This is a genomic window from Vibrio sp. D401a, from assembly GCF_030248515.1.
GTDB lineage: Bacteria > Pseudomonadota > Gammaproteobacteria > Enterobacterales > Vibrionaceae > Vibrio > Vibrio rotiferianus.
In genome coordinates, this window is sequence record NZ_JAHGAI010000045.1 from 57672 (window position 1) to 113318 (window position 55647).

The window sequence follows — 55647 nt, forward strand, 5'->3', positions numbered from 1 at the left end:
AGCCTTGCAGCATGTGCCCCAAAATCGGTTGGCATTTGCTGTTGCAAGATGGGTAGAACTTCTTGTGCTGACGCACTTCAGATTTCGGCGATACGCCCCACCAAAATTCAGCCAACGCAAGCGGTTGATAGCCATGTTTGTATGCGAACTGAAGCAGTTTCGGCGCTGCACATTCACCTGCACCTGCTGGTGGTACTGGGTTGGTAGTAGGAGCAAAAATGTCCACCAAATCGCGCTCTGCGCTGTGGTTATCCAAGAAGCGGTATTGCTTATGCAGTTTGTGCTGCAGAGCATTAGACAGATCTTTGCGCTGCTCTTTTAGCTCTGCCAATCTTTGCTCTAGCTCAGCAAGGCGTGCTTCTTTTACTGCCAGCTTTTCATCCCACGCTTGCTTGAGGTACTTGAGCACATTCTTTTCAGCGACACTTTGTTTGCCTAAATCATCCAGTAGCACTTTTAGATCTTCGGGACTTAGCGTTTGTTCGCCTTGCTTACGTTGCTGTTTACGCTCTGCACGCCCCGCAATCATCACTTGGCGCTGGGTATTTTCTTCTTGTTGATACGCTTCGCGGTCAGCTTTGATTTCCGCTTTCAGTTGTGTCAGTTCTGGATTAGCAGCAAAGGTTTTGTATTGCGCATTCGCAGCATTAATGGCATCCGTCTCGCCACGGAAGAAACCTTCTTCTGTCAGCATGTCGAATACAGGGGGAACAAAACCAGGTAGTAAATTTTGATCGGCAATCTTGCCTGAGAAAGCGCTGAAGTAGCCAAGCTCACCCTGTGGGCTACGCACCAATAAAACGCCGAACATTTTGCCACGTCCACTTTTCTCATCCTCAAGACCAAAATCATGTTCGAAGTCGGTTTGTGCCATCAGATGTTGCTGCAATTGTTCAGCAGCCAACACACACAATGGGTGAGGTGTGTAGTAGAACGGAAACGTAAACTGCGCCGGTAAATCATAACCAAAAATATCTGCAGTAAAACGAGTAAAGCAATGTTCAGGCGAGTGCATAATTGTGAGTCCGCATGAAATAAAAATCGAGCACGGATTGTACCTGTTTTAAAGTGGATTGCTATCTTGAACCTAGTTCACCCTGCTCATTTCAGCTTGAGATTCACTCAAGATCCTGTACCTTACCAAGATTGTTTTTTGCAGCCTGTTTTCATTCACAGAGTGACCTGTGCTGCTTCATTTTTTGAGTTAAAGTCATGTCACAAGCTAGCATCAAGTTCATTGCCACCGATATGGATGGCACCTTGCTTGACCAATATGGTCGTTTAGATCCTGAATTCTTTGATCTGTTCTTACAGCTCGAAGAGAAGGGCATTTTGTTCTCGGCAGCATCAGGTCGTCAGTACTACAGTTTGCGCGATACGTTTGCGCCGATCCAAGATCGCATGATTTATGTGGCGGAAAATGGCACCTTGGTTATGTACCAAGACAAAGAGCTCTACAGCTGTACCATTCCAAAATCGGAAATTGATGAAATTATAAAAGCGGCTCGTGCAGTAGAAGGTACCCACTTAGTATTGTGTGGTAAGCGTTCGGCTTACATCGAAACCAAAGATCCTAAAGCCTTAGAAGAGTTCCAGAAGTACTACCACCGCTGTGAATATGTGCCTGACTTGTTAGAAGTGGAAGATGAGTTCATCAAGGTCGCAATTTGTCACTTTGGTGGCTCAGAAGAGTTGGTTTATCCAACCATGAAAGCAAGGTTTGATGATACGCATCAGGTTGTGGTGAGTGCGAAGATTTGGTTGGATGTGATGAACGCAGAAGCGTCAAAAGGCTCGGCAATTAAGCACCTTCAAGAGACTATGGGCTTTGGACCTGAAGAGACGATGACATTTGGCGACTACTTAAATGATCTCGAAATGCTACAAGTGAGCGAGCACTCATATGCAATGGAAAACGCGCATGAAGCAGTGAAGAAAATCGCCCGTTTCTCAGCACCAAGCAACCGCGACTCTGGAGTGATGAAAGTGATCAGAGAGAAAGTGCTTTAATCGCTTTTTTGCTCATCATGTGAACATAAAAGCCCCGCCATGTGATGAGCGGGGCTTTTGTTCATTTGAAACTTAGTGAGTCTAAACGTAGAGGCAAATTAGCGTACGTACTTAGCCGTTGCGCTAACAAGCCAATGTTGCAGTTTACCATTAGGGTTTTCTACCCACAGGTCGTTATGGTAGCGGTAGATGCGGCCATTCACGGTTAGAGTAAGCGTATTCTCACCCGTTTGTTCCATGCGAATAAACTGGTCAGAAGTTACCAAAAATGGCTCTAGGTCTTCTGTATTTGCACCCTTGTACACTAGGAAGTAACCAAACATGTTACCGGCGTCAGGGTCAGTAGAGTGAATGCGGTGCCCAACCAGGGTGTAATCGTCGTTGAGTGCTTCTTCGAGGGTTTGTGCACCTACAGTTTCGTGAGATGGGATGAACACCCAAGCCAACACACCTATTGCGATCACTAGCAGTAATAGCACTGCTCGCATGAAGTTTTTCATCATGGTTATCCGTTTATCGTTGGAATTTCATTTTGTACATGCGCTTATCCGCTAAATTGATCAGGAAGTCAATGTTGTCGCCGTCATTAGGGTAGCTTGCTGCACCTAAGCTGGTTGAAAGCGTTTGCGGTTCATAAGACACCATTATTGGTCGCTCAAAAACGGCGTGAATGCGATGTTCTGCATCTTTGATTTCACACTCCTCATTCGACTCAATAATGACAGCGAATTCGTCTCCGCCCATTCGGTACGTTGAGAACTGATGTAACTCCATTAGTTTCAATCTATTCGCCACCTCTTTTAACGCAATATCGCCCGCTTGATGGCCTTTGGTATCGTTGATGGTTTTGAAGCCATTGAGATCAAGCAGAAGCAATGAAAATGGCAGCTTGGCGCTCTCAAGACGGCGTAGCTCGAAAAACATCGCACTGCGGTTAGGGAGGGCAGTTAAACTATCACTTAATGCCATCTTCTTGTGGTATTTGGATTCACTTTGATAGAAGTACGCCAGAAGGGCTACGGTCATAACGAATATCGTTAACAGAACGTATTGTGCAAACATTAGCTGTTTAGCTTGATTTTGCTGTTTTTGATAGAGGGGGCTAGCAACCCTAAAATTTTGAGTTACATAGTCAATCATTTCTAAATATAGGTTTTGTGCACCTCGGTAAAATTGGTTCGCCGCTATACTGCTGCCAGTTTTTGCTTCAACAAGTGTTGGTTCTAGTTTTTGGAAGCGGGTAAACAACCCAGAGAAATAGCGTCTGACTTCATGTCTAGAGAGAAAGGAGTCAGCCTCACGGTTGTTTATCAATAAGTCAAAACGGCTCCAAGCAAGCTCATATTGCAACTCTGCACCATCAATATTCATGACGCTTTCGTTGAGTCTTCTTGCTTCACTGACAAGTTCTGATAGTTCTTTAGATAAATGAAATAGGAACCAAGTAGCTTGGTTTTGTTGATCGGAGTATGAGCGAGCTAGATCCCGAGTTTGCTTAAACAAAGCGAGATTTGCCAGTAGTAAAGTCGTGGCAACCGCGATGAGCAAGACTTTACTTCTCAATGAAAAAGGTCCCGTTTTCGGGGGAGATATATCTGAATTCATTATTTTTCTTCTATTTTCACACTATTAAGTTGCCATACCATTTGTGAATGGTAGTGGCTAACATCGATCTCAGGAAAACGAGAGATAGGATAAATTAACCAAAATGGTCCTTTATCTCTTATCTTTATGTATTTCTTGTCTTTTTTATAGGCGACGATAGGTTCGTAACGCAGAATATCTTCACGATTTATATTGGCATGATAGTCATTTAAAGCTCGTAATTCGACACGCTTTGGGACCTCTCCGAATGCTTGTCGAAGAAGCGTACTGAGAGTTACTCCCTCAAACACCGCCGGACTATCTAACCAAGGTAATTCGGTAACATAGGAGGTAATAGGCAGTGTTTCTATATCTTCGAGTGCAATAACGAGGTTGGTTTTTTCCGGACTGCTAAACTGTATTGTGTTCGCGAAAAGTGTCGGCGCAAACAAAAACAAAGTGAGTGCTACTATTTTTCTCATCTTGTGCCCTTTTGAGTTGTTCCCCTAGTCTCAGCTAGCGCATTAATCGCTATCTAAAGCTATGGTTATATATTTATTAATAATAGAGCCAACTTGATGATTTTATATAATATGTTTTGAGTGAAAAGTAACCGCTGGTGAAATATACGTCAAGGTTAATAACACAGTTAACACTGCAACAAGTGGGTGAATGCATTATTTAGCTCATTTTGTGTGCATTTCGCTTCAGCTTGTCTAACTTTCGTGACACTTTCAGCCAATTAAGAGAGGGAATATGTTTGATTGGTACTATAAAGTTATCCTCAATTACACCAACTTTAGTGGCAGAGCGAGACGCCAAGAGTATTGGTACTTTACGTTAGTCAATGTGCTGATCAATTTGGTGATGGGCATCATTGATCGAGTCATTGGCAGCGTGATGCAAATGGACAATTTTGGCTTCTTCGGTGTGATTTATGCGCTGTTTATTATGATTCCTTCGATTGCGGTTACTGTGCGTCGCTTGCACGATTCAGGAAGAACAGGTTGGTGGGCTCTGATAGCCTTTGTGCCAGTTATCGGTATTTTGGTGCTGTTGTACTTCTTGATTCAAGACAGTGAAGAGGGCTCGAACCAATACGGTGTGAGCCCTAAATATCAGTCGTGATAATGACAACCGTGATGGTTTGAATCGAGTGGATTTAAATGCCTGAGCCCACTTGGAAATACACTGCGTTATCCTCATCACTGAAGGCGAAATCCATGCCTGCTTGCAAGCCATAACGACGAGCGATGAGGTAACGAAAGCCCACACCATACGCATACTCTGCATCGTTCTCAAACAGCGATGTATTCGTTGAGGCGTACCCAAAACCACCAAACACATTCGTCGACCAACGGGGACTCCATTGGTAAGTCAGCTGAGACTCTACTGATAGGGTTTCATCACCTTGATAGCGATTTCTTGCTACGCCACGCAGCTCGATATCAGGGTAAGACGCCGGTGGCAGAAAGCGCTCGTCAGTATAAAGCGACTTGTATTGTCCGCGCAGAGCCAGCGACCAATCATCGGCTAATTCCCAGTAATTGATGCCCTCTACGTCCAGTTGTTCGTATTCGTAATCACTACCAATGGCGTCGTTGTACCATAAGAACTCGGCTTTGTAGTTGTAGCCTTGAGTGGGACTAAAGAAGTTGTTTCGGTTGTCCCACTCCAGTGTTAGTCCGAGCCCTGAAATGGTCGGAGCGGTATTGGTCAGGGTTTGCAACAGCTTATCGGCCACTGGTGAGTTAGTGATTTTTTGGTCGGTGACGAAATAGAGCTGTTTCACACCAACAAACAGCGGCGCATCAATAATGCGGTATTGAAGATGGTTGAGCATGCCGCCGCCAGTAATCTCGAAATCTAATCCCTCACCATTGAATACGCCGTCTAAGCCCGGCAGCGCGGACTGCGGGTAGAAGGTCATGTTGAAGTCGCCATAACCGATGCCACCAAGGTAACGAACCGTGTCTTGTGCCCAAGTGCGGCGATGGCCAGCAAACCCCATCCAAGTGCCGTTTTCGGTTGCGAAGCCACCCACAGCGGTAATAGCAGGAGTCAAAAGTTGGGCGCCACCATCGAGTGATGTTTCCGCCAGTTTGCGTCTTTTCTCTCGTTGCTCATCGGATTCATGCAAAAACACGCCAGTGAACCCCAAACCATAGCCGACAGCAGGTTCGGTAATTACGATCGGGACGGGAAGAAAACCGTAGGCGTTTTCAGCAAGGTATTCACCCATATCCAATTGCCCATCAATGGGATCGAAAAAGCTGATCGCCTCGGCAATAGGAGAGGTCGTTAACAACCCGAAATAAGTCGAGGTTAGCAGGACTGACGTTGGTTTTTTCATAAAGTGCTAGCGTTAATTGAATGATGTTCAATTACAAGTTAGACGTCATTTCGATAAATTGCAATGGGACTTGTGTAAAGGGAAAGTGAGTGTTTTTAAAACACAAAAAGCCACCCAATAAATAGGTGGCTTTGTATAGAGAGGATTATTAAACCGTTTGGTTTCCTGTACTCACTCGTTGGCTTAACGAGCCTAAATCAGGTGTTAAGCAAACAGGTACTTCGCGTGGAAGTTCAAGTGATCAGCGATAAAGCTAGAGATAAAGAAGTAGCTGTGGTCGTAACCCGGCTGCATGCGCAGTTCGACTTCTGAATCGTGGGCTTTTGCTGCCGCCAGTAACGCATCAGGCTTCAATTGCTCAGCAAGGAAGTTATCAGCATCGCCTTGGTCGACTAGGATAGGTAATGGTGATTTTGCTTGCTTAAGTAACTCGCTCGCGTCGTATTGTTTCCAGCTTTCGATATCAGTGCCTAGGTAAGCGGTAAACGCTTTTTGGCCCCAAGGGCATTGCATTGGGTTACTGATTGGGCTGAATGCTGAAATTGAACGGTACTGATCTGAATTTTTCAGACCAATGGTGATCGCACCGTGACCACCCATGCTGTGACCCGAAATCGACTTCACGTCAGAGACTGGGAAGTTACTTTCGATGATCGCTGGCAGTTCTTGGGTGATGTAGTCGTACATGTGGTAGTGATGCGACCATGGCTCTTGAGTAGCGTTTAGGTAGAAACCCGCACCTTTACCCAAATCGTAGTTCTCGTCGTCTGCAACGTCGTCACCACGTGGGCTGGTATCCGGTGCCACAATGGCGATACCTAGCTCAGCCGCCATGCGAAACGCACCGGCTTTCTGCATGAAGTTCTCATCGGTACACGTCAAGCCAGACAACCAGTAAACCACAGGCACTGGGTTTGATTTGGTTGCATTTGGTGGCAAGAAGATCGCGAAGCGCATGTTGCAGTTCAAAGCGCGAGATTCGTGTGTGTACTGTTTATGCCAACCACCGAATACTTTGGCTTGGCTTAGGCTTTCAATGGTCATGAATAATCTCTCGATAAAACAATGATTTTTAACGGCGGACAAGACCGTTAAAGACAGCGGATGGCTCTCTTCTCAAAGGAGAACGTATCCAGTGAGAAGAGCGCCTATTTCAAATTTTCAAATATCAGTCACATTACGTGAGCTGCTATCTTGGATTACTTATCCATGTGAAGAACAGTACGGATAGATTCACCTTTGTGCATCAATTCGAACGCTTCGTTCACGTCTTGCAGACCCATAGTGTGCGTGATGAATTCTTGTAGACCGAACTCACCAGCCATGTAACGGTTCACGATTTCTGGAAGCTCAGAGCGGCCTTTAACACCACCGAAAGCAGAACCACGCCATACGCGACCAGTTACTAGTTGGAATGGACGAGTTGAGATCTCTTGACCTGCACCAGCAACACCAATGATTACTGATTCCCCCCAACCTTTGTGACAACACTCAAGTGCTTGACGCATCACGTTTACGTTACCGATACATTCGAATGAGTAGTCAACACCACCGTCTGTCATCTCAACGATAACGTCTTGGATTGGCTTGTCGAATTTCATTGGGTTGATGCAATCAGTAGCACCAAGTTGTTTCGCTAGGTCGAATTTGCTTTCGTTGATGTCTACACCGATGATGCGGCTTGCGCCAGCCATACGAGCACCGATGATTGCAGAAAGACCGATACCGCCTAGACCGAATACAGCAACTGTGTCGCCTTTTTCAACTTTAGCTGTGTTTAGTACCGCACCCATACCGGTTGTTACGCCACAACCTAGAAGACAAACTTCTTCAAGTGGTGCTTCTTTGTTTACTTTTGCTAGTGAGATTTCTGGAAGTACAGTGTACTCAGAGAAAGTAGAACAACCCATGTAGTGGAAGATTGTCTCACCGTTTACAGAGAAGCGGCTTGTGCCGTCTGGCATTAGGCCTTTACCTTGAGTTTCACGAACTGCCTGACATAGGTTTGTTTTGCCAGATTTACAGAACTTACACTCGCCACATTCTGCTGTGTAAAGCGGAATTACGTGGTCGCCAACTTCAACGCTTGTTACGCCTTCGCCAACCATTTCAACGATACCGCCGCCTTCGTGGCCAAGGATTGAAGGGAAGATACCTTCTGGATCGTCACCTGATAGAGTGAACGCGTCAGTGTGACAAACACCAGTAGCAACGATGCGCACAAGTACTTCGCCAGCTTTAGGAAGTTGTACATCAACTTCTTCCATTTTTAGTGGCTCGCCTGCAGCCCATGCAACCATTGCCTTTGATTTAATGTGAGTTTGACCTGGTTTGATTTCAAGTGCCATTGGATGTTTCCTTTATATTCTCAGTATATGGAGTGACGCCATAAGCGTAGTTGAGGTTTGTTCACTGCGCTGCGTCGTTTTGTTGGTGCCCATTTTAGGTGTTTCACAAAAAATGATAATCCGGCTAAATTGAAAATGATTTTTACGCATGCGTAATAATCAATGTAATAACGTGATTGTTAGTGCGAGTGAGATTAAGAAGCACGAGAAAAATTATATTGGGGGTTTGACCTTAAGTACGGTTGAGGGTTTAGTGTACCTGTCATTGCAAAATACTGAATTAGGATTGGTATGAACCAAACACATTTACAGGCTTACTTAGATAAAATGGGCGTCACCCAATCACTGGATGTCAGCAGTGATACCTTGTTACTGCTGCATAATGCTCAGCATCGTCGTTTGCCTTTTGAGAACTTTGATATTGCGCTTGGGCGCGGCATTTCTATTTCAGAGCAAGAGATTATCGACAAATTGATTTATCAAGAACGCGGAGGCTACTGCTTTGAGTTGAATGCGCTGTTGTTGAAGGTGTTGCAGAGCATCGGTTTTGATGCACGACCGTTATTGGGGCGCGTTCATTTGTCTGGCACGCCATCGGGCAGAACTCATCAGTTCACTTTGGTTACTATGGGAGAAGATAAGTGGATCGTTGATGTAGGGTTCGGTTCGAACACGCCACGTGCACCGCTGCCATTTGTACTAAATCAAGCCATTCATACTGACCTACAAACGTTCCGTTTTGTCGAACATGAGTTGGTCGGCTACATGTTGCAAGTTCAATCCTATGACGACGCGGAACAATGGATTGATTTATACAGCTTAGACTTTGAACACGTATTCGATGGAGACATCGTGTGTGGCAATCATTACACCTCCACATCGCCTAACTCACATTTTACTTCCAGCCGAGTGGCAGCGCTGGCGACAGATAGCGGAATCATTACTTTGCTCAACTACAGTTTAAAGTACCGAGCAAATGGTGAAGTGGTTGAAATTGAGTTAGAAGCCGGACAAACGTATCTATCTGCGCTCAAAACCCACTTTGGTATCGATCTTGATGCTGATTACTCATCTTTAAAACCATTGAAAGAGTCGTAATTGTGGACGAATCGCACTCTAATTGAGACTTCAAACATCGCGTTAGCTCCAATTTCCTTACTTAGTGGCTCAAAAATGTAAAGCACAGCTCAGTCTGTGCTTTTTTATTTGCGCTGCCTCTCGGTAAGGCACAAATCAAAAGTTTACCTTTAACTATGCGAAATAAATGAGGTAAATCATGCGCTTTGAATACTTGCTTGATGATGAAGTCACCCAAGAACTCGATGCTAAGTTAAGAGCTTTGCTGTCCACTTGCTTCACCAAGGAGCAAGACAAAATCTTTCAAACCCAACGCTATTTTAATGAAATGCCTCGCCACCGCTACCTACTTTGGGATGGCGATAGACTTGCCGCCCATGTTGCTGTGCATGAAAAGCAAGTCATGATTGATGACCAATCCTTTCCTATTTGTGGTATTGCTGAAGTCTGCGTCGATCCGGGTTCACGGGGGCAGGGGCTAGTAAAAATATTGCTTGAGGCTGTTCATAAGGACGCCTTAGAAAGAGGCGATGCGTTTTCAGTTCTGTTTGGTCTCACCTCGGTTTATCAATCCAGTGGTTATCAGCCCATCAATAACTTGAAGATGGAAGTTACCGCGAATCATTGGGTCTGTACTGATGAGACCATGGTATGCTCTCTCAAAATCATTTGGCCACAACAGACAGTTCATTTAGTCGGCTATCCTTTTTAAACAGGTTTTCTCCACATTTCAGTTTGTGTGAGAATACACAATAAGTAGAATTCCATAGGATCAAAACCATGGCGAATTGGGAAGGCGTCAGCGAGTTTGTCGCCGTCGCAGAAACCAACAGCTTCACAGGCGCAGCCAATAAGCTGAAAACATCGGTCGCACAAATCAGCCGTCGTGTATCAGCACTGGAAGAGCGTCTTGCTGTGAAATTGCTTCACCGTACTACGCGTAAAGTGTCGCTAACTGAAGCGGGGCAGCTTTATTATCAACAGTGTAAGCATCTTGTCGAAGGCTTAGAGCTAGCAGAGTTAGCGGTAACGCAGATGCAGGCAGAACCGAAAGGTCTGCTTAAAGTCACTGCACCTGTGACCTATGGAGAAATGAATCTTGCTCCCTTGCTGCACCAATTTTTAGAAAAGTACCCGCAAGTGAATTTGGATTTGAATCTGACTAACCAAAAGTTAGATTTGATTGAGCAAGGCGTCGATGTGGCGATTCGTCTGGGACGTTTGCAAGATTCAAGTTTGATCGCCAAGCGACTATCATCGCGTCAGCTGTATGTGTGTGCCAGCCCCGCTTACTTAGAGCGATCTGGTGAGCCGCATACCTTGTCTGAACTGAGTCATCACCAATGCTTGGTGGGTACCGCTGACTATTGGCACTTCAAAGAGCAGAAGCGTGAGAAGTCTCTTCGTGTTTCTGGTCGTATTAAGTGCAACAGTGGTTTTGCTTTGGTTGATGCGGCAAAGCGTGGTTTGGGCTTGGTACAGTTGCCGGACTACTATGTACAAGAAGCGTTAGACAATGGCGAGCTGGTGGAAGTGTTAACCGATTACCGAGACGATCGCGAAGGTATTTGGGCGCTGTATCCGCAAAACCGAAACCTGTCGCCAAAAGTACGCTTACTGATTGATTTCTTAGCTGAAAATATGAGCTGAGTGATGAACTCAGTCCATTGAAAAAAGCCAAGTTTTCATGTAGCAACTTGGCTTTATTTTTTTGTGGCAAGTGGAAGTTACTGCTCGTTTAATTCCGCATCTTCGCGTTTGATGACCTTGTGGCCATCTTCTGATACGCCTTGTTTCCAGTAACTGCTGAGGTAAAGGTTTTCACGTTCCACTTCTTTTTCGTTACGGAAGTATTGGCGTAGCGCGCGCATTGAGTCGAACTCACAAGCACACCACACTGCTGCTTCACCTGTTTTCCATTCTAGTGCGCGGACTTTATCTTCGAGTGATTGCTCGGTGACCCAATGGATTTCCATACCTGCTGGTGCTTCGAGAGTTTGGATATCCGCTTCAGAAATCACGCTGATCACGGCATAGCCTTTTGCGTCTTCCGGCAGAGTGCGAATCTTCGCTGATAGCGCTGGCAACGCCGTCATGTCCGCAGCCATAAAGAACCAATTCGCTTCAGTGTTTAGGTTCGAAATGCTGCCAGGACCGGCGATATTGATGGTGTCGCCTTCTTTTGCAGACATTGCCCAACGCGCGGCAAAGCCACATTGTAGGTCTTTGGTAATGTGACGCACGAAATCGACCTCAATCGTGCACGCTTGTGGATCGAAGCGACGAATGGTGTAAGTACGCATAACCGGACGGTTCTCTTCAGAAAAGCCTTGAATGTCCGTGCCACCAGTTTCGTTGAACAGCAGCTTGATGTAGCTGCCTTCACAATCTTGTGGGAAGTTGCCTAGTGCCTCACCTTGCAGGGTAATGCGCTGCATGTTCGGTGTTACCGCTTGTGTGTTGATGACAACGAGGCTTTTTGGTTGTGGTTTCTTTTTCATTTTAATTCACATTTCACTACGTTTGATAACTATTCTCTTTCTCATCTAAGATTAACAGCATCTCAACAAGGCAGATAGTGTCTTTATCTAAATTTACACTCTGATCTGAGAATCGGCGATTTAATTTCGGTACGCCTCGCTCAAATGAACACTTCGTCGTCCAGCTTTATAAGATAGTGGTGGGAGAATAAAAAAGGGCACCGAAGTGCCCTTGATAGAAGAATGGAGCTTGTTTACTGTGTTTGCTCTAACAAATGTGTCTTCAGGAATCGATCCATCGCTTGGTAACCATCAAGACGATTTTCAAGAGAGCGGAAGCCATGACCTTCGTTCTCTTTGACGATGTACTCCACCTCAACACCGCGGTCGCGCAGAGCATTAACGATCTGATCAGATTCACTCTTCACTACGCGTGGGTCTTTCGCACCTTGTAGAACCAATAGAGGAGCTTTGATTTGGTCGACATGGAACACTGGTGAGTAGGCTTTCATCATCTTCGCATCTTCAGGATCTTCTGGGTTACCCACTTGCTCATGCAGCATAGCTAGGAAAGGTGCCCAGTATGGTGGAATAGAATCCATGAAGGTGAACAGGTTAGAAACGCCAACATAGTCGATACCACATTTGTATAGGTCTGGTGTGAACGTCACACCAGCCAATGTGGCGTAACCACCATATGATGCACCGTAGATACAGACTTCACCATCTCGTGCGTAGCCTTGGTCAATCGTCCACTTAACACCATCAGTGATGTCATCTTGCATTGATTGACCCCATTGCTTAAATGACTTCTCCCAGAATTCACGGCCGTAACCGGTTGAACCACGGAAGTTCATTTGTAGGACGGCGATACCACGGTTTGCAAACAACTGAACTTCAGGTTGGAAGCCCCAGTGATCACGAGCCCAAGGACCACCATGCGGCAGTACAAGCAGTGGTAAGTCTTTTGCCTCACGACCCTTTGGCAGCGTTAAGTAACCGTGAATGGTTTCGCCATCACGAGCGGTGTAAGTGATTGGCTTCATCTGTGCCATGTGTTCTGGTTTATGCCAAGGAGCATTTGCTGCCAGTTTCTCGAGCGTATCCGTATTACGATCGTAGTAATAGTAATTTGGACGGTCGACATCGCTGTAGGTTACAACGATCATTTTACTTTCATCTCGAGTTGAGTTGTTTACTGAGATTTCAACCCCAGGTAACTTCTCTTGTAGACGCTCAAAAGTCTCTTCATAGCTCTTATCTAGGAAATGATACTGACGCTTGTCCGTTACATAAGAGATCGTCGTGAGCTTGTTAAGTGCATTGGAGTAACTCGCATTAGTGACGTCTACTTCTGGATGAGAGAAGATCTCGCGTACTTCTTTATTTGCCTTCACATCGTATTCGATGATCGCAGACTTATCGCGTGTGATGCGCGAGGCGACATATAGATTCTTGTTGTCGGGTGTGAAGGAAATCGGTGAGAAGCTTTCTTTGAAAGTGAGGTTCTTCAATGGACGGAACTCTTCATCCACGCTATCACGGTACAGTACTGCAGTATTGACACCGTCAGAGGTTGAAATGACACGGATATTACCATCGTGGTCGGTACCCCAGTAACGGACATTACCTGGGTTTTGCGCCACCAGTGTATTCTCGCCAGTTTTTAAATTATGGCGGTAAACATCGAACACTTGCGGGTTACGTTCGTTAGTCGTGATAAGAATGTCGTCTGGCTGGCTTTCTAAAGTGTCAATGACATAAGCCACAACGCCAGATGTTGGTGTGATGGTTTTCTCTTCACCTGTTTTAACATTCACCGTGACGAGGTAGAAGTTCTCATCACCGCCAGTATCGCGTGAGTAAATTACGGTGTCATCACCAACCCAATAGTAGTAAGCGATGTCACGACCAGTGATTGACGTAATGCGTTTAACATCCTCTGGCTTGCCTACAGGATGTACAAAGACGTTTTTACGGTCTTGCCATGGTTTCATCATTGAAATGTAATCACCAGCTGGAGAGATTTGGTAGCTAGAGACTTCAGCATTACGGAAGAAGTAATCTACAGGATATTCCGGTGGGATAACTTCGGCAGTCGTAGTGGTCGAAGTTTGGCTACAACCCGCGAGTAGTAGGCCAAAAGCGGTAGCAAGAATAAGCTTGCGAGTACGCATTGTATAACGCTCCTTGTGTGACGGACCAGTCAGCATCGTGCTTGTCGGTCAGAGTGAATCGATAGTCGCTATTAAAGAATGAAAGCGACAAAGCAGTGAAAGAGAAGCCAAAATCGAATATATCGATAGGGTTTATGTTTGAGGGTTTTTAATATTCTTGTCACTGCTGTTGCTACTATGACCCAATCTATCCATGGAAGTGGCGATTATTTGTACTTACCGAACAAAGGACTAGCCAAAACTTGGTATCAATCACATTTATCCGTGCTTTTTATCATTTATATCATTGGGATAGTCGATAAAAGCAAAAGCGCAGCCATGCCATAGTTGAAGCCTTTTACCCGTTTTGGTGTGGTGAGCCAGCGTTGAAGTTGGATACCAGCGGCGGTCCAAAAAGTCACAGAAGGTAGGTTTGCTAAGCAGAAGATGCCAGCGATGAAAGCCAGTTCTAGCCAAGATCCACCGCTGCTGTATACGGTGATGGCGGTAAGTGCCATTGACCAACCTTTCGGATTCACCCATTGGAATGCAACTGCACCTAAAAAGCTCATTGGGCGGTAATCATCTTTGACTTCTGTTTTGCTGCTGGTGGCAATTTTGTAAGTGAGGTACACCAAGTATGTCAGGCTCAAAACCTTAAGAATCTTATGGGTGATCGGATACGTGTGAAACAAGCTCATAAGACCAATGCCAACCAAAATCAGCATCGCACCAAAGCCCAGAGTGATACCTAACATGTGTGGGATAGTGCGCTTAAAGCCGACGTTTGCGCCAGAAGTCATAAGCATGATGTTGTTTGGCCCCGGAGTGAAAGTCGAGACAAACGCAAACAGTGCCAGCGCACCAAGTTGATGGTATTCCATAGTGTGTTCCTGCATTTTTGTATTGCCTGCGTGCACCCAGGCGAAAGATGGTTGTCTTGACTAGTCGAGAACAATGATAGGTAGAAGTGACATCAATTTTGTGCTTTTATTTGATGAAAATACGTAAGATAAACAACAAAAGGTCATCATGGATAGATTTGACGAAAGAATATTGCAAGCACTGAAATCAGACGGAAGAATCTCCAATGTGGAGCTGTCTGAGCGAGTTGGATTATCGCCATCCGCGACTTTGCGTCGTGTGCAAGATTTGGAGCGTAAGGGCGTGATCAAAGGCTATCGGGCGGTGTTGGATAATCAGCAAATGGGTGTCGGTTTTGTTGCTTATGTGTCGATTGGTCTAGCTTCTCACTCTAAACAGGCACAGCTTGGTTTTGAAGACCACGTGCGCTTTGTTGACGAGGTAGTGGAGTGCCACAACATCACTGGTGCCAACGAGTACTTATTAAGGGTCGAAACCCAAGATCTTGCGGCATACAAAACCTTTCATGCTGATGTGTTGGGAGAATGCGAACACGTCAAAGCCATCACAACCATGGTGGTGATGGACACGCCAAAAGATGAGCGTTAGTTCTAAAGCCTACGATTTTGTAGCACGCCAATTTTGAAGTGACTCGAAAGAGTCAGTCGAGTGTGAGTAAAGTCCACATAAAATGCTGGAAAGCAGTCGTCAATCTGACAATTCCAGCATTTATTCTCACCTTCTAAATAATCGCATCCTGCTAATTTTTCTAAGTCGCTGCCCGGTCCGTGAGCAGTGAGTCAGAAATTTTAAGGATGAATGATGAAATCATACGTAACCCTTCCTCTTGCAAGCTTGGGCGCAATTGTTGCTTTAAGCTCTTTTAACGTTAGTGCCCATGGTTGGGTCGAGTTTCCAAGCGCACGCCAAAACACCTGTTATTTAGACGGTGGATTTTGGACCAATGAAATTCCAAACCAAGCTTGTCAGGCGGCTTATGACGAATCGGGTGCATACCCATTTGTGCAGCGCAGTGAAATTGCCGCGAATGTGCCAAATTACCGCGATATGGCCCATGTAAAAGCTATCGTACGTGATGGCGAGTTGTGCTCAGCGGGTGATGCTGCTAAGAAAGGTTTGAATATCCCATCGCCAAACTGGCAGCGTACTAATGTAACGCTAGATACCAATAACCAAATTGAGATGGTGTTCTTTGGTAAAGCGCCACATAACCCGTCTTATTGGGAGTTCTATCTTTCTAAACCCACTTATGATGATACGCAGCCACTGACTTGGGACGATTTAGAACTGATCGATACTGCTGGTGACGTGTATGTAGATGCTGAGAAGCGCTACCGCATGCAGGTAACTTTCCCTGCAGACCGCTCGGGTGATGCGATTCTTTACACTCGTTGGCAACGTATCGATGTGGCAGGTGAAGGCTTCTACAACTGTAGTGACATTACCTTAAACGGCAATGGCACCATACCACCAACTGACCCAGTTGACCCTACCGATCCCGCAAACAACCTGACTTCTCTTGGCTACTTTGTGGCACAAGGTTTTGGTCCAGTAGAGTCGGGTGATACGGTGCGTTTCCGCACCTTCAATGCAACAGGTAGCGAGATCGTCGATCTGTCACTGCCAATCAGTACTAACAACACCACGACGTGGGCTGCAGAGCTAGCGGATCAATTTAACTCACAACAAACCGGTGATTGGTATGTAGGTATTTGGCATGAAGCGATGAAGCACTACATGTTCGATAGCAGTAATATCTACGCAAACCAAGTACTGGCTCCGAATGCCAACTTTAGCTATGCGTTATCATTGATTAAAGGTGATACCCAACCACCGGTTGATCCAACCAACTTGTGGAACAAAGATGCGGTGTACAACCAAGGCGATGTCGTGACGCACAGCGGCCGTGAATGGACTGCGCAGTGGTGGACAACTGGTGAAGAGCCAGGAACCACAGGAGAATGGGGCGTTTGGCGTTAGTCATGAGCCGCTCTATATAAACAAAACCCTTCTCTGGTGAGAAGGGTTTCTTGTTTTAGCCGACGGAGCTATTTTGGGACCAAGGTTGCCAATTCATCGTGGCATGATCTGCCAATTTGAGCATGGGGATATCTTCATGGGTATCACCATAAGCGTAGATAGCTTGATGTTGGCTCAAGTCAAAAGCCGCTTTAACACGTTCTACCTTTCTTTCCAGACTGCAATCTCTACTGTGATAGAGGCCAGTAATGCGTTCGCTACCACTGAGTAACTCACTGCAAAGTAAGTGATAACCATGAGTATCACACCAAGGTTTTAAGTAGGCGTTAAGTGAAGCAGAAACGACTACGATAGTATCACCTTGAGTATGATGCCAATCTAGTTTGGCTCTGGCTTCGGGGCGAATGTGTTGAACGATCACTTCTCGTGCAAACCGCGCTCCTAATGTTTTCACGTCGTCGGTTTTTCGTCCCGAAAAGGCGATAAAACTGGCGATTGGGCGCATTCGTTTCGCAGGGAGGAGCCCGGATTTGTATAGTGCATAAAATGGCGAGATTAAGATGTTGCCCAGCCATTTGCGTGGACCAGAAACCGAGTAGTGAAGGAACAGGCTAAACATATCCTCATCGGTGATGGTGCCATCAAAATCAAACAGTGCTAAAGCGGGCTTCCGAGAATCTGACAATCTGTTTCCTTAGAGTTTAATGTGCATGTCCGTGGGAGAAGTTTATCACCATCACGCCCGCTGCGATAAGCGCCATGCCAATCCAAAGGCTGGTGTCCATATGCTGACGGTACACCAATTGAGAAATTAAGGTCACCGACACAATAGCCAACCCGGCCCACAGTGCGTGAACAATACCCACAGGCATACCGCCTTTCATTGCTTGTGCTAAACAGACGAATGCTGCCAAGTGACCAAGTAAAACAAGTGTTGCAGGCAGTGGTTTACTGAAACCGTCAGTGGCTTTGAGTGCAACATGTGAAAGGGCTTCTGCGCCCACGCCTAAAAGTAAGAAAAACCAGCTCATTGTTATCATTCGTCTTCGGTTGTTGTGGAGTGCGGCTAGTATATTGGTGTTAAATGAAATGATAATCCCGTCGACTATCAAATTACTTTTACTCATTTGTAATAATTGGCATTACATACGCTTACAACTCAATATGAGCTCAGCAGATACACTCTCGTCCGGCTTTAATTCGTTATAGGGTAGAAATGGATGCGAAAACTGCTGTTCTCCATTATATGTGCGTTGGGTTTGATCGGTTGTGATGACGATGGTTTTACCACAGAGAGACTCGACGACTTTCAAGACCCTAGAGCAGAATACGAAATTCAATCGGTGGATTTTCTTGCGACTGCAATTACCGATGCGATTAGCCTTGATGTTCGAGGTTGGGAAGTTGAAAATCTATCGAGAAAAATTACATTTACGATTGATCAGATTACGACCAATATTCTCTGGTCTTTCAATGCGAGAGATCTTGTCCATTTAGGGCAGCTAGCTCCAGAGGTTGGCGATACGTTAACGGCTCCCATAATGGGCTATCAACTGATGCGTATTTCCCCTGACGCCTTCGTTGTATCGACAAGTCATCAAGTGGCACATTTGCAATACTCGGCAAATATCCTGGAGTCTAGGAAAGGGATTAGTGAGTACTATCTGAGTGAATCCGATACTGATATCGCTTTAGCCGTTTACCCTGAAGGGATTTCTCTGGAGATTTTTGGTGAACTCTACCGGGCGCATTACTTCAAAGAGAGTGATTCTTACCAACTTCGTTTTGAAAGCAAGGAAGTTGACGGAAAAAGTCAGCTTGAACAAATTTCCATTGAGCTAAATGGGGATGCTGTACGACTTGAGAAAGGGAGCAGCGCTTATGATGGATGGCAGAGTCATGATGTTATCTCTCACCGCGAACTATTTGAATACAACCGCAAACAGAACACCCTCTCAATCCAATAGTTTTTTATGAATTATTGAAGTCATGGTCAGATCTATTTCTGGGTAACAGTTGGGAGACTCGCTCAGAGGCCATGACTTCAATTTCTTTTGCGCTTCACCTAGACCCTTTATTGCGCACATGGGGAAAGTTAGGGTTTCTTTCCCCCGTTTTTCTTAACCTGTTCCTCGGAATAACACGGAAGTCGAAAGTTTAGCGGTAGAAAACCGCCAGCCAAATCGTTTCTTGCTCGGGATCAGTCCAACTCACGCGATGCTTGGTATGTGCAGGAATGTTGACGTGATCGCCCGCCTCTAAACGTTTTACAGAACCATCTTCATAAGTCAGTTCACCCGCGCCTTGCAGAACCAATACCCATTCATGTTCTTCTTGATCGTACCATTCACCCTTTGGCGTGGTTTGCCCTTTTGAGACAATACGCTCGATGCGCAGTTGTTTATGTGTGAGTAAATCTTCGAACACTTCTTCACTCAGATCACTGGGCAGGTCTTTAAACAGATTCATAGCGCTTCCTAAATAACGATCAGTCCAAATGGTGCGAGCAGTTGTTCTTGCTGCCAGTCACAGATCTTAACACCGTATAAAGAGACGCGGCGAATGTCCAAGCCTTCTAAATCGACGTGGGTAAGATCGCTCTCCTCTATATTAAAGCTGCCCCATTGTTCTCGACTGAATTCTCCTCTCGATAAGTCAGAGCCTTTAAAGCTTGCGCCCATCAGATTGGCGCCGTTCCATCGGTTCTCAAACAGGTCGCATTTCTCGATTATTGCATGCTCAAAGTTGGTGTAAGCCAAGTTACAGCCCGTAATGTAAGCGATACAAAAGAACACAGTGTTGCTGACACGATTAGCGAAGTTAGCACTTTGAAAGTTTGCGCCTTTCAAATCACACTTACGCAGTTCGATGCCGACGCAGTCTGCACCATTGAACTGAGACATGGCCAACATACAGTTGCTGAAACTTGCATCTTTGAGTTTGGCATAGCGGAAACTGCAGCCTTCTATGTCGCTCGATTGGATAAAGCGACAATCAATAAACTTTGCATCACTGAGATCGGCATGGTCGAAATTGCACTGATAAAAGCGGCAGTTTTCAAAGGTGGCGTTTTGCAAATCTTGGTGAGAAAAGTCTTCGTGTTCGAAAGTGAGATTGGTCTTAATCATGGCTTTTTATCTTTTCTTTGTTCGTTGGAAGCAGACTACCACTCTAAGTGACTGATTTTCCAGAAATATAACTTGTTGTATTTCAATGCCTTACAAAGGCCGAAAATCGCCAATTTAAGCGGTCAAACTGGCTTTTTGAGGGCGGTGTTTTTTGAAAATAATCCGAGCATATCGAGAAAATAGTTTTGTTGAATACAGAGGCGTACATAGGAGGGGGAATGAGAACTGCGACGCACTCTTCTCACACGCACAGTTTGCATTACAGAATTGTGTCCTATTTGCATAATTTGTTGATCGGTATGGCGATTTTGTATGCGAAAAAGTGATATTTTTTACAAATTGATTTCCATCAAAAAAGTAGGGTTTCTATGTGCTAGATTGCGCGCAGCTCAAGAATATAAAAACTATTAAGCCCTACAAAAGGAAATAACAATGAAAAAAACAATCTGCAGTCTAGCAGTGGTTGCTGCGCTAGTATCACCTCAAGTTTTAGCTCACAAAGAAGGTGATTTTGTATTACGTGTCGGTGCGGCTTCAGTTGTGCCAAATGACAGCAGTGACAAGATCTTAGGTTCTCAAGAAGAGCTTAAAGTGGATTCCAACACTCAGCTCGGTTTGACGTTTGGTTACATGTTTACTGACAACATCAGCTTAGAGGTGCTTGCAGCAACTCCATTTAGTCACGACATTTCAACAGACCTTCTTGGCTTGGGTGATATTGCAGATACTAAACACCTACCACCAACCGTAATGGTTCAGTACTACTTTGGCGACGCACAAAGCAAGTTCCGCCCATACGTGGGTGCCGGTCTGAACTACACCATCTTCTTCGATGAAGGCTTTAACGGTAAAGCGAAAGATGTAGGCCTTACAGATCTAAAACTGGATGACTCGTTTGGTCTAGCGGCTAACGTGGGTGTCGATTACATGATTGATGACAAGTGGTTTGTAAACGCTTCTGCCTGGTATGCAAATATTGAAACTGAAGCGACGTACAAGTTTGGTGGTGCAGCACAAAAAACTGATGTGAAGATCAACCCTTGGGTATTCATGATCAGTGGCGGTTACAAGTTCTAAGAGAAAGCAGTAGTAAAAGAGCAATAAGATTATTGGCATGACTTTTAGGGGCAGTTGCGGGGATTGCCCCTCTTTTTTTATGTCATTTTCTTGCGCAACATTTCCTTCCTATTTTCTCTCATTCGACCAATCTTCCTGTTTGTAAATGTATCGCTTAAAAAATGAATTTTCTGTTAATTCTCGATTGTTGAGAAAAGCGAAAATTTACTATAGCTAGGTTTTGAACTTGTTCTGATAAATTCGATTGCAAGTGCTCGGTTAAATATTAATCGAATACGGGAATAAAAATTACAAAATGAAGCTAAGGATTAGCTGACTAAGGAAAATTGCTCGTGAAGCGTGGAATTTTTACACGAGTATTTTTCGGTTTTGCTGTCTTTAGCTGAGAAAAATATCTTTATTTTTCAATCGATAGACAGGAAGAACTTAAAATGAAAGGAACCACACTCATTGCAGTATTTGCTTCGGCAGTTTCACTGTTCTCATACAGTGAGAAAATAAGTGCGGCAGAGAAATTTATTACTATCGGCACCGGTGGTCAAACGGGCGTTTATTACGTCGCTGGACAGTCGATCTGCCGTTTCGTAAACCGTGGTGCTGCAGACCACAGCATTAAATGTAATGCACCAGCCAGTGGTGGTGGCGTGGCAAACGTCAATGGTTTGCGCAGTGGCGAGTATAACTTCGGCATCATGCAGTCAGACCACCAATACAAAGCCCTAGAAGGTGTGGCTCCTTTCCAAAATAACCAACCAATGACGGATATTCGTGCCGTTTTCTCACTACAAAGTGAAGTGTTCACGATTCTTGCGCGTAAAGACGCAGGCATCATCAATTTCGACGATTTGAAAGGCAAGCGCGTCAACATCGGTAACCCTGGTTCTGGTCAACGCGATACATTTGAACAAGTGATGCAAGCAAAAGGCTGGTCGCAAGATGTATTCAGTTTGGTGTCCGACTTAAAACCAGCAGAACAAGCTTCTGCAATGAGTGACAACAACATCGATGCAATGAGCTACTTTGTTGGTCACCCAAACGGCGCGATTCAAGAAGCCTCGACCACAACGGATGCGGTGTTAGTGCCAGTGACTGGTCCGGAAATCGACAAGCTACTTGCCGAGCGTGCTTACTTCACCAAAGCAACCATTCCGGGCGGAATGTACCGTGGTAACCCTAACGATACGCAATCTATCGGCGGCAAAGCGGTGCTCTCAACCACAGCAGAGACGGATCCTGAGTTGGTGTACCAACTGACGAAATCTGTGTTCGACAACCTAGACCGCTTCAAGCGTCTGCACCCAGCATTTAAAGACCTGAAAGAATCAGAAATGATTGAAGTGGGTCTGTCTGCACCACTGCATGAAGGTGCGGTGCGCTACTACAAAGAGCGCGGCTGGTTGTAATTCTTAGAACCTTCGATTTTTAGCAAGCGCTGTGATGGATTCGCGGCGCTTGCTTCTCTGTTGTTTGTGAGAAAATTATGGATAAGACGATCTCCACGTCCCATGCTGACACGCATCCGAGTGAGCTGTCGGCAGAAGAACTGATTGCCCAAGATGTGGGTGCTCGCTTGCCAACCGGAATCATGGAAAAGCTGATTGCCGGCTTGGCGTTACTTTGGTCTTTGTTTCAACTTTGGATCGCGTCTCCGCTGCCATTTATTGTCGGTTTAGGTGTGATGAACGATACCGAAACGCGCGCCATTCACCTTGGCTTTGCCTTGTTGCTTGCCTTCCTTGTCTTCCCGGCTTTTAAGCGCTCCCCGCGCGATCGTGTTCCTGCCTTTGACATCATGTTGGGTTTGATTGCTTGTGCGTCTTCGCTGTACTTGTTTGTTATGTACGAAGCACTAGCACAACGTCCGGGCAGCTTAACCACTGAAGACTTTGTTACCGCATTGATTGGTTTGCCTCTGCTTTTAGAAGCGGCGCGTCGAGTATTGGGCCCAGCATTGCCTGTGATTGCGTTGGTGTTTATCGGCTACAGCTTGGCAGGCCCATACATGCCGGGTTTATTGTCCCACCGAGGCGTGCAGTTGGATGCGTTGGCTAACCACCAGTGGATCACTACTGAAGGTGTGTTTGGTATTGCACTTGGCGTATCGACCAGCTTTGTATTTTTGTTTGTTCTGTTTGGTGCGTTGTTGGAACGCGCTGGAGCAGGGCACTACTTCATTCAACTGGCATTTAGCATGTTGGGGCACTTGCGTGGTGGCCCTGCAAAAGCGGCCGTCGTTGCCTCGGGCTTAACGGGTTTGATTTCGGGCTCGTCCATCGCCAACGTAGTGACCACGGGGACGTTCACTATTCCTATGATGCGCAAAGTGGGTTTCTCTCCAGAGAAAGCCGGTGCAGTGGAAGTGGCTTCATCGGTGAATGGACAAATTATGCCACCTGTTATGGGCGCTGCGGCATTTTTGATGGTGGAATACGTTGGCATTCCTTATGTTGAGATCATCAAACATGCCTTCTTACCTGCCGCAATTTCTTACATCGCCCTTCTTTATATTGTCCATCTAGAAGCGCTCAAGTTGGGCATGCAGCCAATTGATGCCGCACGCTCAAAACCTTGGCTAGCAAGGCTAACGGGATTTGCATTTGGCGCGGCGTTGATTTCTGGATTGTCGATGGCGGTCTACTATGGTTTAGGATGGTTGAAGCCAGTATTGGGTGACTTTGTACTACCGGGGATGGCGTTGATTCTGGCAACGGTTTACTTGGCGCTGCTAAAAGTCGCCGCAAGTAATGAGCCGCTACCAGAAGAAGATCCAGATGCCCCGCTAGAACAGTTACCAAATACGCGTACAGTCTTGCTGTCTGGCTTGCACTACCTACTGCCTGTGGTGGTTTTGGTGTGGTGTTTGATGATCGAGCGCTTGTCTCCAGGGTTGTCTGCTTTTTGGGGTAGTGTGATTCTGGTGGTGATCGTTCTGACTCAACGTCCTCTGCTGACTTGGATGCGTAAAGACGGCAAACACGATTACGGTAACTTCAAAGACGGTTGTATCGATTTGCGTGAAGGCTTGATTGCTGGCGCGCGCAATATGATCGGCATTGGCATCGCGACCGCCACCGCAGGCGTAATTGTTGGTGCGGTATCGCAAACGGGGGTTGGCTTAGTATTGGCTGATTTGGTTGAGATGCTGTCGATGGGCAACTTGCTACTAATGCTGATGCTCACGGCGGTATTGAGCTTGATTCTAGGCATGGGCTTACCAACCACGGCGAACTACATTGTGGTATCAAGTTTGTTGGCGCCTGTTATCGTCACGCTAGGTCAACAACACGGTTTGATCGTACCGTTGATTGCGGTGCACTTGTTTGTGTTTTACTTCGGCATCATGGCGGATGTAACGCCGCCAGTGGGTCTGGCTTCGTTTGCTGCTGCAGCGGTATCGAAAGGCGATCCAATCAAGACGGGCTTAACCGCGTTTTACTACAGTTTGAGAACCGCGGCTTTGCCGTTCCTGTTTATCTTCAATACGGACTTGTTGTTGATTGACGTGGATTGGGCGCACGGTATCGCCATCTTTGTTATCTCTACTATTGCGATGTTGATATTCGCTGTTGCGACGCAAGGTTGGTTCCTAACTCGTAACCGTTGGTACGAAGGCGTTCTGTTATTGCTGGTGGCCTTTACTCTGTTCCGTCCAGGATTCTGGATCGATATGGTGGTGGATCCGTACCAATCGAGCAATCCTGCTCAGTTGGCACAAACGCTTGAGCCGCTAGAAGAGGGCGGTGTGCTGAGAATGCGCATCAGCGGTGAAGATGCAGTAGGTAAGATGCGTGAATTCTCGGTGTTGTTGTCGGTTCCTGAAGGGGAAACCGGACAAGATAAACTGGACGCACTTGGCATAGCGACTTATCAGCAAGGTGAACAAACCCTGATTGATATCGTCAGCTTTGCTAGCCCTGCAGAGGCGGCAGGATTGCAGTTCGACCAACAGATTGTCGATGTGCGTGTGCCAGTTGAGCGTTATCGCAAAGAGTGGATGTGGATTCCGGCAATGTTGCTGTTTGGTGTTGTGATTTGGCTACAACGCCGAAGAGTAAATGCGCAGCTTGCTGCAGCACATTGATAGTGAGAGATAAATAACCATAAAGCCTCGTTAGAGTTAAGACTAACGGGGCTTTTTTCTGTATGGAATATTCGTCATTTTTGTTGTCATGTCATGTCATGTCATGGAATGATTAGTGCTCCCTATGCTTTATGTACGTTGATAGCCAAGCATTTCGAGGTTGCTTGGCTATTAAAGAGTGTGAATATCTTTGCGCACCTTCTGAACAAATAATCAACGCTCAAAATCGGATCTTAACCTTGCAGATCATCTTATTGTCCGAAGATAGAAAAATCCTACACTGATCACAAAATTGAACACTTGGACAATATAAATGAGCGACGATATCGCGAAGAAATCCTCTTCGAAATCCAAACTGACCAAAATCCTTTTCCTTCTCGTTTGTGCAATCGGCTTCGGTGCGATGTACTGGTCTTGGCAATATTCTGATGGTCACCCAAGTACGGAAGATGCCTATGTAAGAGCTAAAATCCTGTCTGTCGCTCCTCAGGTTCAAGGCCAAGTCATCTCAGTAGAAGCTAAAGACTTCCAAGTGGTGAACAAAGGCGACCTGCTATTAAAGATTGATTCTCGTCCTTATCTGCTTGCAGTCAAACAAGCGAAAGCGGCTTACCAATTGGCGGTTCAACAGCATGATGTAGCCGACAAGCAAGTGACTGAAGTGGTGGCGGGATTGGATGCGGCGCGTTCTAACCTGACCGAAGCGCAGTTGGAATACAAACGTACTAACTCGTTAGTGAAACGTAAGTTGGCGTCTGACCAAGACCTTGATACTGCGAAGAACAAACTCGCTAATGCACAAGCTGGTCTAGAGCAAGCACGAGCAACAGTTGAAAAAGCAATCGCAAATCGTGGTGAAGAAGGCGCAGAGGCGGCGGTTGTTCAACAAGCAGCAGCGCAACTCGCGCAAGCGGAATTGAACTTGAGCTACACCGACATTACTTCTCCAGTCGACGGCATTGCCGGTGAAATCAACACTCATACGGGTTCGGTAGTAAGTATCGGCCAAACACTGTTCCCTGTGATCATCAAAGACAGCTACTGGGTGCGCGCGAATTTCAAAGAGACTGACTTAACTCACATCAAAGCAGGTATGCACGCTGAAGTCGTGATCGACATGTATCCAGACGTCGTGTGGGATGCAAAAGTGGAAGAACTGTCTCCAGCAAGTGGTACCTCTTTCTCTTTGATGCCACCAGAAAACGCAACGGGTAACTGGGTGAAAATCAAACAACGTTTCCCTGTGCGTTTGACGCTTGAAGTGCCTGAAGGTGCGCCACAATTACGTGTGGGTGCAAGTTCTGAAGTGACTGTTGATCTGAAAAGTAACGCACAATGAGTAACGAGATTACGGCCGACAAACGGGGAATAGCCACCGTCGCCGTGATGCTTTCGGCCATCATGGTGCTGATAGACATGACCGTTGCTAACGTGTCGCTTTCACACATGATGGGCGCATTGGGCGCAACGGCAGACCAAATCACTTGGGTGCTAACTGGCTACAGCATGGCTGAGGCGATCTTCATTCCGATGACCAGTTTCTGGGTATCGCGATTTGGTGAGCGCAAAGTCATGCTGGTGGCGGTCATCGGCTTTGTGATTGCCAGTGCTTTCTGTGGTCAAGCGGGTTCACTCGAAGAGATGGTGGTGTTCCGTATTATCCAAGGTGCGTTTGGTGCCTCGGTGATTCCACTGGCGCAATCGACATTGGTTCAGATTTACCCTTCCGAGCAAAAAGGCAAGGCGATGGCGATCTTCTCCATCGGTATCTTGCTTGGTCCGATTTTAGGCCCGGTAGTGGGCGGTGTGATTACTGACAACATCAACTGGCGTTGGATATTCTACGTCAACTTGCCATTTGGCTTGGTGTGTACTGCGCTGATCTATCGCTACATCCACATCAGCAACAAATCCAAACCGAATTTCGATTGGTGGATCATTGGTTATATGGCCCTCGGGGTCGGTGCGTTGCAGTTCGTGCTAGACAAAGGTAACGACGAAGACTGGTTTAACTCCCGCATTATCCAAACAGCAGTGCTGTTGGCGATCATGGGCTTAATCATGTGGCTCTACCGCAGTTGGAAGACCAAGAGCCCTATTGCGCCTCTGTGGCTCCTCAAGGACAAAAACCTCATGGTCTCGTCCTTAATGATGGCGGTGGTGTCGATGGCGATGTTCGGCTTGACCACCCAGCAGCCGATGTTGCTCGAAAGCTTGTTGAACTATCCAGTGTCGACCACGGGGATGTTGATGGCTCCAAGGGGGTTAGCGTCCGCTTGTATGTTGATATTGGTGATTGTGATTAACCCACAATTTGACCCAAGGTTGAAGATTGTATTTGGCTTAACTTGCATCGGCATTGGCAGCTACTTGATGACCTTGTACTCGACAGAAATAGACACTTTCTGGATTGTGATGCCAAGTATGATTCAAGGTATGGGCTTAGGTTTAACCTTCTCGACTTTGTCGACGCTGGCTTACATGACGTTGCCAAAAGAGCAGTCGGTGGCTGGGGCGAGTATTTTTAACTTGTTCCGAACTATTGGTAGCTCATTTGGTATTTCCATCGCTACCACATACCAGTATCGTGATGGTCAGCAGCAATGGCACGCTTTGGGAGAAGGCTTTAATCCTTACAACCCAGTGTTGCATGACTGGGCTGCGAAACAAGGATTATCGATCACCGATCCTGCCGCCTTGGAGCAGTACCAAAGTATGCTCCATCAGCAATCGCAAATGGTCGCGTTTGTGCACACTTTCCAGTTGGTGGGGGTGATGTTCGTAATCATGATGCCGATGCTGGTGTTTATCCGCTCAAGGTAGCGTTGAAACTGAAGCTAAACAAAAGCGCCTTTAACTCTTCTGGTTGAAGGCGCTTTTTTCTATTTGACGTCTGCGTATGAGAATAGGCAATTAACTGAAAGTTACTTCGCTGAAATGTGGGTTGTCGGTGAGTGCTCTCATTGCGATCAACTGCTCGGTTGGGAACGAAGTCCGCTCACCTGCAACATCCAAAAATAAGCATTCTTGTCGCTCCATATCGTAACCGGTATCGAATGCGCTACCTTGGTGTGTCTCACCATTCTTCAAGGTAATCTCAACTGGCAACTTAAACATACAGGCGATTTCAATAAAATCATATTGACTACATGTCACCATAACTTTCTCCTTTCGTTCTCTTTTATCAGACCGATAAAGGGTAAGAACTCATCTATGAAACCTACTCTCTATTTTACGCCTAATTGGAGGACTTCCCAAGTAGACCAAAACATACCAGCCTATCTTTAAGATCACCGTTTCCCCTTTACAAGTAGGAGTCGATGCGTTGAAAGAGAACTTAATGTTGCATATGGAGTGAAAAAATTAGCCGTAGAAAAATATGTGAGCAAGATAGAAAAATAAAGGTATAATATGATGACGCTTCAATAATATTCCTCTCTCTTTAACCAACTCTCTTGCTCCTTATAACAAGAATTTTACTGGTCATTTATTTATTATAATTCCAGTAAGTCGTTATTTTTCTGTGATCTCTCGCGTGACTAAATTTCTAAGTACAATTTTTTGATACTTGCCACCTAATAAAGTAGCCTTTCAATAGAAAACTTTTACTAAAAAACCTAGCGAACTTAATTTTACGCATCAAAACAATTATACTCATCGCATACTGATAAGGCTTGCAATAACTGGTTGAAGCTTAATCTACATGGGTAAAAACTCATCGGTTAATGCTTGGTAAAAAGTCTCATCATTGAAACACATTTAATAGATAGAAATTGCTGAAATTATTTGGAACCGGCATCACAAGAGTAGGACTCTCTTGAATATATCATCAGGGATGCTGAAAAATTAAACAGGCATTGTTAGATGAATAATTCTGCAACGTATTTACTTGCTGCTTTACGAGAAAAAATTAAAGAGAAAGGGATTTGTTATTCCGATCTCTCTGCTGGAATGGGGATTCCGCTATCAACTATCAAAAGACAACTTCATAACACGTCTCTTGGATTGGATAAAATACTCTCGTTTGCTACTCATTTAGATACGGATTTGGTTGAATTATCTATGCGAGCGAAACAGCTTCAACAAGAGAATGAACAATTCATTACTGATATTAATAGCGAGATATTTAATCAGTATCCATATTTGTTTGATTTCTTATATTTGTTGCGTCGTAAAGAGTGGTCACTACAAGATATTTTGAGTAAATACCAACTTACTCATACATCTCTTACCTTGTATTTAAGAGCCTTGGAAATGATGGGTTACATTGAGTTAAAAGGTGATGATCAATACCGTTTTAAAGACCAAGGTCGTTTTATTTTTGAAGAGGGTTCCACGCTCGATACTTTGTTCGCTAAGCGTTTTCGAGACGAAGTGTTTAGCCATGACGTGCGACCACCAATCTGCATGGGACGCATAGCCATTACTGAGGAACAAGAAGAGAAACTGGCTAACGAGGTATACAACAAGCTGATTGAGTTTGATGTACAGAACAAGAGTGGGGAAGGCAGCAAGCGACTCCGAAACGTGTTGATGACCTATACGCCAGGTAAGCAAATTTTTCTCTCAGATACCATTCCAAACATTGACGGTGAGTTATTAAAAGCCATATCGATGGCGAATGAAAAATAGTGAATATTTAATCACAAAATAAAGAATTTATATGAAGTGGATGTGTTTGATAATGAATGCATCAAAGACCCACTATTACCCAAAATTAATGACCTGTTATTTAAATAGGCCAAACGAAGAAGAGACAAATTAACCGATCTCTTCTCAAATCCAAAAGTGAAATAAATAAGGCTGAATCTTCATCATCGAAACTCGGCAGGGCACGTCTCGACCTTTTTTCGCCTGATCAGGACCAAAAGCCAATAAATGAGGGATATAACATGCACTTTAAGACTTCTTTGTGTGCGATTGCTGTCGGGGTTGCTCTAACACTTAGTGGATGCAACAGTAGTGATAATGATTCTAATGTGGATGCACCATTGAAAGCGGCTGAATTCCATAACACCATTGATCGTGCTGGTGTGCCAGTGGCACTGCGTGATTTGCATGGTGGTCACCTTCGCTACATTCCTATGTTCGATAACGGTTCTTGGCATGGACACACGCTAGACACCAAGGGGGGTGAAATCACCCTAGGTGGTACGGCGTTGTTAACTGAAGAGTACGTGTCATTCATGGCAGCACGTTTCGACCGTTTGGCGCTAACGGTGGATGGCGAAGCTATGCCGCTTAAGCTGACAGAAGCGTATTCACAACCTGGCGCGCTGATTCAAAAGTATACGGGTGATGATGGCATCGAAGCAGAATTGGAAATGCGCTTTGTAACAGATCGTACGTCTCTTGTGAAAACGACGATCAAGAACCCGAACAAGCTGGCTATTCAAGGTGAGTGGGACGGTGAGTTGATGGCGGATTACCGTGCTGACGATGGTGAACTATACAAAAACAGCGACAGCACAGTACGCAGTGTTGAAGATGCATACCCTACTTACTCACGTGAAATTGCCGCGACAGAAAATGGCGTAGAAGTGTCTTTTGGCGCGGTTCGTGACTCTTGGTCTCTACTGACTTCGGGCGATTCTAAGTTTGAAGTGACACGCTCTATTAAGCCAGAAACATCTACCATTGATGATGATAAGAAAGGCTTCGTCCAAACGGCTGAGCTAGGAAATGGCGAAGAAATCACGCTATATACGGCTTACACGCACGTTCAAAACACCCAAGAGCAAGCGTCTGAGTTTGCGAAATTAGACGACGTGATGGCCGATCCAAAAGGCTACATGCATGAGTCGGCAATGCGTTGGGAAGAGTACTTAGAAAATGGTTTGACCAATGATGCTGCTTCTAAAGAGCATGAGTTCGTTGCAGTAAAAGCGATGGAAACACTTAATGCAAACTGGCGTGGCGCAGCGGGTGCAATTGACCATGACACGGTGACACCATCGGTAACCGCTCCTTATTTCTCAGGTAACATGACTTGGCCGTGGGATACGTGGAAGCAAGCTTATGCAATGTCACACTTCAACCCTGATGTGGCGATGGAAAACATCCGTACTGTGTTCCAATATCAAGTACAGTCTGATGATCCTGTTCGTCCTTGGGATGAAGGTTACCTACTTGACGTAGTGACATACAACTTACCAGCAGAGCGCTGGGAGGGTATGTCGGCGGAATACAAAAAAGTATTCCCTCAAGCTACCGATGGCCTGAACTGGAATGAGCGTAATACTAAACCATCACTTGCTGCATGGGCTGTTTGGGAAGTGTATACCGCGCTAAAAGATGAGCATAACCGTCCCGAAGAAGCTAAAAAGTGGCTAGAAGAGATGTATCCGAAGTTGGTGGCATTCCATGATTGGTGGCTACGCGCTCGCGATACAAACAAAAACGGCATCCCTGAATACGGTGCAGCGAAAGACCCAATTCATACCGTATTTGAAGAGGATCTGAACGACGGCTCTTGGGGACCAGATGCTTCTATCGATGATATGAAGTTCTATTACAAAGATGAAGCGAGTGGTTCTGACTGGATTAGCGAAACAGGTATCGAGAAGTACAACGAGCTACTAACATCCGGCGATTACACCGCAATGAGCATCCCTGCAAAAGTAGCGGCAGGTTGGGAATCGGGTCGTGACAATGCAGGCGTATTCGGTTTTATCGATACCATCGATGACCTACAAGGTAAATCTGCGTTGCCAACGCAAGAAGAAGCTGAAGTGATCGACCAAATGGGGCGCTACGCACACAATACCAACGGTTTCGACAACACCTACGATATGGTAATGGGTACAGATGGTTCTGTTGTGACTTACCGTGATGATTCGGCTGTGAACATGGATAAACTGGCTCAGGCGAAGAAAGACTGGGAAGTGAAATTCAATGAGAACACGGATGAGTCAAACAATCTATCTGGTTACTCGCTGATGCAAGAATCAGTTGACCAAGCGTCTTACTGGTACTCTGATAACCTGTACCTATCGCAAATTGCAGAGGTTCTGGGTAAAGCAGACAAAGCTGCTGAGTTTAAAGCGAAAGCGGATGACACTAAAGAGTACATCAATCGTTGTATGTTCGACGACGCGACAGGGTTCTACTATGACATTGAAGTGGTACCGGGCGGTCTAAGCAACCAGTGTGCTGGTCCAATGCTAGTGAAGCGCGGTATGGGCCCTGAAGGTTGGTCGCCACTATTCAACAATGCAGCGACGCAAGAGCATGCAGACAAGGTTGTGAAGAACATGCTCGATACCAGCAAGTTTAACTCACCTAAGATCCCGCTAGGTACTGCATCAATGGATAACCCAGCATATGGTCCGGATATTTACTGGCGTGGTCGTGTGTGGCTGGATCAGTTCTACTTTGGCGTACGTGGTATGGACAACTACGGTTACGGTGTAGAAGCGCGTCAAATGGTTGATAAGCTATTCCAAAACGCACAAGGTCTAACGGAAACAACGCCGATTCAGGAAAACTACAACCCTGAAACGGGTGCTGTACAGGGTGCAAACAACTTCTCTTGGAGTGCGGCGCACTTATACATGTTGTACAACGGCTTTGTTGGCAAGTAAGACTCACTTGTTACTTACAGCGTGAAGATTTGAGCGTTGCAGATGACCCCCCTAGCATCTGCAACTGCTTAATTCTCTTCAATTAGGCTCAATAAGATCAAACCGGACAGTGAAAACTGCCCGGTTTTTATAGAGTTAAAGCACTATTTTTATCTGTTTTTCTAAAAGTTGTATGCGATAAAAACTGCGCTACAACACCACTTCTCTTTAAAACCTAATGGTTTATCTCCCCGCATTTCATTCTGTCTATTTTCAATAAATAACATTTATAAAATGATCATTTAACCATCTTGCAACAATGCATATGCTGCAAGTATTAGTGAGGTCATTTACATTCATGCAAAAGTATTAGAGTTACTTCCAATCTCGCCGTTATTCAATGGTACTGAGCCAACGTCTTTCCAACACTCTATTCTGTCCCTTGAATCTTCCTCACCCTTAAGAGCGTATTGATAAATACCTCACTTTCTACGTTGTCAGCATGACGTGTTGCGATGCAACACCATCCAGGAAGGTGACATGAACTGTTTACAGACCAGCCTTTATAACTTGCTAGAAGATAATAACTTTGTGCCATCTAATGAGTACAAAGCCTCTATTGCAAGCTATCTTTATTCGGATACTTCCCTTACGCCAAAAGCGATGAATGAACTCACTCAAGAGATTTTTCAGAGCAAGCAAACCATGGCGTATTATCTGTTGCACAACGCGATCAACGAGGAAGAAGGGGCTGAGCGCCTCAAGATGATTGCCAATCGTTATGCGCAAGGAGAAATGAAGCAACAGATCATGCTCCACTACCAAAACGACAGAAATCACTCCGCGATGTATGCCAGCTTAATTCCGTTGACGGGCTATCAAACCGAAGTCTATCAGGAGGCCAAATCGAGTGATTTTAGTAATGTGAGCCACTTTCATGATGATATTAAAATCCACCTTTTCCGAGCTCACTCTGTCGAACTTCGTTCTTGGTGTTTATTGGTTTCTCAACTGAGTTTTATCGATCAATCCGATGTGCCTTACCTGAAAGAGATGCGCCCAACGATCCAGAAGATACTGGATGATGAGATGAAGCAGGTCTCCTACACGGCTCAACATGTTAGTCAGTGGCTGGAAGAAGATCCTTCACTGTGCCAAGCCTTCACTCAATGCATGAACCACACTTATCGAGAAACTTGGGACTATCTAGCTTCGATGGCTGAGTTTATGCGTGATAGTGCGCCGTATTTTATGGTTTAAGCACATCGCATTTGAAATTTAAGAGAGACTCAACGTTGTTTGTACTGCGTTGGGCAATAGCCTCTGTTCACACCTGGTGAGCGCAGTTTTAAGTGCTTGGTCTTCCTGCCGGTGACTCGATGTCGCCAAAGCTTAAAACTGTTCGGTTGTAAGTGGCGGCGCATTAAGTTGATCACCCCTTTCTCGTCCAAACCAAATTGATGCTCGATGGCTTCAAATGGGGTTCTATCTTCCCATGCCATCTCAATAATTCTTGATAGCATGTCATCGCTAAAGGTCATTCGCTAATCCTGTTTTGCTGTTGGACATACACATACGTAACGCGCAGCGATTCGGGTTCATTGAGGGGGATTTTTAGTAGAAAACTGATGGCTTTCTGGTGCGTTATTTCTGTGGTTTTAGCTCGACCACATTGCCTTCTGGATCTTCCAAGTAGACAGATCGCCCGAAGCCTTGAGCACCATATCTTTCAGTAAACTCTGCAACATGCACATTGTTTTGGTGTAAGTAAGACAGCAGCTCTTTTTCTTCGAAAGGTGCAATCTGAAGGCAAAAGTGGTCAAGGTTACGACCATTTTGGCTGGGCGACTTTCCGCCTAGTTTCCCAAGTTCACTATCGACCGTCACCAAATCAATGATCGCCATTCCTGCACGAAGCTGAGTTAACCCCAAGTCTGGTAACTCACGCTCTATTGGGCATCCTAATATACCTCGATAAAAGTGCAGCATCGCGTCGAGATTGTCTGTTCTTAGTACCACGTGGTCGAGCGCTTTTACTTCAATTGGATTGCTCGGATTTTCCATGACGTTGCCCTTTTTTCTATGATGAGAAAAGTATACGCACTAAATCAATAAGCTGATCGCCAGAGCCAGCATGACAAAGCCAATGATGAATTCCAAAATCTGCCAAGAACGCGCATGTCTGAAGATCGGGATAAGCAGTTTGGCGCCATAGCCTAGGCTGAAAAAGAACACGAAAGAGGCACAAACAGCACCTATCGCAAACTGCCATTTATGCGGTTCGTATTGAGTGGAAATAGAGCCCAGCAATACCACTGTATCAAGGTAAACATGCGGGTTTAACCATGTGAATGCCAAGCAAATCAGTGCTGTCTGCCATGCACTTTTTGAGGCATCACCTTCAGGGTTCATTACGTGTCTTTGTGTGAATGCAGAGCGTAAGCTACTGATGCCGTACCAGGTTAAGAATGCTGCGCCAGCGTAACGCGCAATTGTCTCGATCAAAGGAAGCTGAGTTACCAAGTAACCGAAACCCGCGACACCAAGAGAAATTAAAATGGCGTCAGACAAGGCGCATAAGAAGCACACTAAGAATACATGATGCTGTTTGATGCCTTGCTTTAAAACAAAGGCATTTTGCGCTCCAATAGCCAGAATTAAGGAAATGCCCAGCGTAAAGCCCGCAAGATAGGTGGTCATTTTCTCTTCCTTGAATTGTGACCAAATCAGGTTTCAAACCATAACCTTGTCGGCAAATTGCTGCAAGGCACAGAACAGAGACTTACTAAAATTGTTTGATGGCGTTGATGCGTCGTAATTGTGAGAGTTGCGATCAATTTGCATCGTGTATTTACCCTAATCTGGCGTTACCAGTTACAATATGCACGTCCATATGAATAAGGGAAAAACGATGAAAGCAGTTTGGTTAGCTGCCGGTGCAATGGCACTGAGCGGATGTTCTGCAATGAATTCAGCAAATGATGTATCTCGCCCATCAGCAGAGATGTTTCCAGAAATGGAGAACATGACAAAGCATGTTTTCTATGTAGATCCAGCAATCAACGAAGCAGATAAGCGCGTAGAGCTGGTGGTTGGTAAAATGATGGAAACAGACTGTAACCGTGTATCTTTAGGCGGCTCTGTAACTGAACATACATTGGAAGGTTGGGGCTACACCTATTACCAAGTAGATTCTTCAGCGGGTGGTGCTATTTCAACGCTAATGGCTTGTCCTGAAGATATGGAGAAGGCAGAAACGTTCGTGCAAATGCCGACTCGTGACTTGTACCGTTACAACAGCAAGCTACCAGTCGTGGTTTACGCTCCAGCTGATTTGGATGTCGATATTCGCGTATGGGCTCCCGAAGAGTGATCTTGAAGCCTAGCAAAGCGGCTCTGATTTTAAGTGGCTTGTTAGTGTTAGCGGGTTGTTCATCGTCTGCGCCTGAATTCCAATATCAATGTAATGATGGTCAACAGTTCGCTGCTAGCTTTACGGAGGATGCAGCGCTGATCAAAGCCAACAACGGAAGCGTTATAGAGCTAAAACAGGTTCGCTCTGCTTCTGGCGCGAGGTACCTATCCGATGATCATATGTTGGTCCTTCACATCAAAGGTGACGAAGCCATTTTGCTCGTCAACGAGATATCTCAAAGTACTTGCCGCATTAAAAAGTAATCGCGTTAGTGAAAGGCTTGGTTCAGAGCCAAGCCTTTTTTCATGTGCCGTTTGAAGATGGGTTTAGCCTTAGAGAGCGAGTTTGTTGTTTCGTGTTCACAACCCCCTCCAGCTCCCCCTTGTATTGACATGGTTTGCTTGGCATTGAAGTTTCGCTTTTAAGGGGGAGGGCTTTTCTTTTATGTGGTTATTTTTGTGCCTTTGCCTTGCGGACTTTCTAGCTTTCGCAATTTCTAGCAGCGAATGCAGTTGGTCCCTCCCCTTTACCTGAGTGAGTTTTGTAGCCTCCGAAGTTAATTAGGAGGGGGGCCAATTTTGGACTAAGAAGACTCGAGATTGACAAGGCTGCAGTTGAGTACCTTAAAATCTTCATTCCGAGGAGCCTAGGCGACATCAGGAATCTCTTTTTGACGCGCTCAAACAGTTCTCATGTGTTTTGCTCTTCGAAGCTGAAACCAATGGACGCTAGGAAGGGGGCTCATAAAAATTAACAAAAAAAGGTTGGTACTAGGCCAACCCTTTCTGATGCTTAAGCATTCAATTGTTCCAACTGGATGCGTAAGTTTCTTAGCGACAACAGAGTTAAAGAGTAATTGTCTGATCAGTAAACTGAATTTTCTCTATATTTGATAGGATATTAGAGCCATCGCGGTTATCGATGCGATCGACGAGTTGAGTTCTGTTATTTCCTAATTTTTCTATTGTGTATTCAGTTTTTGGGCCATGTACTATGACGGTGTTTGACCCAGAGTTGCCAGTAATGGTGTTATCGTGATGGTTGATTTCAATATTGCTGTTTTTCGAACCTGACAGCGTCAATTTCGTCAGATATTGTGAATGATAGGTATAGGGTGTTGTAGCATCGAGGATCATCTTAAACGTCCCTTCAAACGAATCTGAGATATAAGCATCGTACGTTAACACTGGCGAGAAGATTTGCTCCGTGATGTACTGAGCGTTCGGATCATCAGTCACAAAGTCTTGACGGTGTTTAACGTTGTACATCCCCCACATACCAGCGCCATCGTATGCTCCCCAAAGTCCGTAATAGCTATCAATCACCGCTGCGAAATATTCTTGATCTACACTGACTTCTTGTTGCCATTCTTCTAATGTCTCAGCGGATGGATTATAGGCGTTGTGCAACGACTGCTTTTGAATTGCGTTTAACTCTCTCTGGAACTCGGGTAAAGCAGTAACACCACCCTCGGGAGCATTGAGTACTCCGATGCCGTAATCGTGTACCAAGTGAAGAATCTCTTCATAAGAAGCATCGCGGTGGTTCGCAAAATCTTGGTTCACGTACCAAGCTCCTCCCTCGACTTGGATTTCCTCTTCAAACAATGGTTGTCCATCTAAGTCATCGTTGTATTTTGGCTCGTCGTGATAGTTCATCAGTTTAAGAATGGCACCATTGTTTGCCATCGTGTTTGCGATCTTGAGTTTTTGTTCGACTGTTCCGTATTTGCTGCCTTCGATGGGTGTTAGGTAGTGATTCAAGACATTGACGGCTTTGACTATCTGATAATTTGATAATCGATTCATGATCAATATATGGATTGATTTTCCGTTCGGCGCCTTGACCGAAACATATCGGTTGTAACCCGCTTTTGAGTAAGCAGAAAATTGACTTGGAACAGGTTCAACCTTGATGCCATGAACAACAGAAGAGGATGGTCCAGTAGTAGGGGGAGTTGTTGGCGTCGTATTGTCTGAGCTGTTACAGCCGGAAAGTAATATGGTTGAAGCTAAAATGGTGAGAGGTATTGTTTTCATCATTAGTCTCGCTTTTTTACATTGAACCACCAATGTAATTGAACGTCGTTTTATTTTGTTTGATAGCGAGTGGTATTGGACAGTTCAATACAATCTCTTACAAGGTATGAGGAGAGAAGGTTATGAGAAGCAGATTCACTAACATGTGCCAACAAAAAAGGGTTGGCACTAGGCCAACCCTTTTTCATTCTTAGACGTTTAATTATTCGTAATCAGACGCGTAAGTTTCTTCGTAAGTGTGTGAGTAAAGCTCGAACAAGTTACCAAACGGGTCTTCCATGTAGATCATTTGAGCTTGTTTGCTGTCGTCTTCTGGGTGGTATCGCATGATGTCCATGCGAGCTTTACCACCAAACTCTTCAATACGTTTGATTGTGTGTGGGAACTGCTCTTTCGCTACTTGTAGACAGAAGTGGAAGATGCCTAGACGAGAGAAATCTACTTCGTGACGCTCTTGACGCTCTTTCATTTCAAACAGCTCAACACCGATGCCGTCAGATGTCACAAGGTGAGCGATGTTGAAGCCTTTAAAGCCTTCACCGAATACGGCTATACACATACGACCGATTGCCGATTCGCGCTCTTCGATAACTTCTGTGTTGTTCATTACGATGCGAAGACCAAGCGCTTTAGTGTAGAACTCTACTGCTTTGTCCATATCGCCAACCATGATGCCTACGTGATTCATTTTCATAATTCTGCTCCAAAAACTGTGATGATTAATTCGTGTTTCGTTTCGATGGAGGAGAGTATATGGAGAATTTCTGATTACATGAAATTATCAATAATTTTCAAAATAATAACTTTTTGTTATTAACATCTCTTAGGCATCACTCGTTTTATTTTTAGTTAGGCATAAGACTGACTGACGATGAGCTCTCTTAGCCATTTATGGCTTGGGTCGTTATCAAGCTGTTTGTTCCAGAGCAAGAAGAATGCCCCAGGCTCTAGTTCGAATGGTAGCGGTTTGATGACAATATCAGAGGCTTCCTCAAAGATGCGGATGCATCTATACGGGTAGGTGAGTAATAAGTCACTTTTTTCGCAGAGTTTTATCGCACTGGATACGTCAGACATGTTGACGGCATTATTGATATGAAGACGCTGCATTTCTAGTACTTCATGCAATAACCAACGAGAAATCCCCCCGGTGATCACTAGAATGTGTCGGTACTTTAAAAAAGTGTCGAGGCTCCACTCCTCCTCTAATGCTGGATGTCCTTTTCTCATAATACACACAGGAGTATCACGCATTAATTCCGTATAGCTAAGCGAATCAGGTATCGTCTCCACGTGCTTTTTAGCACGGCTGTCGAACTCAAAAATGCCCACCCCAAAATCGACCTCTCTTCTCTGCAGTCGTGCGATACTATTGCTGCTCCAATCATTACTCTTGAGAGTGATGTTAGGCGCACAAGATAAAGCTTGAGGTAGAAAACGTGGATAGATGGTAGTGTAAGCCGTTTCGATCAGATCGATATGGAAAACACGTGTTGAGTTTTCTGGATCGAACTCCTCAGGTTCACAAAGCTGATCAATTTGCATCAGGATTTGTTGCAGCTTGCTTTCTAATGCCAACGCTTTTGGGGTCGGCAATAAACCTTTGGATTCTCGCTCGAATAAGGGGTCATCAAACTCCTGGCGCAATTTAGTAAGCTGTTTACTGACGGCCGATTGAGATAAGAATAGCTTTTCTGCGGTTCTGCTCACGCTGCGCTCTTGCAGTAAAACGTACAGACAAATCAGCAGGTTCATATCATTTTTGATTAAGTGGGATAGATTTATCATGATATTCCTATCATTCAACTTACAAATTGAGGGGTATGAATAGAAACTATATCACTTAATTGAATTGAGCCAGAAATACTGGCTCGTTGCCCACTTAATGAATCAAACTGTTGAGGTATTGGCTAAGCTCTTTCCTAATCTCTAGCTCTGCTTCTGACAGGTATTTCGGTATGTGTTTATCAACCACGGCAGTGTTTTGTTCGCGAGCAGAGTTTCACAAGTCAATCAGCTAACGCTTCAATCGCTTGCTGCACCGACACAAAATGGATTTTGATGATGCAGCGCTGTGCTTGAGCAAACTCGTGTTTTTGAATCAGCTCTGTCACTTGCTGCACGTTCAATGTTTGTGGCAATAGGCCTAATTCCACCGTGTTATGGCTACCCGTTTTTAATGCAAAGCAGTGGCCTTGTGTATCAATCACAATGTCATCCTGACCCCAAATCAAGGCTTGGCATTCGGCGTTTAACTGCTCTGGCGAAGCCAAATACACCAGTTCGTCGTCACCATCGAGTTTGAGTAAACAAGGCCATGTGATCATTGCGTTACCTTAATATTGGAGTAGGTCATTTGAAGTCGTCTACGCTAAATAAGCGACGTAAGGCAAGTACGATACACAAAGCCTTAAGAGAGCAAAAGGCTTTGTGCCTTGCTGTGTATTTAAGAGCTTTAGCTTCGCGTTTATAGAGAGAGGCTAGGCGTACTTGCCAATGATGCCGAGCAAGTCTTCCACTTGATGCGCCACATAATCGGGCTGGGCGTCCCAGTGCTCTGGTTGAGCGCCGCTGTACGCCGCTGCTACGGCAATCACTTTGCAGCTGCCACCCAAGTGATGCTCGATATTACGTGCAAACTGCGTGTCTGCCTCGTGGTCACCAATGTACATCAGCAGTTGTTTATCAGAGTGCCCAAAGATGGACTCGATGCATTTAATGCCGCCAAAAGGGTCCGGTTTTTGATGCCTATTAGATACATCATCGTAGCCCACGATAGCTTTAAACGGTGCATTGATTTGGTTGGCGCTGAGTACGTTACGAATGTTGGATTGCGAGTTCTGAGAGCAGACGCCGTGTGGCAGGTGTTCGAACGCGTTCACTACCTCGGTAATGCCACTGAATAGATTCACTGGTGTTTGGTTTTGCTCTTGGTGCTCAGCCCACATGGTGCCCGCGATGAGCATCTCATCATGGGACAGACCATAGTAGTTTACGTACAGATCTTGCCAGTTTTTCGCCCCGTGATTGGCATGATGGTAATCTGCTTCACTGCGTAGGTATTTCGGTAAGTTATCTCCGGTTAGATGCGGTGCTACAACGGACAATATCGCTTTGGTGATGTCGATATTTTTCGGAACAGAATTTACTAGGGTGCCATCGTAATCCCACAATACGGCGTCTAACTTCATGCAAAACCTTTTGATACAGCGAAGGGTGAGTAGGTTTAAATCTTGCCAGTCTTAGTGGGGAGATAATCAGATCTTGCTCATGTTTTCATAAGCTTGCTTTGAATCGCTTGGAAGGGAGGGAACAAGCGAGAGAATAACAAAAAGCCAGCAAGGTGATGGTTGCTGGCTTTCTAGTGCATGCTGCGTTATACAAGGCGTTAAGCGATATGCGACATCTCATTTAGAGTGAAGGTATCTACCGCGCCTTCAGTTGCTTTCATGTATTGCGCTAGGTGCTCGTTGTCCATGTGCGTGCGCCATAGTTCACGTGATTCCCAGTTTTCGTAGAAAGTGAAATGCGCTGGGTTTTCGTTATCTTGGTGAAGGTCGTAGTTGATGCAACCTTCTTCGGCACGAGTGACATCAATCAGTTTCAGTAGCTCGGCTTTTACCAATTCTACTTGGTCTGCTTTGGCGATGATGTTAGCGACGATAGTCAATTTAGCCATGATGGAAATCCTCTGTTGATCGTGATGTATCGTGTTGACGAGGTAAAGATTAGTCGCGAATCACCAAATGATAAACAGCACAATGATTGATTTATTATCAAATATAAATTGATAATCGAACTTCAATCTTGTGCTAGCTGTGTTTAAAAACTGGACCCCGGCTGTTGTAAGAATTCCACTTCTTCTGCGGTGCTATCACGGCCTAAAATCGCATTGCGGTGTGGGTAGCGACCAAAGCGATCGATGATCACTTTATGCTTTAGTTCGAACTCGTAATTCGATTCTCGCCCCAGTGCTTTGAATAGCTTCTCTGCCTCTTCATGAATCCGCTTAGATTCACTGTGCATAAATGGCATGTACAAAAAGCTGCGTTCAACGTCCGTCAATTCTTGGTCTAAGCCTAGACGAATTGCCTCTTGCGCCAAGGCAAGCGCAAGAGCATCTTGAGCAAAAGCTTTTGGCGTATTGCGGTAAACGTTGCGAGAGAATTGGTCGAGCACGATGATCTCCCCCAGACGGCCTTGCGCTGTGTCTCGCCAGCCAAACAACTCAGATTGAGCGGCTTGTTCTAAGGTAGTGAGAAAGCGTGTTTCGATTTGTTTATCGACGTCGGCATTACTCACAAACCAGTCTTTTGGTTCCAGTTCTTCAAACCAGAAAGTCAGGATATCTTGGTACATGGTTGCTTCCCTGATAGAAAAAGAGCTAGGAGTATATAATACCCCCAGCTCTTGGTTTGGCTTATCGACCGTAAGTCTCTTGGATGTATCGCTCAAACTGCTCACACATCTGCTCGTCTGAGACCGTATTGCTCGCAAGCTCTTTGCTGCCATCCACCACTTTGATGCTGGCATTTAAAGACGCTACCGGAGCACGTTCACGAGTTTGCAGCGAAGCAATCTTCTTCTGTTGTACGTCCCATGCTTGTTCTGGCGATAGGTTACACACGTCAGCTAGATACTTAGCGTTAAAGCCCTCACCCGTTAGGCTAACGATAGTCTCGTTGTGCGATAGATGGTTACCCGCATTCCAGTAATGTTTCGCCAGTAGCGGACCAATCTCTGGGTTGTCAGTCAGGTAGCCAAACTTCTCGAGGAAGTAAGCGCGGGTCTGATAAACCGCCATGTGTGCTAGCAAGTAACCGTGGTAGGCACACGCTGCTTCATCAGACAGAAGGTGTGGAATTGCCATCAATGGGCGTGGGCTGCATTCCAAACCAAGAATTTGCTTTTCACAATCGCGAGCCAGCTTAGTGATGCGCTCTGGCGTCAGCTCTTCATCGCTTAATTGGTAAAGCGCACGTTCAAAATACGGCACAACCAAAATGCTGCGTTCTTCGTACGCTTTGAATGGCTGACGGCTGTTGATCATCGCTTGAATGATCTCATCTGGTACTGGGTTACCTTCTACGTCCAACGCGTATTGTTTGAGCCAATCGGCATCGGTCAGCAGGCTGTCACAGAACATGGATTGTGTTTCAGCGTATGCCATAGAAGTTGGTGCGAACTCTTGAGAGAAACACGGCGCGTTCATCTTCACGTTAGCGAAGTGCGCAGCGTGACCGCCTTCGTGGAACAGGGTATTGATGCCATCGTAGCCACTGCCAACTTGGTCTGGTTTAGCGTTACTGGTGAAGTTCACCTGCGCGGCAACCCATTCTCCTTGGTTGTAGAACGATGGGATAGGACCATGACAGAAACCGTTCGGGTATTTGCCTTTACGATCAAGCAGGTCTAGCGTCAGCTCTGCGCCAGAGTATTCGATGTTAAGACGACCGAACGATTCCACCCAGCGACGTAGCGACTTTGAGAACGGTACGTACGGGTCAAGGTCACGCATGACATCACCCGCGAACGAGTACACAAAGTTGTAGCCAGTCAGTGCGCTTTGACCTTTCTGCTCAGCAAGGTTTGCCAAGCTGTTTAGGTGAGCATCGCGCGTGCGCTGTTCAAAGTCATCTAAGATGCTGAACAGTTGCTCTGAGCTCATCTTTTCAGTCTTCTTCACTGAGTAATCAAAGAAGGTTTCGTAGCCCAAAGAACGTGCGAATTGATTACGCAGTTTGATCAGCTCAATAAAGCCGTTTTGCAGCAACCATTGCTCAAGGTCGAGCAGCGTTTGGTGCGCGGACTGACGCACTTCTTCGTGATTATTGGCGCGAATGGTCGACGACAATACTGGCAAAGAGCCCTCGGTTTGTTCACCGTTTTCATTGGTAAACGTCAGAACGTGGTTTTGCTTTTTCTCGAACAACTCGGCTTCAAATGCAATCAGAGCATTCTTTTGTGCTTGAGCTTGCTCGCCTTCAATCGCATGCGATTCAAACGTTGCTAACCAGCCTTGCAGACCAATTTGCGTTTGTTGCTTCTCTTGTGGATCAGCGATTGTTTCAGTCGCTTCAAGTTGTGCTTTGATAGCTGAGATTTGCTCGGCGTTGCTTAAGAAATTGGTCCAAGCGGTTTGTGCTTTTGTCGAACCATCGTGGTCGTCACTGATGCCCATGTAGGTTTCCCAAAAGAAATATTCTTTGGTGCGATGGATAGCGAGGTAACGTTGGTTTAGGTCGTTTAGGTATTCCGTTGCAGTCATTTTGATCCTTCAAATGTTTGCTTTATTGAGGTTTTTATCGTCATTGATTATGGCACGCATAAGTAGCAGAAAGGAATGCGAAATCCATTTGCCATGTTTATGGCTTGTAAACAGGAATTTACCGCACTTTTTACATGTGCAGACGTCAGTCACAAAATTTTTCCGTTTTTGATTAGTAATGGCCGTTCTCTATTTATAAAATTCGGTCTTTCGCAGTGGTGCTGAAAGTAAGGAAAACAATAATGAAAACAAGAATCGCAGCTCTAACAATGGGGTTAACCTTGGTGGGATGTTCAGCGACAACACCAACCAATGACCAAGTTTTTAATATCGAGGAAAACTGCGCCGTCATTATGAGTGAAGGAGTGACGCCAGAAGAACGTTGGAGCGCCTACAATAAGCTTATCGAAAGTTATGGCGACCATTATGTATCTGATAAGAACCGCTTGGAATTGGCTCGATGGAACTCATTTCGCCAAAAACTGATTCGTGATGAGAGCCACCAATTACTCAAAGAATTTATTGAAGTGAGTGACTGGGGCTGCGCAAATGGCAATTACCTTGAAGAGATGTACTTGTTTGTGAAGGAAACACAAGCGAGCAAATCAGAGTAAGACCTGCACCTTACTCGTCTTCATCCGATTCTTGATGCTGATTGATCTCTTTACCACACCCTAAACATTGGTTTGAGAGGTCGGTTGGCATCATGATGATCAAACCACAATGAGGGCATAAATCGCCTTGGTCGTATCGTCGCATTGTTCATCTTCTTATTATACGGTCTTTTGTTCTGTAATTTTAAACCAACCCCACAGAAATTACGACATCAACAGCAAACTAAACCAATTTGCATATACTCAATGTGTTAGCGAATACAACGGAAGGTGTCATGTTAACTCCTCATAGACTGATTCTTGGTGCTGCGTTGCTGCCTGTATTTAGCGCGTGGGTGAATGCTGCTGAGCAAACCGCAGACGTGGTGTACATCAACGCTGGTATTTATGGTCACCCAAAAGCAGACGCTGTCGCCGTGCATGATGGACGGATTGCTTTTGTTGGTGATAAAGCCAAGGCACAAATGTGGGTTGGTGAAGGCACGGAAGTGGTGGATTTGACTGATACCTACTTGTTGCCGGGTTTTGTCGATAACCACAATCATGTGTTTGAGGCGGCTTCCGAAGCAGGCGGTACGTGCTTATTGCAAGCTGGCACCTTGTTGGATGAGCAAATCCCCCAACTGCAAGACTGTAAAGAGTTTGTCCAAGATGGCGAATGGTTGATGGGGTACGGTTTTACGCTTGAAACGACCTTGTCAGAAGAAAACCAGCGCACGCCTTTGGAAGTGATCGATGAGGTATTTCCTGAGACGCCGGTGGTGTTAATGGAGCAAACCTCTCACTCGATGTGGGTTAACTCGGCTGCGCTGAAAGCGGCGAACATTGATAAAAGCACACCCGATCCACAAGGCGGTCGTATTCTCAAAGATCCGGATACCGGCGAGTTGAATGGCATCTTGCTCGATAACGCGGGTGATTTAGTGATGGGACTGGCTTGGAACAGCATGAGTGCGCAATTTGCGGTGAGCTACCAAGGTTTGTTGACCGGATTAGAAGAAGCTGCGCTCTACGGCATTACCACAATTGGTGATGGGCGAATGTACTGGAAGCGAGGTTGGTATGAAGTATGGAAAGAGAGTGAAAAACGAGGCGATTTGACCGCTCGGGTCTCTTTGCGACCATGGATCTATCCGACTGACAGCATGGACTCTCAGCTGTCGTATTTGAAAGGCATTCAGTCCGACGATACTTCTCGCTTGCTGCTGGTGAACCAAGTCAAAATGTACAGTGATGGCATCTTCATCAATGGTACAGCAAAAACCCTTGCGCCTTATCTTGATACTTACCTGCCAGATTCTCCTTATGGGCTGAATTACATTTCGCCACAAGCGATGCCTGAATGGCTAAGCAAGCTCGATAAACTGGGTTATAGCGCTCATATTCATGCTATCGGTGACGGTGGTATTCGTGAATCACTCGATGCAATTGAGAAGGTGCGCAGTCAGGGCAATCAGCGACGTTACACTTTGACGCATGTCGAGTTGGTAAACAGCAAAGACGTGCCAAGGTTCGCCAAGTTAGGTGTCACGGCAGACTTTCAAGTCGGTTCCGATTATGTGGCTTATCACGATCACCAATGGGCAGAAGCCTTCTTAGGCGCTAAGCGAGCCAGAGCCTTGATGAACCTGCGTGCGCTTTACAATGCCAAAGCTAACGTGACGTTAAGCAGCGATTGGAATGTGCATGATTTGAGCCCATTGGTTGGCATCTCCAATAGTTTGGTGATGGGCGAAACCGGATTGCCAAACGTCTCAGCTGCGATTGATGCCTACACGATTCATCCGGCTTACAGCTTGGGTTTAGAAAAGGAAATTGGCTCAATCGATATCGGGAAATCGGCAGACTTTGCTGTATTGGATCAAGACATCACCCAACTGAAAGCGGAAGACATCGCCCAAGCTCGCGTCCTCATGACGGTGTTGAGAGGGGAAGTGGTCTACGAGCAACTAGATGATGAATAAGCCGAGCGATGACTCACTCGGCTGAAAGGTAATTGTCTTGTTGAAACGTATTTAGAGACTATTGCTCAGGGTATTCGCCCATACCTTGCGTTTGCCCTTCTGCTTTCCAATGCTCGCCTGGATCAAAGGCTTCATCGCATAGATCAACGGTGTAGCCCATTTCGGTAATTTCTTTCAGGGTGAGGTTGTCAGCAATTTTGGCAATGTCGCCCGCCTTGTTCCGCAGTTCCATGGTTTCCCTCCGGTCACTGTTTGGTTGTCGGTTCAAGTCGCGCCAAGCATAAAAACTTGGGTGGCTCGGTTATAAGTATAAGCAGTGATGAAGGACTTTTTGGGTTAATAGCCATAATTTATTTAAGGTTAATTGGTCGGTATAACACTTTGGCGTCGATACCAGTTCAATATCATGGCGATAGAAGAAAAAGTGTGATTTATTGACGCCTCAATCGTGGAGATTTTAGGAACGGAAATGGTGATTCTCGACCACACACTCGCGCAGCAAATTGTCGATCGCACCATGTCGATCATTGGTCATAACATCAATGTGATGAACGCGGCAGGAACCATTATTGGCAGCGGCGATGCTGAGCGTATTGGTCAAAAGCACGATGGTGCAGTGCTGGCGCTGAATCATGGTGACTCGTTAGAATTGGATGAGCAAAGTTGCCAATCATTGCAAGGCGTGAAACCGGGCATCAATATGCTGCTGCACTTTAAAGGTGAAGTGGTTGGCGTGGTGGGCGTCACTGGCAACCCTGAACACATCCGAGCGTTCGCTCAGTTAGTGAAGATGACTGCGGAACTGACAATCGAACAAGCCTCGCTGGTGGAGCAATTGCAATGGGATCGCCGCCATCAAGAAGAGTTTGTTTCAGCATGGTTGAACCAACAGCTTGGCGATTCTGAGTTGCACGATTGGGCGCAGCGCCTTTCCATCGATTTAGCAACACCACGAGTTGCTGTCGTAATTGAGCTTAAGGCAGAGAGTGCTCCCGTTAGTTTGAACAGCGTACGCAACCTAGTTGACGTGCTGTATCGCTCTGAAGATAAGCCGTTGGTGGCGATCATGTCGATGAATGAAATTGTCGTTCTAAAGCCTTTACGTTCCTCTTCGAATAGCGACCAAAGTGTGCTGGAAAGCATTCAGCGCCGCTTAAGGGCCAATCAAATTGATGATGTCCGCTTCGCGATTGGGCAACGTTTTGATGGCGCACAACAGCTTCCTCTTTCCTACCTGAGTGCCAAGCAGGTGCTTACTGTAGGTCGTCGCTCTCATCCAGAACAAACCATGCTGAGCTTTTCTGAATACCGCTTACCTGTGTTACTCGCCCCTTTAGCCGACTCTTGGCAAGGTGAACAACTCGCTCAAGCGATGGCTACTTTGCTTTCGGCAGACAAATCTGGGCAGTTGATAAAAACCTTAGAGGCGTATTTTCAAGCCAATGGTAACGCCAATGACTGTGCTAAGGCTCTGTATATTCATAGAAATACCTTGAGATATCGTCTGGATAGAATCAGTGAAGTGACGGGCATTTCGACGCAAGATTTTACGGGATTGACCGAGCTGTATATCGCAAGCCAGTTAAGAAAGCTAAATTAGCCAATTGTGCAAATGCACAAAATAATTCAAGCATAGTCAGTATTGTTTGGATGTTTGACTAAAGAATATGCCAAGTTTTTAAGTGAGAATAGCCACATTGATGACCTGCGACTTGTCGCTCGCAGCGTGCTGTTTTCAGGAGAATGAAATGAAAGTTGTGATTGCCCCAGATTCGTTTAAAGAGAGTTTGACCGCCAAACAGGTGAGTGAGGCGATCAAGACCGGTTTGTCTCGAGTTTGGCAAGATGCAGAATTTGTCACGGTACCTGTTGCTGATGGCGGTGAAGGGACAGTTCAATCTTTGATTGATGCGACTGAGGGTGAGCAGGTTTTCGTGACCGTAAAAGGCCCACTTGGCAATGATGTTGAGGCGTTTTACGGCATTCTAGGTGACGGTGAAACCGCAGTGATCGAAATGGCAGAGGCGAGTGGTTTACACCTTGTGCCAAGTGAGCAACGTGACCCGAAAAACACCAGCAGCTTTGGTACTGGTCAGTTAATTCTGAATGCGCTTGATCGCGGTATTCAACGCTTGATCATCGGCTTGGGTGGCAGCGCAACTAATGACGGCGGCACGGGTATGTTGGCGGCGTTGGGTGTTAAGTTTCTGGACAATGCTGGTCAGCCAATCACTCCTAACGGTGGCGGCTTAGTTGAGCTAGCAAGCATTGATGTATCTGGTCTCGACGCTCGCTTAGCGGACTGCGAAGTGCTGGTAGCATGCGATGTGGACAACCCATTGTGTGGCGAGAAAGGTGCATCAGCGATTTTTGGTCCACAGAAGGGCGCGACGCCGGCGGATGTTGAGCTGTTAGATTCTGCTCTAAGCAAATACGGTGAACTGACAGAGCAAGTGACAGGCAAGCATGTGCTGACTCAAAAAGGCGCAGGAGCCGCCGGTGGTATGGGCGCGGCGTTACTTGGTTACCTACCTGCACGACTGAAGCCGGGTATTGAGATTGTGCTAGACACCGTAAAGCTCGCAGAGCACGTAGCAGACGCTGATATTGTCTTCACTGGTGAAGGCCGTATTGATCACCAAACTGTGCATGGCAAGACACCAATGGGTGTGGCTAAAGTGGCGAAAGAGTATGGTTTGCCTGTCATTGCCCTAGCAGGCTGCACAGGTGATAACTTCCAAGCAGTCTACGAGTGTGGCATTGACGCGGTATTTGTATGTGTACCACGCGCAATGAACTTGCCAGAAGCTTTGGAAGAGGCAGATGTGAACCTTGCTAACTTGGCTGAAAACGTAGCCAGATTGTGGCAATTACCTCGCTAAAACTCCGTGTTTGGTTGAGCAGATAGCTCAGAGAACTCATATCAAAGCCTCCCAATTGCGGAGGCTTTGTTGTTTCTGGTGCTGAATGTTTGGAACGGAATGCTTGGAACGAAATGTCTGGAGTGACTATTTGGCGTGTTGAGCAATCAGTGTTGCTAGCGTTTCCATTGCAGGGAGCCAGTTTTTCTCCGCTCCAAAGTTCGCCACGCTAAGACGAATGCAGTTTTGATACTGTCCCTGAGTGCCAAATACCGAGCCGGGCAGAATACTGATTTTGTGTTCGTTACAGGCTTGATAAAGCGCATAGCTGTCAGTCTTGGGTGGCAAGCGTAACCAAAGCAAGAATGAACCTTGTACTGCATTGATTTGGTAGCGGTTTTTGAGTTCAAAGTGTGCATCCAAACATTGGTTGAGCATCTGCAAATATCGTCTCACGTTGGATTGGTAAACACGGCACATACGCGCAGTGTGAGTTCGGTACTTACCTGAGGTTAGGAAAGTGCCCACCGCTGATTGCATCAAGTTCAAACTGCCCATATTTTCACATAACAGGTATTGCTCGACTTGAGCGCGATAACGTCCCGCTAGCATCCAACCAATACGAAGGCGTGAATCGAGCGTTTTCGACAAGGAGTTGACGTAAATCACCCTTTGTTTCTTGTCCAATTTGCGCAAGCTTGGCAAGGGTTCGTCGTAACTCAATGCGCCAAACACGTCATCTTCAATGATTGGAATATCTCCAGAAACCTTAAGCAGTCGCTCACGTCTTTCAAGGGGCATCATCGAGCCTGTTGGGTTGGTGAAGTTTGGCGTGACAACAATGACTTTGATCTCCCACGTTGCCATGGCTATTTCTAGCGCGTCTGGATCCATACCATCACGAGGACAACTAGGGATCTCGACCACCTGCAAACCGAGGGATTCGAGCATCAACAAGTTACCGAAATAGCAGGGCGATTCCACCGCAACAATGTCTCCAGTCTGTGTTGTTGCTCTAAGGGCAAGACTGATCGCTTGCTGTGCACCATGAGTGACCAAAAGATCATCCACGTTTGCAGGCGTTCCCAGATCTTGGGTGATCTTCGCCAGTTGTTTTACCAACAAGTCATCACCCGGCGGCAGCTGGTAATGGCTGGAAATATGGCTTTGTTGGCGACTCTGACGGCCAATTTCGGCATACAGGCTTTTGATGGCTGGTGCGTCAATGTTTGGGTGTGCTGAGCCGGTCGGAAGCAGCTCTTGATACTCGGGGTAGGTGAGGATTTGTTTGCACACCGAGAGCAAATCCACGCGTGTAGGCTTAGCGATCTTGGCTTCATGTTGCTCAGTTGGCTTTACTCGATAACCAGATTTTGGCACCGAGTAAACCATGCTTTGTGCTTCTAGTTCCTGATAAGCGCGGATCACCGTGTTCTTGCTTACCTTTAGTTCCGTGCTTAATTGACGGATGGAAGGCAACTTGTCGTTCGGCTGATAAACCCTATTGCTGATCGCTTGTTTGAGATACTTCTCGACGATCACATACTTATTGGCATCAAGTGTACTTGCTAAATCTGTACCCATAAAAATACTTCCATCTGTCACTTTTTGAAAACACTGTACCTAACTACATTAGCAACATTCGAGATTAAAAACATTCAAGATTTAAAAGTAAGTAGAGTGAGGGCGAATCATGTTAATCAGAGCCATTCCTTTTGTGTTCGTGATCCTTTGGGCTTCTGGATTTGTTGGTGCGCGATTTGGTTTGCAATACGCCGAGCCTGCGACCTTGTTGTCGATTCGCATGGCGTTTAATGTCCTGCTGTTTCTGGTGATTGTTGCCTTTCTGCGCCGTCGTATTCCAGCGGGAAAAGACTTTTGGCACAGCTGCGTTGTCGGAATATTGATTCACGGCTTTTACCTAGGCGGGACGTACTTCGCCATCAGTTTGGGAATGCCGGCGGGCTTAAGCTCACTACTAGTCGGGATACAACCTATTTTAACTGCGGTCTTGCTGGTGGCGTTCGCTTCTGAGCAGTTCAAATCATCACAGTGGATTGGTCTTTCATTGGGTTTTGTCGGCATTGCTATGGTGCTCATGGGCAAGATGGAGTGGCAATCCGACTTGCACAAAACCTTAGCGATTGGTGTGTGCTTGTTGTCTCTGTTTGGTATTACCCTTGGCACTTTGTATCAAAAGAAATATTGCCAACAAGTGGATATGGTAGGCGGCGCGACCGTGCAGTATTTAGCGGCGTTGGCCATGTTCCTTCCAATCGCAATGCAGTTTGAAACCATGCAGGTGCAATGGACGACGGAGTTCATTCTCACCTTAATCTGGCTTGTGGTCGTGCTGTCTTGTGTGGCGATTCTGTTGCTGCTGTACATGGTGAAAAATGGTGCGGCATCGAGTGTTGCCTCGGTGTTCTACCTTGTGCCTCCGACCACGGCGATCCAAGCTTGGTTGGCCTTCGGTGAGTCGTTTGATTGGATGGGTATTGTTGGCTTTGGGTTGGCTGCTACAGCGGTTTACTTAGTGGTGAAAAAGCCAGAATTTTCGATGCTTAAATCAAAGGCTACAAAGCAGAAACGTAAAATATACCTAAATTAGGTAGGGACATTTGCGTGCCAGAGAGTACAATCCGGCTCCTTACATGTTTGTGGAGTCGGATGATGACCGTCAAGCCAGATCGAATGAGCGCGATGCGCAATATCATTGAACAAGTTAAAGCAGAGCTGCCTCTTTATGAGTCAGAGACCTTTGTTTGTGGCCCTGAGGGTAAATGTATCGGTTGCCCTAAGAAGCTGTTAGAAATGGTGGATACCGAGCTGAGCTATTGGGAGTCGGCAATGGATCGAGGTATTACCCCTCAGTTTGATGAAATCCGTCGCTTTGGCAAAATGTGCACCAGCGTGCGCCGAGGCTTAATCCGTAATAACGTGCCTTTGTTGAATACGTGAACAACACTTTTTCGACATCATCTAAGCTACCTTGTTTTTATCAACTCATCGATGAATAAAGACAAGGAGCATCTATGCGTAAACTCTTTTTCTCGGTTGCTTTCTTATTGTTTGCTACCAGTACTGGATTTGCTGGATACAAATGGTTTACCGATAACCAATATGGTGAAGCCGATCTTACGGTAGGTAAACAACGTTTTGAATCCTATTGCATTTCTTGTCATGGTGACAAAGGTCATGGGGATGGACTCGCTGCTAACGCACTGAATATTAAACCCGATAATATTTATGCCGAGTTATTGAATCCATTCGGCACAAAGGTGGAGCTGATAGATTCTGTTTTGGAAGGCGACAACGGCCAAGGCGGGGTAATGCCACCTTTCAAAGCTGTACTGAGCGAGAAAGAAGTTAATGATATTTTTGAGTATATTCGTTCATTAAACTCATAGTAGTAGCTGGTTGCACAGTAACCAGCTACTGGTTTAGTTTACAACTAAATCTCTGCGACCAACTTTTTTAGCAAGCGAAGCATCTCTTTTTGCTCTGCTGGCTCTAGCGGACTCATCAGCTCTTTATTAACAGCCAGTGGGATTGGCACCAAGGTTTCTTTAAGGCTTCGTCCTTCTTCCGTTAGATAAATACGGAACGAGCGGCGGCTGTTTGGATCGGGATGGCGCTCTACCAAACCCAACTTCTCCAACTTGTCTAAGGTACGAGTCGTGGTCGAGTTTTCTACCTTAGATTTCGCGGCGATATCGCGCTGTGTCACGCCTTCTTCTTCCCACAAACACATCATGGTCGGCCAAAGTGCAACGGTAAGTCCGTGCTTTTTGAGCTCGGCTTCAAATTGTTTCGCTGCATCGTGTGCAACGACATTGATCATCCAGCCAAAGCTGTCTTGTCTGTCAAACTGTTCGCTCATTTTCTTACTCTTATGATAAAGCAACGATTGCCATGGTAACCAATGTTGCAGCAACTAGCACCCCTAAAGCACGGCTTTGCGGCGCGAGATAGACAATTTTCTGTTCCGTGATGAGTGCCTGCTTGTTCATTTGGGGTTGTTTACCTGTGATCATCGCTTTCAACAAGGGTTTACCTCTTAGTTTATAGAAAAGGATCGCACCAACATGTAAGGCGATCAGTAAAGGCAAAAGATCGGCCAAGGTCAGGTGTAACCACTCAATCCCTACAAATACGTTGTCGTTAAGCCAAACATCGGAATATGGCCACGTATCGAATAAGCCGCCAAGCGCCATTCCAGAGATACATTGAAGCAGCAATGTCGTCAGTAGTGCTGCCACCATCCAGCCGCCAGCAGGGTTATGACCCACAGTCGCCGCCGATTTACCTTTTAAGTAAGTAATGACACCTTTTGGCGAGCGGAGAAACTGTCGAAACAAACTGGTTTCGCTGCCGATAACTCCCCAAGTTAATCGCCATAACAACAAAGTGAATAACGCTAATCCCAATTGAACATGAGGCCCATTGCCAGACAACCCAGATGCCATCAAGGCTATAAACAGTAGGGCTTGAGCCCAGTGATAAAGTCGCGTTGCTAAATCCCAAATTTTCATAATTACCTCGATCTTTTCTCGGTGTGATGATCTTCTTTACGGTAATTTACACAACAATAGTTGCGCACGCAATGATTGTTGTGTAAATTTATTTGCAACCACACTGCAAGAACGAAAAACCAGGAGAACGAAATGAAAAAGACATTGGCACTGATTGCACTTTTACCGACCATCTTTGTATCAACTACAGTGTTTGCCCAAGACTTCAGCGCTCAAATTGAATCGCGTCAGAATGCATTTGAGCAAATAGAGTCCCTGTCGAAACAAGCCAGTAAGACATTGAAAGGCAGCAATACCGATTGGCTCGCGCTAGAACAGATTGGTGTTGAACTCACTCGCCACAGCGCACAACTGCAACAAGCGTTTCCAGAGGGAAGCCAAGTTGATAGCAAAGCGAAGAAAGAAGTGTGGAGCAAACCGGATAACTTCAATCGCTTGATGCTGCAAATGGATGAAGGGTTTGCACAGTTGTATCAAGCTGCGCAGAACCAACAAGTTTCATCGGCTGAGGCAGGACTTAAGCAAGCTCAGAGTACTTGCCGAAGCTGTCATCGTGCATACCGCAGTCGTTGGTAATCAAGCGATCCACAACATTGAATTTATATTGAAGCAAAAAAGAAAATCGTTAAGTGAAAGGTAACCTTATGAAAAAACTCATTCTATTAAGCACGCTGACTGTGGCTTCTCTCTAGCTTTGCTGCTGATTACTGTTCTAGCTATCAAGTAAGTTTACGATAGTGAATAGTTGTTTTAGGTGTGATCGTGTTGGTTGTAGGTCACATAGTTGGTGTTTTTGAATGGGATCACGAGTTTTAATATTGCTCGCGCAGTGACTCGTTAGTATGACTTTATCACACTCTCAATGAGAAGTAGCCTTTTCTACTCTTGCCCTTGAGTAGCCATAATGGTGGAAAAGCTAGTTTTCACCATTATGGTCAGATCAAATGAGAGCTCTAATATTCTCGCTTGCTATCATTTTCACTCCAATTATCCAGTTAGAGATTGTCCACTTTTTAGAAGGAGAGCAAATTGGAAATGAAACACAGTCTAATAGCTCGGTGGTTATAATAGTTTTAAAGAGTACTACCAAGGTAGTTCCGCCTTAAAAGATCACATTAATTACTTCAATTTGTTTATGTACGCTCTTACTTTTTACCGCTTTTCGGCAAGCAAAATATGACCGTGATGATGCAGAATAGGAAAGAGAGCCATTGAACTTCGGGACTCGGT

Annotated in this window: 57 protein-coding genes (1 of these 57 cut by a window edge); 26 read left to right on the forward strand and 31 right to left on the reverse strand. The window is 45.7% G+C overall.

Annotation, left to right across the window (positions count from 1 at the left end; genetic code table 11):
- Positions 1–1015: the 5' portion of an RluA family pseudouridine synthase gene (locus KIV41_RS18995; protein ID WP_285337446.1), read on the reverse strand. The gene continues 665 nt to the left of window position 1, outside the view; 1015 of the gene's 1680 nt are visible here — the first part of the coding sequence; it begins with the start codon at positions 1013–1015; the stop codon falls past the left edge of the window.
- A gap of 197 nt (positions 1016–1212) precedes the next feature.
- Here KIV41_RS18995 and KIV41_RS19000 point away from each other — a divergent pair, with 197 nt between their 5' ends.
- On the forward strand, positions 1213–2010 hold the full coding sequence (locus KIV41_RS19000; protein ID WP_038887037.1) for a Cof-type HAD-IIB family hydrolase: 798 nt from the start codon (positions 1213–1215) through the stop codon (positions 2008–2010).
- A 98-nt stretch (positions 2011–2108) separates the two neighbouring features.
- On the opposite strand, the gene KIV41_RS19005 is transcribed toward KIV41_RS19000, so the two are convergent.
- Genes KIV41_RS19005 through KIV41_RS19015 form a run of 3 tightly spaced genes read right to left on the reverse strand, consistent with a single transcriptional unit; the run spans position 2109 to position 4076 of the window.
- Positions 2109–2513, reverse strand: coding sequence for a hypothetical protein (locus KIV41_RS19005; protein ID WP_285337448.1), 405 nt, complete (start codon positions 2511–2513; stop codon positions 2109–2111).
- 10 nt (positions 2514–2523) lie between these two features.
- Positions 2524–3615, reverse strand: coding sequence for a GGDEF domain-containing protein (locus KIV41_RS19010; RefSeq protein WP_285337449.1), 1092 nt, complete (start codon positions 3613–3615; stop codon positions 2524–2526).
- Positions 3615–4076 (reverse strand): oxidoreductase, encoded by a 462-nt coding sequence (locus tag KIV41_RS19015; protein ID WP_038887042.1) that lies wholly within the window; start codon positions 4074–4076, stop codon positions 3615–3617. Before KIV41_RS19015 ends, KIV41_RS19010 begins: the two co-directional genes overlap by 1 nt.
- 274 nt (positions 4077–4350) lie before the next feature.
- On the opposite strand from KIV41_RS19015, the gene KIV41_RS19020 reads away from it, so the two are divergent.
- A complete protein-coding gene (locus KIV41_RS19020; RefSeq protein WP_285337450.1) occupies positions 4351–4722 on the forward strand; it encodes a DUF805 domain-containing protein in 372 nt (123 codons plus the stop codon).
- A gap of 34 nt (positions 4723–4756) precedes the next feature.
- Here the strand turns inward: KIV41_RS19020 and KIV41_RS19025 are convergent, their stop codons facing one another.
- The 3 genes from KIV41_RS19025 to KIV41_RS19035 all read right to left on the reverse strand — a co-directional run bounded on the left by KIV41_RS19025 (position 4757) and on the right by KIV41_RS19035 (position 8295).
- Positions 4757–5947: a BamA/TamA family outer membrane protein gene (locus tag KIV41_RS19025; protein ID WP_285337452.1), complete on the reverse strand. Its 1191-nt coding sequence runs from the start codon at positions 5945–5947 to the stop codon at positions 4757–4759.
- A gap of 204 nt (positions 5948–6151) precedes the next feature.
- Positions 6152–6991, reverse strand: coding sequence for an S-formylglutathione hydrolase (gene fghA / locus KIV41_RS19030; protein WP_285337454.1), 840 nt, complete (start codon positions 6989–6991; stop codon positions 6152–6154).
- Between the two features lie 155 nt (positions 6992–7146).
- Complete coding sequence (locus KIV41_RS19035; RefSeq protein WP_285337455.1) at positions 7147–8295, reverse strand: S-(hydroxymethyl)glutathione dehydrogenase/class III alcohol dehydrogenase; 1149 nt, start codon at positions 8293–8295, stop codon at positions 7147–7149.
- A gap of 291 nt (positions 8296–8586) precedes the next feature.
- Here KIV41_RS19035 and KIV41_RS19040 point away from each other — a divergent pair, with 291 nt between their 5' ends.
- The 3 genes from KIV41_RS19040 to KIV41_RS19050 all read left to right on the forward strand — a co-directional run bounded on the left by KIV41_RS19040 (position 8587) and on the right by KIV41_RS19050 (position 11022).
- Positions 8587–9393 carry an arylamine N-acetyltransferase gene (locus KIV41_RS19040; protein WP_285337456.1) on the forward strand — a complete coding sequence of 269 codons (807 nt, stop codon included), beginning with the start codon at positions 8587–8589 and terminating at the stop codon, positions 9391–9393.
- A gap of 178 nt (positions 9394–9571) precedes the next feature.
- Positions 9572–10084 (forward strand): GNAT family N-acetyltransferase, encoded by a 513-nt coding sequence (locus KIV41_RS19045; protein ID WP_252042208.1) that lies wholly within the window; start codon positions 9572–9574, stop codon positions 10082–10084.
- Positions 10085–10152: 68 nt separating this feature from the next.
- Positions 10153–11022 carry a LysR family transcriptional regulator gene (locus KIV41_RS19050; protein WP_010453456.1) on the forward strand — a complete coding sequence of 290 codons (870 nt, stop codon included), beginning with the start codon at positions 10153–10155 and terminating at the stop codon, positions 11020–11022.
- Positions 11023–11099: 77 nt separating this feature from the next.
- Here KIV41_RS19050 and KIV41_RS19055 read toward each other — a convergent pair whose 3' ends face one another.
- The 3 genes from KIV41_RS19055 to KIV41_RS19065 form a co-directional block, all read right to left on the reverse strand.
- Positions 11100–11873, reverse strand: a complete 774-nt coding sequence (locus KIV41_RS19055; RefSeq protein WP_182026150.1) for a siderophore-interacting protein — start codon at positions 11871–11873, stop codon at positions 11100–11102.
- Positions 11874–12106: 233 nt separating this feature from the next.
- Positions 12107–14029, reverse strand: a complete 1923-nt coding sequence (locus KIV41_RS19060) for a S9 family peptidase (protein WP_252042210.1) — start codon at positions 14027–14029, stop codon at positions 12107–12109.
- A 278-nt stretch (positions 14030–14307) separates the two neighbouring features.
- Positions 14308–14892 (reverse strand): LysE family translocator, encoded by a 585-nt coding sequence (locus KIV41_RS19065; RefSeq protein ID WP_045392585.1) that lies wholly within the window; start codon positions 14890–14892, stop codon positions 14308–14310.
- Between the two features lie 148 nt (positions 14893–15040).
- Here KIV41_RS19065 and KIV41_RS19070 point away from each other — a divergent pair, with 148 nt between their 5' ends.
- Both KIV41_RS19070 and KIV41_RS19075 read left to right on the forward strand, forming a co-directional pair.
- The gene (locus KIV41_RS19070; RefSeq protein ID WP_045392588.1) at positions 15041–15481 is read left to right on the forward strand and encodes an Lrp/AsnC family transcriptional regulator; all 441 of its coding nucleotides are present in this window, start codon (positions 15041–15043) and stop codon (positions 15479–15481) included.
- Between the two features lie 213 nt (positions 15482–15694).
- Entirely contained in the window at positions 15695–16873 is a 1179-nt protein-coding gene (locus KIV41_RS19075) for a lytic polysaccharide monooxygenase (RefSeq protein WP_285337512.1), read from the forward strand.
- Positions 16874–16928: 55 nt separating this feature from the next.
- Here the strand turns inward: KIV41_RS19075 and KIV41_RS19080 are convergent, their stop codons facing one another.
- Positions 16929–17558 (reverse strand): HAD family hydrolase, encoded by a 630-nt coding sequence (locus KIV41_RS19080; RefSeq protein WP_010453446.1) that lies wholly within the window; start codon positions 17556–17558, stop codon positions 16929–16931.
- A gap of 16 nt (positions 17559–17574) precedes the next feature.
- On the reverse strand, positions 17575–17904 hold the full coding sequence (locus KIV41_RS19085) for a multidrug efflux SMR transporter (protein WP_005428450.1): 330 nt from the start codon (positions 17902–17904) through the stop codon (positions 17575–17577).
- Between the two features lie 189 nt (positions 17905–18093).
- Here KIV41_RS19085 and KIV41_RS19090 point away from each other — a divergent pair, with 189 nt between their 5' ends.
- Positions 18094–18840 (forward strand): hypothetical protein, encoded by a 747-nt coding sequence (locus tag KIV41_RS19090; RefSeq protein ID WP_138953951.1) that lies wholly within the window; start codon positions 18094–18096, stop codon positions 18838–18840.
- 190 nt (positions 18841–19030) lie between these two features.
- On the opposite strand, the gene KIV41_RS19095 is transcribed toward KIV41_RS19090, so the two are convergent.
- A complete protein-coding gene (locus tag KIV41_RS19095) occupies positions 19031–19342 on the reverse strand; it encodes a cupin domain-containing protein (RefSeq protein ID WP_285337459.1) in 312 nt (103 codons plus the stop codon).
- A gap of 8 nt (positions 19343–19350) precedes the next feature.
- Positions 19351–20001, reverse strand: a complete 651-nt coding sequence (locus tag KIV41_RS19100; protein WP_285337460.1) for a Qnr family pentapeptide repeat protein — start codon at positions 19999–20001, stop codon at positions 19351–19353.
- 432 nt (positions 20002–20433) lie between these two features.
- Between KIV41_RS19100 and ompW the strand changes: the two genes are divergently transcribed.
- From ompW to KIV41_RS19125, 5 genes are all read left to right on the forward strand, one after another.
- Positions 20434–21078: an outer membrane protein OmpW gene (ompW, locus tag KIV41_RS19105; RefSeq protein ID WP_010453431.1), complete on the forward strand. Its 645-nt coding sequence runs from the start codon at positions 20434–20436 to the stop codon at positions 21076–21078.
- A 431-nt stretch (positions 21079–21509) separates the two neighbouring features.
- The gene (locus KIV41_RS19110) at positions 21510–22481 is read left to right on the forward strand and encodes a TAXI family TRAP transporter solute-binding subunit (RefSeq protein ID WP_285337462.1); all 972 of its coding nucleotides are present in this window, start codon (positions 21510–21512) and stop codon (positions 22479–22481) included.
- A gap of 77 nt (positions 22482–22558) precedes the next feature.
- Complete coding sequence (locus tag KIV41_RS19115; RefSeq protein WP_285337464.1) at positions 22559–25159, forward strand: TRAP transporter permease; 2601 nt, start codon at positions 22559–22561, stop codon at positions 25157–25159.
- A 313-nt stretch (positions 25160–25472) separates the two neighbouring features.
- A complete protein-coding gene (locus tag KIV41_RS19120) occupies positions 25473–26498 on the forward strand; it encodes an HlyD family secretion protein (RefSeq protein ID WP_285337466.1) in 1026 nt (341 codons plus the stop codon).
- Complete coding sequence (locus KIV41_RS19125; protein ID WP_285337468.1) at positions 26495–27982, forward strand: MDR family MFS transporter; 1488 nt, start codon at positions 26495–26497, stop codon at positions 27980–27982. The genes KIV41_RS19120 and KIV41_RS19125 overlap by 4 nt, the downstream gene beginning before the upstream one ends.
- Positions 27983–28072: 90 nt before the next feature.
- Here KIV41_RS19125 and KIV41_RS19130 read toward each other — a convergent pair whose 3' ends face one another.
- Positions 28073–28318: a Rho-binding antiterminator gene (locus tag KIV41_RS19130; RefSeq protein WP_010453422.1), complete on the reverse strand. Its 246-nt coding sequence runs from the start codon at positions 28316–28318 to the stop codon at positions 28073–28075.
- Between the two features lie 705 nt (positions 28319–29023).
- Between KIV41_RS19130 and KIV41_RS19135 the strand changes: the two genes are divergently transcribed.
- From KIV41_RS19135 to KIV41_RS19145, 3 genes are all read left to right on the forward strand, one after another.
- A complete protein-coding gene (locus KIV41_RS19135; RefSeq protein ID WP_285337470.1) occupies positions 29024–29791 on the forward strand; it encodes a helix-turn-helix domain-containing protein in 768 nt (255 codons plus the stop codon).
- A gap of 260 nt (positions 29792–30051) precedes the next feature.
- Positions 30052–32742 (forward strand): alpha-glucosidase, encoded by a 2691-nt coding sequence (gene ygjK / locus KIV41_RS19140; RefSeq protein WP_285337472.1) that lies wholly within the window; start codon positions 30052–30054, stop codon positions 32740–32742.
- Positions 32743–33261: 519 nt separating this feature from the next.
- A complete protein-coding gene (locus tag KIV41_RS19145; RefSeq protein WP_038883555.1) occupies positions 33262–33981 on the forward strand; it encodes a hypothetical protein in 720 nt (239 codons plus the stop codon).
- A gap of 29 nt (positions 33982–34010) precedes the next feature.
- On the opposite strand, the gene KIV41_RS19150 is transcribed toward KIV41_RS19145, so the two are convergent.
- The 3 genes from KIV41_RS19150 to KIV41_RS19160 form a co-directional block, all read right to left on the reverse strand.
- On the reverse strand, positions 34011–34262 hold the full coding sequence (locus KIV41_RS19150; RefSeq protein ID WP_010453415.1) for a TIGR03643 family protein: 252 nt from the start codon (positions 34260–34262) through the stop codon (positions 34011–34013).
- Between the two features lie 103 nt (positions 34263–34365).
- The gene (locus KIV41_RS19155; protein ID WP_285337474.1) at positions 34366–34785 is read right to left on the reverse strand and encodes a VOC family protein; all 420 of its coding nucleotides are present in this window, start codon (positions 34783–34785) and stop codon (positions 34366–34368) included.
- Positions 34786–34824: 39 nt separating this feature from the next.
- Positions 34825–35421 carry a LysE/ArgO family amino acid transporter gene (locus tag KIV41_RS19160; RefSeq protein ID WP_285337476.1) on the reverse strand — a complete coding sequence of 199 codons (597 nt, stop codon included), beginning with the start codon at positions 35419–35421 and terminating at the stop codon, positions 34825–34827.
- 211 nt (positions 35422–35632) lie between these two features.
- Here KIV41_RS19160 and KIV41_RS19165 point away from each other — a divergent pair, with 211 nt between their 5' ends.
- Together KIV41_RS19165 and KIV41_RS19170 are read left to right on the forward strand one after the other, a co-directional pair.
- Positions 35633–36094: an ecotin family protein gene (locus KIV41_RS19165; protein ID WP_285337478.1), complete on the forward strand. Its 462-nt coding sequence runs from the start codon at positions 35633–35635 to the stop codon at positions 36092–36094.
- On the forward strand, positions 36091–36399 hold the full coding sequence (locus KIV41_RS19170) for an MliC family protein (protein WP_259346562.1): 309 nt from the start codon (positions 36091–36093) through the stop codon (positions 36397–36399). Before KIV41_RS19165 ends, KIV41_RS19170 begins: the two co-directional genes overlap by 4 nt.
- A 582-nt stretch (positions 36400–36981) precedes the next feature.
- Here the strand turns inward: KIV41_RS19170 and KIV41_RS19175 are convergent.
- From KIV41_RS19175 to KIV41_RS19210, 8 genes are all read right to left on the reverse strand, one after another.
- Positions 36982–38175: a hypothetical protein gene (locus KIV41_RS19175; RefSeq protein WP_285337513.1), complete on the reverse strand. Its 1194-nt coding sequence runs from the start codon at positions 38173–38175 to the stop codon at positions 36982–36984.
- 202 nt (positions 38176–38377) lie between these two features.
- Positions 38378–38869 carry a VOC family protein gene (locus tag KIV41_RS19180; RefSeq protein WP_252042227.1) on the reverse strand — a complete coding sequence of 164 codons (492 nt, stop codon included), beginning with the start codon at positions 38867–38869 and terminating at the stop codon, positions 38378–38380.
- 155 nt (positions 38870–39024) lie between these two features.
- Positions 39025–39963: a LysR substrate-binding domain-containing protein gene (locus tag KIV41_RS19185; RefSeq protein ID WP_285337481.1), complete on the reverse strand. Its 939-nt coding sequence runs from the start codon at positions 39961–39963 to the stop codon at positions 39025–39027.
- 221 nt (positions 39964–40184) lie between these two features.
- Positions 40185–40502, reverse strand: a complete 318-nt coding sequence (locus KIV41_RS19190) for a DUF4144 family protein (protein ID WP_285337483.1) — start codon at positions 40500–40502, stop codon at positions 40185–40187.
- Between the two features lie 153 nt (positions 40503–40655).
- The gene (locus tag KIV41_RS19195; protein ID WP_285337485.1) at positions 40656–41366 is read right to left on the reverse strand and encodes an HAD family hydrolase; all 711 of its coding nucleotides are present in this window, start codon (positions 41364–41366) and stop codon (positions 40656–40658) included.
- A gap of 197 nt (positions 41367–41563) precedes the next feature.
- Entirely contained in the window at positions 41564–41854 is a 291-nt protein-coding gene (locus tag KIV41_RS19200; protein WP_005435368.1) for a putative quinol monooxygenase, read from the reverse strand.
- 143 nt (positions 41855–41997) lie between these two features.
- On the reverse strand, positions 41998–42534 hold the full coding sequence (locus tag KIV41_RS19205) for a DUF924 family protein (protein WP_285337486.1): 537 nt from the start codon (positions 42532–42534) through the stop codon (positions 41998–42000).
- A 61-nt stretch (positions 42535–42595) separates the two neighbouring features.
- A complete protein-coding gene (locus KIV41_RS19210; RefSeq protein WP_285337487.1) occupies positions 42596–44443 on the reverse strand; it encodes a M3 family metallopeptidase in 1848 nt (615 codons plus the stop codon).
- Positions 44444–44685: 242 nt separating this feature from the next.
- Here KIV41_RS19210 and KIV41_RS19215 point away from each other — a divergent pair, with 242 nt between their 5' ends.
- On the forward strand, positions 44686–45057 hold the full coding sequence (locus tag KIV41_RS19215) for a hypothetical protein (protein WP_033005074.1): 372 nt from the start codon (positions 44686–44688) through the stop codon (positions 45055–45057).
- Between the two features lie 10 nt (positions 45058–45067).
- Here KIV41_RS19215 and KIV41_RS19220 read toward each other — a convergent pair whose 3' ends face one another.
- A complete protein-coding gene (locus tag KIV41_RS19220; RefSeq protein WP_258070912.1) occupies positions 45068–45202 on the reverse strand; it encodes a hypothetical protein in 135 nt (44 codons plus the stop codon).
- Between the two features lie 130 nt (positions 45203–45332).
- Here KIV41_RS19220 and KIV41_RS19225 point away from each other — a divergent pair, with 130 nt between their 5' ends.
- Positions 45333–47021: an amidohydrolase gene (locus KIV41_RS19225; protein WP_285337490.1), complete on the forward strand. Its 1689-nt coding sequence runs from the start codon at positions 45333–45335 to the stop codon at positions 47019–47021.
- Between the two features lie 58 nt (positions 47022–47079).
- Here KIV41_RS19225 and KIV41_RS19230 read toward each other — a convergent pair whose 3' ends face one another.
- Positions 47080–47253 carry a hypothetical protein gene (locus KIV41_RS19230; protein WP_009706819.1) on the reverse strand — a complete coding sequence of 58 codons (174 nt, stop codon included), beginning with the start codon at positions 47251–47253 and terminating at the stop codon, positions 47080–47082.
- A gap of 237 nt (positions 47254–47490) precedes the next feature.
- On the opposite strand from KIV41_RS19230, the gene KIV41_RS19235 reads away from it, so the two are divergent.
- Complete coding sequence (locus KIV41_RS19235; RefSeq protein WP_285337491.1) at positions 47491–48621, forward strand: sugar diacid recognition domain-containing protein; 1131 nt, start codon at positions 47491–47493, stop codon at positions 48619–48621.
- A 148-nt stretch (positions 48622–48769) separates the two neighbouring features.
- Positions 48770–49903 carry a glycerate kinase gene (locus tag KIV41_RS19240; RefSeq protein WP_285337492.1) on the forward strand — a complete coding sequence of 378 codons (1134 nt, stop codon included), beginning with the start codon at positions 48770–48772 and terminating at the stop codon, positions 49901–49903.
- A 126-nt stretch (positions 49904–50029) separates the two neighbouring features.
- Here the strand turns inward: KIV41_RS19240 and KIV41_RS19245 are convergent, their stop codons facing one another.
- Positions 50030–51466 (reverse strand): PLP-dependent aminotransferase family protein, encoded by a 1437-nt coding sequence (locus KIV41_RS19245; protein ID WP_285337493.1) that lies wholly within the window; start codon positions 51464–51466, stop codon positions 50030–50032.
- 109 nt (positions 51467–51575) lie between these two features.
- Here KIV41_RS19245 and KIV41_RS19250 point away from each other — a divergent pair, with 109 nt between their 5' ends.
- From KIV41_RS19250 to KIV41_RS19260, 3 genes are all read left to right on the forward strand, one after another.
- A complete protein-coding gene (locus KIV41_RS19250) occupies positions 51576–52493 on the forward strand; it encodes a DMT family transporter (protein ID WP_045392674.1) in 918 nt (305 codons plus the stop codon).
- 62 nt (positions 52494–52555) lie between these two features.
- Positions 52556–52843 carry a hypothetical protein gene (locus tag KIV41_RS19255; RefSeq protein ID WP_010453379.1) on the forward strand — a complete coding sequence of 96 codons (288 nt, stop codon included), beginning with the start codon at positions 52556–52558 and terminating at the stop codon, positions 52841–52843.
- A 74-nt stretch (positions 52844–52917) separates the two neighbouring features.
- Positions 52918–53292: a cytochrome c gene (locus KIV41_RS19260; RefSeq protein ID WP_045392677.1), complete on the forward strand. Its 375-nt coding sequence runs from the start codon at positions 52918–52920 to the stop codon at positions 53290–53292.
- Positions 53293–53336: 44 nt separating this feature from the next.
- On the opposite strand, the gene KIV41_RS19265 is transcribed toward KIV41_RS19260, so the two are convergent.
- Both KIV41_RS19265 and KIV41_RS19270 read right to left on the reverse strand, forming a co-directional pair.
- Complete coding sequence (locus tag KIV41_RS19265; RefSeq protein ID WP_285337496.1) at positions 53337–53765, reverse strand: MarR family winged helix-turn-helix transcriptional regulator; 429 nt, start codon at positions 53763–53765, stop codon at positions 53337–53339.
- 10 nt (positions 53766–53775) lie between these two features.
- On the reverse strand, positions 53776–54417 hold the full coding sequence (locus tag KIV41_RS19270) for a cytochrome b/b6 domain-containing protein (protein WP_005428408.1): 642 nt from the start codon (positions 54415–54417) through the stop codon (positions 53776–53778).
- 132 nt (positions 54418–54549) lie between these two features.
- On the opposite strand from KIV41_RS19270, the gene KIV41_RS19275 reads away from it, so the two are divergent.
- Positions 54550–54993: a cytochrome c gene (locus KIV41_RS19275; protein ID WP_285337497.1), complete on the forward strand. Its 444-nt coding sequence runs from the start codon at positions 54550–54552 to the stop codon at positions 54991–54993.
- The last annotated feature ends 654 nt before the right edge of the window (positions 54994–55647 follow it).

Bases quoted from the DNA above. Each gene is read 5' to 3' on its own strand.
- KIV41_RS19000 (WP_038887037.1), top strand. From the start codon at position 1,213: ATGTCACAAGCTAGCATCAAGTTCATTGCCACCGATATGGATGGCACC.
- KIV41_RS19005 (WP_285337448.1), bottom strand. From the start codon at position 2,513: ATGATGAAAAACTTCATGCGAGCAGTGCTATTACTGCTAGTGATCGCA.
- KIV41_RS19010 (WP_285337449.1), bottom strand. From the start codon at position 3,615: ATGAATTCAGATATATCTCCCCCGAAAACGGGACCTTTTTCATTGAGA.
- KIV41_RS19015 (WP_038887042.1), bottom strand. From the start codon at position 4,076: ATGAGAAAAATAGTAGCACTCACTTTGTTTTTGTTTGCGCCGACACTT.
- KIV41_RS19020 (WP_285337450.1), top strand. From the start codon at position 4,351: ATGTTTGATTGGTACTATAAAGTTATCCTCAATTACACCAACTTTAGT.
- KIV41_RS19025 (WP_285337452.1), bottom strand. From the start codon at position 5,947: ATGAAAAAACCAACGTCAGTCCTGCTAACCTCGACTTATTTCGGGTTG.
- fghA (WP_285337454.1), bottom strand. From the start codon at position 6,991: ATGACCATTGAAAGCCTAAGCCAAGCCAAAGTATTCGGTGGTTGGCAT.
- KIV41_RS19035 (WP_285337455.1), bottom strand. From the start codon at position 8,295: ATGGCACTTGAAATCAAACCAGGTCAAACTCACATTAAATCAAAGGCA.
- KIV41_RS19040 (WP_285337456.1), top strand. From the start codon at position 8,587: ATGAACCAAACACATTTACAGGCTTACTTAGATAAAATGGGCGTCACC.
- KIV41_RS19045 (WP_252042208.1), top strand. From the start codon at position 9,572: ATGCGCTTTGAATACTTGCTTGATGATGAAGTCACCCAAGAACTCGAT.
- KIV41_RS19050 (WP_010453456.1), top strand. From the start codon at position 10,153: ATGGCGAATTGGGAAGGCGTCAGCGAGTTTGTCGCCGTCGCAGAAACC.
- KIV41_RS19055 (WP_182026150.1), bottom strand. From the start codon at position 11,873: ATGAAAAAGAAACCACAACCAAAAAGCCTCGTTGTCATCAACACACAA.
- KIV41_RS19060 (WP_252042210.1), bottom strand. From the start codon at position 14,029: ATGCGTACTCGCAAGCTTATTCTTGCTACCGCTTTTGGCCTACTACTC.
- KIV41_RS19065 (WP_045392585.1), bottom strand. From the start codon at position 14,892: ATGGAATACCATCAACTTGGTGCGCTGGCACTGTTTGCGTTTGTCTCG.
- KIV41_RS19070 (WP_045392588.1), top strand. From the start codon at position 15,041: ATGGATAGATTTGACGAAAGAATATTGCAAGCACTGAAATCAGACGGA.
- KIV41_RS19075 (WP_285337512.1), top strand. From the start codon at position 15,695: ATGAAATCATACGTAACCCTTCCTCTTGCAAGCTTGGGCGCAATTGTT.
- KIV41_RS19085 (WP_005428450.1), bottom strand. From the start codon at position 17,904: ATGAGCTGGTTTTTCTTACTTTTAGGCGTGGGCGCAGAAGCCCTTTCA.
- KIV41_RS19090 (WP_138953951.1), top strand. From the start codon at position 18,094: ATGCGAAAACTGCTGTTCTCCATTATATGTGCGTTGGGTTTGATCGGT.
- KIV41_RS19095 (WP_285337459.1), bottom strand. From the start codon at position 19,342: ATGAATCTGTTTAAAGACCTGCCCAGTGATCTGAGTGAAGAAGTGTTC.
- KIV41_RS19100 (WP_285337460.1), bottom strand. From the start codon at position 20,001: ATGATTAAGACCAATCTCACTTTCGAACACGAAGACTTTTCTCACCAA.
- ompW (WP_010453431.1), top strand. From the start codon at position 20,434: ATGAAAAAAACAATCTGCAGTCTAGCAGTGGTTGCTGCGCTAGTATCA.
- KIV41_RS19110 (WP_285337462.1), top strand. From the start codon at position 21,510: ATGAAAGGAACCACACTCATTGCAGTATTTGCTTCGGCAGTTTCACTG.
- KIV41_RS19115 (WP_285337464.1), top strand. From the start codon at position 22,559: ATGGATAAGACGATCTCCACGTCCCATGCTGACACGCATCCGAGTGAG.
- KIV41_RS19120 (WP_285337466.1), top strand. From the start codon at position 25,473: ATGAGCGACGATATCGCGAAGAAATCCTCTTCGAAATCCAAACTGACC.
- KIV41_RS19125 (WP_285337468.1), top strand. From the start codon at position 26,495: ATGAGTAACGAGATTACGGCCGACAAACGGGGAATAGCCACCGTCGCC.
- KIV41_RS19130 (WP_010453422.1), bottom strand. From the start codon at position 28,318: ATGGTGACATGTAGTCAATATGATTTTATTGAAATCGCCTGTATGTTT.
- KIV41_RS19135 (WP_285337470.1), top strand. From the start codon at position 29,024: ATGAATAATTCTGCAACGTATTTACTTGCTGCTTTACGAGAAAAAATT.
- ygjK (WP_285337472.1), top strand. From the start codon at position 30,052: ATGCACTTTAAGACTTCTTTGTGTGCGATTGCTGTCGGGGTTGCTCTA.
- KIV41_RS19145 (WP_038883555.1), top strand. From the start codon at position 33,262: ATGAACTGTTTACAGACCAGCCTTTATAACTTGCTAGAAGATAATAAC.
- KIV41_RS19150 (WP_010453415.1), bottom strand. From the start codon at position 34,262: ATGACCTTTAGCGATGACATGCTATCAAGAATTATTGAGATGGCATGG.
- KIV41_RS19155 (WP_285337474.1), bottom strand. From the start codon at position 34,785: ATGGAAAATCCGAGCAATCCAATTGAAGTAAAAGCGCTCGACCACGTG.
- KIV41_RS19160 (WP_285337476.1), bottom strand. From the start codon at position 35,421: ATGACCACCTATCTTGCGGGCTTTACGCTGGGCATTTCCTTAATTCTG.
- KIV41_RS19165 (WP_285337478.1), top strand. From the start codon at position 35,633: ATGAAAGCAGTTTGGTTAGCTGCCGGTGCAATGGCACTGAGCGGATGT.
- KIV41_RS19175 (WP_285337513.1), bottom strand. From the start codon at position 38,175: ATGAAAACAATACCTCTCACCATTTTAGCTTCAACCATATTACTTTCC.
- KIV41_RS19180 (WP_252042227.1), bottom strand. From the start codon at position 38,869: ATGAAAATGAATCACGTAGGCATCATGGTTGGCGATATGGACAAAGCA.
- KIV41_RS19185 (WP_285337481.1), bottom strand. From the start codon at position 39,963: ATGATAAATCTATCCCACTTAATCAAAAATGATATGAACCTGCTGATT.
- KIV41_RS19190 (WP_285337483.1), bottom strand. From the start codon at position 40,502: ATGATCACATGGCCTTGTTTACTCAAACTCGATGGTGACGACGAACTG.
- KIV41_RS19195 (WP_285337485.1), bottom strand. From the start codon at position 41,366: ATGAAGTTAGACGCCGTATTGTGGGATTACGATGGCACCCTAGTAAAT.
- KIV41_RS19200 (WP_005435368.1), bottom strand. From the start codon at position 41,854: ATGGCTAAATTGACTATCGTCGCTAACATCATCGCCAAAGCAGACCAA.
- KIV41_RS19205 (WP_285337486.1), bottom strand. From the start codon at position 42,534: ATGTACCAAGATATCCTGACTTTCTGGTTTGAAGAACTGGAACCAAAA.
- KIV41_RS19210 (WP_285337487.1), bottom strand. From the start codon at position 44,443: ATGACTGCAACGGAATACCTAAACGACCTAAACCAACGTTACCTCGCT.
- KIV41_RS19215 (WP_033005074.1), top strand. From the start codon at position 44,686: ATGAAAACAAGAATCGCAGCTCTAACAATGGGGTTAACCTTGGTGGGA.
- KIV41_RS19220 (WP_258070912.1), bottom strand. From the start codon at position 45,202: ATGCGACGATACGACCAAGGCGATTTATGCCCTCATTGTGGTTTGATC.
- KIV41_RS19225 (WP_285337490.1), top strand. From the start codon at position 45,333: ATGTTAACTCCTCATAGACTGATTCTTGGTGCTGCGTTGCTGCCTGTA.
- KIV41_RS19230 (WP_009706819.1), bottom strand. From the start codon at position 47,253: ATGGAACTGCGGAACAAGGCGGGCGACATTGCCAAAATTGCTGACAAC.
- KIV41_RS19235 (WP_285337491.1), top strand. From the start codon at position 47,491: ATGGTGATTCTCGACCACACACTCGCGCAGCAAATTGTCGATCGCACC.
- KIV41_RS19240 (WP_285337492.1), top strand. From the start codon at position 48,770: ATGAAAGTTGTGATTGCCCCAGATTCGTTTAAAGAGAGTTTGACCGCC.
- KIV41_RS19245 (WP_285337493.1), bottom strand. From the start codon at position 51,466: ATGGGTACAGATTTAGCAAGTACACTTGATGCCAATAAGTATGTGATC.
- KIV41_RS19250 (WP_045392674.1), top strand. From the start codon at position 51,576: ATGTTAATCAGAGCCATTCCTTTTGTGTTCGTGATCCTTTGGGCTTCT.
- KIV41_RS19255 (WP_010453379.1), top strand. From the start codon at position 52,556: ATGACCGTCAAGCCAGATCGAATGAGCGCGATGCGCAATATCATTGAA.
- KIV41_RS19260 (WP_045392677.1), top strand. From the start codon at position 52,918: ATGCGTAAACTCTTTTTCTCGGTTGCTTTCTTATTGTTTGCTACCAGT.
- KIV41_RS19265 (WP_285337496.1), bottom strand. From the start codon at position 53,765: ATGAGCGAACAGTTTGACAGACAAGACAGCTTTGGCTGGATGATCAAT.
- KIV41_RS19270 (WP_005428408.1), bottom strand. From the start codon at position 54,417: ATGAAAATTTGGGATTTAGCAACGCGACTTTATCACTGGGCTCAAGCC.
- KIV41_RS19275 (WP_285337497.1), top strand. From the start codon at position 54,550: ATGAAAAAGACATTGGCACTGATTGCACTTTTACCGACCATCTTTGTA.